Annotated in this window: 47 protein-coding genes and 1 pseudogene (3 of these 48 running past the window's edge); 24 read left to right on the top strand and 24 right to left on the bottom strand. The window is 69.4% G+C overall.

Annotated elements, in window-relative coordinates; genetic code table 11:
- On the bottom strand, nucleotides 1-39 hold the 5' portion of the coding sequence (locus L324_RS22705; protein WP_037312043.1) for an ABC transporter substrate-binding protein. Its footprint begins 1,254 nt before the window's first position; the window shows 39 of its 1,293 coding nt (coding positions 1-39); its start codon is at nucleotides 37-39; the stop codon falls past the left edge of the window.
- A gap of 133 nt (nucleotides 40-172) precedes the next feature.
- Here L324_RS22705 and L324_RS22700 point away from each other — a divergent pair, with 133 nt between their 5' ends.
- The 3 genes from L324_RS22700 to L324_RS22690 are packed head-to-tail and all read left to right on the top strand — an operon-like array spanning nucleotide 173 to nucleotide 4,739.
- Nucleotides 173-1,207, top strand: coding sequence for a LacI family DNA-binding transcriptional regulator (locus L324_RS22700; RefSeq protein ID WP_037312040.1), 1,035 nt, complete (start codon nucleotides 173-175; stop codon nucleotides 1,205-1,207).
- Entirely contained in the window at nucleotides 1,204-3,498 is a 2,295-nt protein-coding gene (locus tag L324_RS22695; protein WP_037312036.1) for a beta-xylosidase/alpha-l-arabinosidase, read from the top strand. Before L324_RS22700 ends, L324_RS22695 begins: the two co-directional genes overlap by 4 nt.
- Entirely contained in the window at nucleotides 3,495-4,739 is a 1,245-nt protein-coding gene (locus tag L324_RS22690) for an SGNH/GDSL hydrolase family protein (RefSeq protein WP_037312033.1), read from the top strand. The genes L324_RS22695 and L324_RS22690 overlap by 4 nt, the downstream gene beginning before the upstream one ends.
- On the opposite strand, the gene rraA is transcribed toward L324_RS22690, so the two are convergent.
- Complete coding sequence (rraA, locus tag L324_RS22685; protein ID WP_037312564.1) at nucleotides 4,729-5,214, bottom strand: ribonuclease E activity regulator RraA; 486 nt, start codon at nucleotides 5,212-5,214, stop codon at nucleotides 4,729-4,731. The two genes, L324_RS22690 and rraA, sit on opposite strands and share 11 nt — an antisense overlap.
- Nucleotides 5,215-5,261: 47 nt before the next feature.
- Nucleotides 5,262-5,861, bottom strand: a complete 600-nt coding sequence (locus tag L324_RS22680; RefSeq protein ID WP_037312031.1) for a TetR/AcrR family transcriptional regulator — start codon at nucleotides 5,859-5,861, stop codon at nucleotides 5,262-5,264.
- Nucleotides 5,862-5,922: 61 nt separating this feature from the next.
- Here L324_RS22680 and L324_RS22675 point away from each other — a divergent pair, with 61 nt between their 5' ends.
- Entirely contained in the window at nucleotides 5,923-6,171 is a 249-nt protein-coding gene (locus tag L324_RS22675; RefSeq protein WP_037312029.1) for a hypothetical protein, read from the top strand.
- A 1-nt stretch (nucleotide 6,172) separates the two neighbouring features.
- Here the strand turns inward: L324_RS22675 and L324_RS22670 are convergent, their stop codons facing one another.
- From L324_RS22670 to L324_RS22660, 3 genes are read right to left on the bottom strand one after another with little or no spacing between them, the layout of a single operon-like run.
- Nucleotides 6,173-6,709: a hypothetical protein gene (locus L324_RS22670; RefSeq protein WP_037312019.1), complete on the bottom strand. Its 537-nt coding sequence runs from the start codon at nucleotides 6,707-6,709 to the stop codon at nucleotides 6,173-6,175.
- 54 nt (nucleotides 6,710-6,763) lie between these two features.
- Nucleotides 6,764-7,384, bottom strand: a complete 621-nt coding sequence (locus tag L324_RS22665) for an NAD(P)-dependent oxidoreductase (protein ID WP_037312016.1) — start codon at nucleotides 7,382-7,384, stop codon at nucleotides 6,764-6,766.
- On the bottom strand, nucleotides 7,381-8,283 hold the full coding sequence (locus L324_RS22660) for an EamA family transporter (RefSeq protein ID WP_173426393.1): 903 nt from the start codon (nucleotides 8,281-8,283) through the stop codon (nucleotides 7,381-7,383). Before L324_RS22660 ends, L324_RS22665 begins: the two co-directional genes overlap by 4 nt.
- Nucleotides 8,284-8,362: 79 nt before the next feature.
- Here L324_RS22660 and L324_RS22655 point away from each other — a divergent pair, with 79 nt between their 5' ends.
- Nucleotides 8,363-9,247 (top strand): LysR family transcriptional regulator, encoded by an 885-nt coding sequence (locus L324_RS22655; RefSeq protein ID WP_037312012.1) that lies wholly within the window; start codon nucleotides 8,363-8,365, stop codon nucleotides 9,245-9,247.
- Between the two features lie 296 nt (nucleotides 9,248-9,543).
- Here L324_RS22655 and L324_RS22650 read toward each other — a convergent pair whose 3' ends face one another.
- Nucleotides 9,544-10,398 (bottom strand): NAD(P)-dependent oxidoreductase, encoded by an 855-nt coding sequence (locus tag L324_RS22650; RefSeq protein ID WP_037312008.1) that lies wholly within the window; start codon nucleotides 10,396-10,398, stop codon nucleotides 9,544-9,546.
- 10 nt (nucleotides 10,399-10,408) lie between these two features.
- The gene (locus tag L324_RS22645) at nucleotides 10,409-11,284 is read right to left on the bottom strand and encodes an NAD(P)-dependent oxidoreductase (RefSeq protein ID WP_037312005.1); all 876 of its coding nucleotides are present in this window, start codon (nucleotides 11,282-11,284) and stop codon (nucleotides 10,409-10,411) included.
- A gap of 95 nt (nucleotides 11,285-11,379) precedes the next feature.
- Between L324_RS22645 and L324_RS22640 the strand changes: the two genes are divergently transcribed.
- From L324_RS22640 to L324_RS22625, 4 genes are all read left to right on the top strand, one after another.
- Nucleotides 11,380-14,568, top strand: a complete 3,189-nt coding sequence (locus L324_RS22640; protein WP_037312556.1) for an AfsR/SARP family transcriptional regulator — start codon at nucleotides 11,380-11,382, stop codon at nucleotides 14,566-14,568.
- Nucleotides 14,569-14,714: 146 nt separating this feature from the next.
- The gene (locus L324_RS22635) at nucleotides 14,715-17,288 is read left to right on the top strand and encodes an FtsX-like permease family protein (protein ID WP_081736432.1); all 2,574 of its coding nucleotides are present in this window, start codon (nucleotides 14,715-14,717) and stop codon (nucleotides 17,286-17,288) included.
- Nucleotides 17,281-17,973, top strand: a complete 693-nt coding sequence (locus L324_RS22630) for an ABC transporter ATP-binding protein (RefSeq protein ID WP_037311995.1) — start codon at nucleotides 17,281-17,283, stop codon at nucleotides 17,971-17,973. Before L324_RS22635 ends, L324_RS22630 begins: the two co-directional genes overlap by 8 nt.
- Complete coding sequence (locus L324_RS22625; RefSeq protein WP_037311992.1) at nucleotides 17,973-18,635, top strand: ABC transporter ATP-binding protein; 663 nt, start codon at nucleotides 17,973-17,975, stop codon at nucleotides 18,633-18,635. The genes L324_RS22630 and L324_RS22625 overlap by 1 nt, the downstream gene beginning before the upstream one ends.
- A 59-nt stretch (nucleotides 18,636-18,694) precedes the next feature.
- Here L324_RS22625 and L324_RS22620 read toward each other — a convergent pair whose 3' ends face one another.
- Nucleotides 18,695-20,338 carry a tannase/feruloyl esterase family alpha/beta hydrolase gene (locus tag L324_RS22620; RefSeq protein WP_037311990.1) on the bottom strand — a complete coding sequence of 548 codons (1,644 nt, stop codon included), beginning with the start codon at nucleotides 20,336-20,338 and terminating at the stop codon, nucleotides 18,695-18,697.
- A 227-nt stretch (nucleotides 20,339-20,565) separates the two neighbouring features.
- On the opposite strand from L324_RS22620, the gene L324_RS22615 reads away from it, so the two are divergent.
- Nucleotides 20,566-24,858: a GH92 family glycosyl hydrolase gene (locus L324_RS22615; protein WP_037311986.1), complete on the top strand. Its 4,293-nt coding sequence runs from the start codon at nucleotides 20,566-20,568 to the stop codon at nucleotides 24,856-24,858.
- Nucleotides 24,859-24,959: 101 nt separating this feature from the next.
- On the opposite strand, the gene L324_RS22610 is transcribed toward L324_RS22615, so the two are convergent.
- Both L324_RS22610 and L324_RS22605 read right to left on the bottom strand, forming a co-directional pair.
- Nucleotides 24,960-26,369: an MFS transporter gene (locus L324_RS22610; RefSeq protein WP_037312552.1), complete on the bottom strand. Its 1,410-nt coding sequence runs from the start codon at nucleotides 26,367-26,369 to the stop codon at nucleotides 24,960-24,962.
- A gap of 168 nt (nucleotides 26,370-26,537) precedes the next feature.
- Nucleotides 26,538-29,339, bottom strand: a complete 2,802-nt coding sequence (locus L324_RS22605) for a M36 family metallopeptidase (protein ID WP_037311982.1) — start codon at nucleotides 29,337-29,339, stop codon at nucleotides 26,538-26,540.
- A gap of 242 nt (nucleotides 29,340-29,581) precedes the next feature.
- On the opposite strand from L324_RS22605, the pseudogene L324_RS43695 reads away from it, so the two are divergent.
- Nucleotides 29,582-29,998 (top strand): annotated as a pseudogene (locus L324_RS43695) (sigma factor); the annotation flags it as partial.
- Here L324_RS43695 and L324_RS43690 read toward each other — a convergent pair.
- Nucleotides 29,894-30,274, bottom strand: coding sequence for a hypothetical protein (locus L324_RS43690; protein ID WP_235783630.1), 381 nt, complete (start codon nucleotides 30,272-30,274; stop codon nucleotides 29,894-29,896). The pseudogene L324_RS43695 and the gene L324_RS43690 sit on opposite strands and share 105 nt — an antisense overlap.
- Nucleotides 30,275-30,287: 13 nt before the next feature.
- On the opposite strand from L324_RS43690, the gene L324_RS43685 reads away from it, so the two are divergent.
- From L324_RS43685 to L324_RS22585, 4 genes are read left to right on the top strand one after another with little or no spacing between them, the layout of a single operon-like run.
- Nucleotides 30,288-30,479, top strand: a complete 192-nt coding sequence (locus L324_RS43685) for a hypothetical protein (RefSeq protein ID WP_235783629.1) — start codon at nucleotides 30,288-30,290, stop codon at nucleotides 30,477-30,479.
- Nucleotides 30,480-30,510: 31 nt separating this feature from the next.
- Nucleotides 30,511-31,260: an SDR family oxidoreductase gene (locus tag L324_RS22595; RefSeq protein ID WP_037311977.1), complete on the top strand. Its 750-nt coding sequence runs from the start codon at nucleotides 30,511-30,513 to the stop codon at nucleotides 31,258-31,260.
- Between the two features lie 55 nt (nucleotides 31,261-31,315).
- Complete coding sequence (locus tag L324_RS22590; protein ID WP_173426392.1) at nucleotides 31,316-34,417, top strand: GH92 family glycosyl hydrolase; 3,102 nt, start codon at nucleotides 31,316-31,318, stop codon at nucleotides 34,415-34,417.
- Complete coding sequence (locus L324_RS22585; protein WP_152546964.1) at nucleotides 34,414-36,501, top strand: FUSC family protein; 2,088 nt, start codon at nucleotides 34,414-34,416, stop codon at nucleotides 36,499-36,501. The genes L324_RS22590 and L324_RS22585 overlap by 4 nt, the downstream gene beginning before the upstream one ends.
- Nucleotides 36,502-36,546: 45 nt before the next feature.
- Here the strand turns inward: L324_RS22585 and L324_RS22580 are convergent, their stop codons facing one another.
- From L324_RS22580 to L324_RS22565, 4 genes are all read right to left on the bottom strand, one after another.
- On the bottom strand, nucleotides 36,547-37,191 hold the full coding sequence (locus L324_RS22580; protein WP_037311975.1) for a DUF4360 domain-containing protein: 645 nt from the start codon (nucleotides 37,189-37,191) through the stop codon (nucleotides 36,547-36,549).
- Between the two features lie 275 nt (nucleotides 37,192-37,466).
- Nucleotides 37,467-38,108, bottom strand: coding sequence for a DUF4360 domain-containing protein (locus L324_RS22575; protein WP_037311966.1), 642 nt, complete (start codon nucleotides 38,106-38,108; stop codon nucleotides 37,467-37,469).
- Nucleotides 38,109-38,363: 255 nt separating this feature from the next.
- The gene (locus tag L324_RS22570; protein ID WP_037311963.1) at nucleotides 38,364-39,224 is read right to left on the bottom strand and encodes an LLM class F420-dependent oxidoreductase; all 861 of its coding nucleotides are present in this window, start codon (nucleotides 39,222-39,224) and stop codon (nucleotides 38,364-38,366) included.
- 11 nt (nucleotides 39,225-39,235) lie between these two features.
- Nucleotides 39,236-39,646 carry a nuclear transport factor 2 family protein gene (locus tag L324_RS22565; protein WP_037311959.1) on the bottom strand — a complete coding sequence of 137 codons (411 nt, stop codon included), beginning with the start codon at nucleotides 39,644-39,646 and terminating at the stop codon, nucleotides 39,236-39,238.
- 91 nt (nucleotides 39,647-39,737) lie between these two features.
- Here L324_RS22565 and L324_RS22560 point away from each other — a divergent pair, with 91 nt between their 5' ends.
- Nucleotides 39,738-40,226, top strand: coding sequence for a MarR family winged helix-turn-helix transcriptional regulator (locus tag L324_RS22560; protein ID WP_037312545.1), 489 nt, complete (start codon nucleotides 39,738-39,740; stop codon nucleotides 40,224-40,226).
- Between the two features lie 44 nt (nucleotides 40,227-40,270).
- The gene (locus L324_RS22555; protein ID WP_037311956.1) at nucleotides 40,271-41,260 is read left to right on the top strand and encodes a malate dehydrogenase; all 990 of its coding nucleotides are present in this window, start codon (nucleotides 40,271-40,273) and stop codon (nucleotides 41,258-41,260) included.
- Between the two features lie 60 nt (nucleotides 41,261-41,320).
- Here the strand turns inward: L324_RS22555 and L324_RS22550 are convergent, their stop codons facing one another.
- On the bottom strand, nucleotides 41,321-41,764 hold the full coding sequence (locus L324_RS22550) for a hypothetical protein (protein WP_037311953.1): 444 nt from the start codon (nucleotides 41,762-41,764) through the stop codon (nucleotides 41,321-41,323).
- 1 nt (nucleotide 41,765) lies between these two features.
- A complete protein-coding gene (locus L324_RS22545) occupies nucleotides 41,766-42,125 on the bottom strand; it encodes a MerR family transcriptional regulator (RefSeq protein WP_037311950.1) in 360 nt (119 codons plus the stop codon).
- Between the two features lie 53 nt (nucleotides 42,126-42,178).
- Between L324_RS22545 and L324_RS22540 the strand changes: the two genes are divergently transcribed.
- Both L324_RS22540 and L324_RS22535 read left to right on the top strand, forming a co-directional pair.
- Nucleotides 42,179-43,015 (top strand): NAD(P)-dependent oxidoreductase, encoded by an 837-nt coding sequence (locus L324_RS22540; protein ID WP_081736431.1) that lies wholly within the window; start codon nucleotides 42,179-42,181, stop codon nucleotides 43,013-43,015.
- A gap of 258 nt (nucleotides 43,016-43,273) precedes the next feature.
- Nucleotides 43,274-45,721 carry a DUF6493 family protein gene (locus tag L324_RS22535; protein ID WP_037311945.1) on the top strand — a complete coding sequence of 816 codons (2,448 nt, stop codon included), beginning with the start codon at nucleotides 43,274-43,276 and terminating at the stop codon, nucleotides 45,719-45,721.
- Here the strand turns inward: L324_RS22535 and L324_RS22530 are convergent.
- Nucleotides 45,704-46,837 (bottom strand): SWIM zinc finger family protein, encoded by a 1,134-nt coding sequence (locus L324_RS22530; protein ID WP_037311942.1) that lies wholly within the window; start codon nucleotides 46,835-46,837, stop codon nucleotides 45,704-45,706. The two genes, L324_RS22535 and L324_RS22530, sit on opposite strands and share 18 nt — an antisense overlap.
- A gap of 114 nt (nucleotides 46,838-46,951) precedes the next feature.
- Entirely contained in the window at nucleotides 46,952-47,821 is an 870-nt protein-coding gene (locus tag L324_RS22525) for a TetR/AcrR family transcriptional regulator (RefSeq protein WP_037311939.1), read from the bottom strand.
- A gap of 89 nt (nucleotides 47,822-47,910) precedes the next feature.
- On the opposite strand from L324_RS22525, the gene L324_RS22520 reads away from it, so the two are divergent.
- Both L324_RS22520 and L324_RS22515 read left to right on the top strand, forming a co-directional pair.
- Nucleotides 47,911-49,710, top strand: a complete 1,800-nt coding sequence (locus tag L324_RS22520) for a right-handed parallel beta-helix repeat-containing protein (RefSeq protein WP_037311936.1) — start codon at nucleotides 47,911-47,913, stop codon at nucleotides 49,708-49,710.
- A gap of 71 nt (nucleotides 49,711-49,781) precedes the next feature.
- On the top strand, nucleotides 49,782-50,411 hold the full coding sequence (locus L324_RS22515; RefSeq protein ID WP_037311933.1) for a hypothetical protein: 630 nt from the start codon (nucleotides 49,782-49,784) through the stop codon (nucleotides 50,409-50,411).
- 182 nt (nucleotides 50,412-50,593) lie between these two features.
- On the opposite strand, the gene L324_RS22510 is transcribed toward L324_RS22515, so the two are convergent.
- The 4 genes from L324_RS22510 to L324_RS22495 all read right to left on the bottom strand — a co-directional run bounded on the left by L324_RS22510 (nucleotide 50,594) and on the right by L324_RS22495 (nucleotide 55,442).
- The gene (locus L324_RS22510; RefSeq protein WP_037311930.1) at nucleotides 50,594-52,636 is read right to left on the bottom strand and encodes a M3 family metallopeptidase; all 2,043 of its coding nucleotides are present in this window, start codon (nucleotides 52,634-52,636) and stop codon (nucleotides 50,594-50,596) included.
- A 103-nt stretch (nucleotides 52,637-52,739) separates the two neighbouring features.
- Nucleotides 52,740-53,450, bottom strand: a complete 711-nt coding sequence (locus L324_RS22505; RefSeq protein WP_037312542.1) for a histidine phosphatase family protein — start codon at nucleotides 53,448-53,450, stop codon at nucleotides 52,740-52,742.
- 106 nt (nucleotides 53,451-53,556) lie between these two features.
- A complete protein-coding gene (locus L324_RS22500; protein ID WP_037311927.1) occupies nucleotides 53,557-54,396 on the bottom strand; it encodes an undecaprenyl-diphosphate phosphatase in 840 nt (279 codons plus the stop codon).
- Complete coding sequence (locus L324_RS22495; RefSeq protein ID WP_037311918.1) at nucleotides 54,396-55,442, bottom strand: LLM class F420-dependent oxidoreductase; 1,047 nt, start codon at nucleotides 55,440-55,442, stop codon at nucleotides 54,396-54,398. Before L324_RS22495 ends, L324_RS22500 begins: the two co-directional genes overlap by 1 nt.
- A gap of 137 nt (nucleotides 55,443-55,579) precedes the next feature.
- On the opposite strand from L324_RS22495, the gene L324_RS22490 reads away from it, so the two are divergent.
- Entirely contained in the window at nucleotides 55,580-56,545 is a 966-nt protein-coding gene (locus tag L324_RS22490) for an aldo/keto reductase (protein ID WP_037311917.1), read from the top strand.
- Between the two features lie 113 nt (nucleotides 56,546-56,658).
- Nucleotides 56,659-57,671 carry the 5' portion of a YncE family protein gene (locus L324_RS22485; RefSeq protein WP_037311915.1) on the top strand. The gene runs 1 nt beyond the window's last position, so only the first 1,013 of its 1,014 coding nucleotides appear in the window; its start codon is at nucleotides 56,659-56,661; only part of the stop codon is in view: it crosses the right edge, with 2 bases visible at nucleotides 57,670-57,671.
- On the top strand, nucleotides 57,669-57,671 hold the beginning of the coding sequence (locus tag L324_RS22480; RefSeq protein ID WP_037311913.1) for a DUF5703 family protein. The gene runs 219 nt beyond the window's last position; 3 of the gene's 222 nt are visible here — the first part of the coding sequence; its start codon is at nucleotides 57,669-57,671; its stop codon lies beyond the right edge, outside the window. The genes L324_RS22485 and L324_RS22480 overlap by 4 nt, the downstream gene beginning before the upstream one ends.

Raw genomic sequence — 57,671 nt, 5'->3', positions numbered from 1 at the left:
GAGCGCGGCGGCGGCGGGGATTCGGCGATTCGAAAACATGGTGAGTCCACTCCTGACGACTTCGGCCGAGTAGGACGGGGCGTGACTGCGCCCGGACTGGCGATGAGTTTGCGCGCCTGAAATTCCTATGTCAATCGTTGTCGATAACGTTTTCCATGGCTAGTCTGAGCCCATGCAGCCCAGTTCGAGGGTCACGATCCGTGACGTCGCGGCTCGTGCCGGCGTCTCCGTGGCCACGGTGTCCAAAGTGATCAACGACCGCTACGGCGTCGCCGCGGCGACCCTGGCGAAGGTCCGCGCGGTGATCGACGAACTCGGCTACGAGGCGAGCCTGGTCGCCCAGAGCCTGCGCAATCACAAGACGAACGTGATCGGGATCCTGGTCGCCGACCTCGAACCGTTCTCCACCGAATTGCTCAAGGGCGCGGCGGACGCCATCCGCGGCACCGGCTACGAACTCGTCGTGTACTCGGCGGGCGGCCGCACCGGTGAACCGTCGGGCTGGGAGAAGCGTTATCTCTCAAGGCTTTCCGGCACGCTGGTCGACGGCGCGGTGCTGGTCACCCCGGTGGCCTCCCTGGAGGCCGTCCCCGGGACCCCGGTGGTCGCCGTCGATCCGCACACCGGCCCGTCCACCGTGCCGACCATCGATTCCGACAACCTCCGGGGCGCGCAACTGGCGACCGAGCATCTACTGGAGCTGGGCCACCGCCGGATCGGTTTCCTCGCCGGACGGCCGGATCTCGAATCGGCCGAACTGCGCAAAACCGGTTATCTGCGGGCGCTCACGGCGGCCGGGGTGCCGATCGACGAGGACCTGATCCGGCTCGGCGCCTACGATCCGGAGGTCTCCGCGCGGTCCGCGCACGAACTGCTGACCAGCGAGGACCGGCCGACGGCGGTGTTCGCCGCCAACGACATCTCGGCTATCGCGACCGTCGGGGCGGCCGAGGAACTGGGGTTGTGCGTACCCGACGACCTTTCGGTGGTCGGTTTCGACAACGTGCCCGAGTCCGCGCTGTGCACCCCGCCGCTGACCACGGTGGACCAGCCCATCCGCGAGATGGGCCACCGCGCCATCACTCTCCTGATCTCCCTGATCGGCGGGGAATCCGTGCAGGAAACCCACATCACTCTTTCCACCGGTCTCGTGGTGCGCCGTTCGACGCGCGCCCTGGACACTTCGACGAAGGGCGGACGGCCTTGACCACGCAGCCCAGCGCGTCACCCCGGCCCTGGCAGGACACCACCGCGGACCCCGCTGATCGCGTCCGCGCGTTGCTGGACCGGATGACCTTACGGGAGAAGCTCGCTCAGCTCTACGGCGTCTGGGTCGGTATCGACTCCGGCGGCGAGATGGCCCCGCACCAGCACGATTTCGCCGAGGCGGCGCTGGATTGGGACGACCTGGTTCGGCACGGTATCGGCCAGCTGACCAGGGTGTACGGCACCCGGCCGGTCGATCCGGTGATCGGTGCGCGCAGCCTGGCCCGCACCCAGCGGGAGATCGTCGGGAGCGGCCGGTTCGGCATTCCGGCGCTGGTCCACGAGGAAACGCTCACCGGTCTCGCCGCCTGGCAGGCGACGGTCTACCCGTCGCCGCTGTGCTGGGGCGCGAGTTTCGATCCGGATCTCGTGCACCGGATGGGGGCGCGGATCGGTGACACGATGCGCCGTCTGGGGGTGCACCAGGCGCTCGCGCCGGTGCTCGACGTCGCGCGTGACCTGCGCTGGGGACGCGTCGAGGAGACCATCGGCGAGGATCCGCATCTGGTCGGCACGATCGGCGCCGCGTATGTGGCGGGACTCGAATCCGCCGGTGTGATCGCGACGCTGAAGCATTTCGCCGGCTACTCGGCTTCACGCGCGGGCCGCAACCTCGCGCCGGTGTCGGTCGGGCCGAGGGAACTGGCCGATGTCCTGCTGCCGCCGTTCGAAATGGCGCTGCGCGCCGGCGCCCGCTCGGTGATGAACGCCTACACCGACAACGACGGCGTCCCGGCCGCCGGGGATCACGCGTTGCTCACCGAGCTGCTGCGCGACACCTACGGTTTCGAGGGGACCGTGGTCGCGGACTACTTCTCCGTGTCGTTCCTGTACAAGCTGCACGGCGTCGCGGCCGACCGTGGTGAGGCCGCCGCGCAGGCGCTGGCCGCCGGGATCGACGTGGAACTGCCCACCGTGGACTGCTACGGCGAGCCACTGCTCGCCGCGGTGGAACAGGGCGCGGTCGACGCCGCCGTCGTCGACCGCGCCCTCGAACGGGTGCTGCGGCAGAAATGCGAACTCGGCCTGCTGGACGAGGACTGGGCGCCGGAGGTACCGGAGGAGATCGACCTCGACGACGCGGAATCCCGTTCACTGGCGAGGGAAATCGCCGAACGCTCGATCGTGCTGCTGCGCAACGACGGCGTTCTGCCGCTGTCCCCCGGCAAGCGGATCGCCGTGGTCGGGCCGCGGGCGCACGAGCCCGGTGCGATGCTCGGCTGCTACTCGTTCCCGATGCATGTCGGCGTGCACCATCCGGAGGTGCCGTTCGGGGTGTCGGTGCCGACCGTGCTCGAAGCCCTCAGCGAGGACCACGAAGCCACCTACGCTCTCGGCTGCCCGGTGGTCGGCGGCGAGGACACCGAGATCGCCGCCGCCGTCTCCGCGGCGAAGGACGCGGAAGTCTGTGTCGCGGTGCTCGGTGATCGCGCCGGCCTGTTCGGCAACGGCACTTCGGGCGAGGGCTGCGACGTCTCGGATCTCAAGCTTCCGGGGCGGCAGGAAGAACTTCTCGAAGCCTTGCTCTCGACCGGGACGCCGGTGGTCTTGGTCCTCCTTTGTGGACGACCGTACGAGCTGTCACGCCAAGCCGACCGGCTCGCCGCGATCGTCTGCGGTTTCTATCCCGGCGAAGAGGGCGCCGTCGCGCTCGCGGATGTCCTCAGTGGACGGATCAACCCGTCCGGCAGGCTCCCGGTCGGGTTTCCCGGTGAGAAGGCCGCCCAGCCGTCGACGTACCTCACGGCGCCGCTCGGGCTGCGCAGCGAGGTCAGCACGGTCGATCCGACGCCGCTGTTCCCGTTCGGGCACGGGCTTTCCTACGCCGACGTCCGCTGGGACGAGGTCACGGTCTCGGATCCGTCGTGGCCGACGGACGGCCGCTGCCGGGTCCGGGTGACGCTCGGCAACGATTCCGACCGGGCCACGACCGAAGTCGTCCAGATCTACCTGCACGATCCGGTGGCCGAGGTGGCCCGTCCGGTCCAGCAGCTGATCGCGGCGAAACGGGTCGACCTGGCGCCCGGTGCGACCGAGGTCGTCGAGATCGGGCTGCATGCCGACCTCACGTCCTACACCGGACGCGCGGGCAAGCGGATCGTCGAACCCGGCGACGTCGAACTCCGGGTCGGGACGTCGAGCGCGCGGATCGTCACGGCCCTCCCCTGCACGCTGACCGGTCCGCGCCGCGAGGTCGGCTTCGACCGGGTACTCACCCCGGATTTCGCATGAGACGCAACTGGCTCGTCAGCCTGCTCGCGGTACTGGCCGTGGTGACCGCCAGTGCCCCCGCGTCCGGCCGGCAGACCCAGGAGATCGGCCGGCATTGGGTGCACACCTGGACCGCGATGCCGCAGCTCACCGAACCCGGCAACATGCCGCCCGCGGAGTTCATCCGGAACGGTGTCGTACTGCCGGACACGACCCTTCGGCAGACCGTGCGCTTCTCGGTGGGCGGTGACCGGATCCGGTTGCGCTTCTCCAACGCGTTCGGGGGCGCGCCGTTGCCGATCACGTCGGTGTCGGTCGCGGTTCCGCTCGGTGGGAAGGCGGGTGTCGCCGGGATCGAGCCGGGCAGCGCGCGGCCGGTGACCTTCCGGGGCAAGCCCGGCGCCGTCGTCCCGTCCGGTGCTTTGGTCGTCTCCGATCCGCTGGACTTCTCCGTCCGCGCTCAGGAGAACGTGACGGTGACGGCCTACTTCGCCACCGGGCAGGCGTCGACCGCGATCACGTCGCACCCGGGTTCCCGCACGACTTCGCACCTGGTCGTGGGTGACCACGTCTCGGACGCGACGCTCACCGGCTCGACACCGGTCGACCATTGGTACTTCCTCAGCGGCGCCGAGGTGTTCGGTCCGAAGAGGACGGAGGCCGCGGCCATCGTCGGCGACTCGCTGACCGACGGCAGGGGTTCGACCACCAACGGGAACGACCGCTGGCCGGACCGGCTGGGGCTGCCCGGCGTCGCGGTGCTGAACCAGGCCGCCGGTGGCAACCGCGTGCTCGCGGACGGCCTCGGCCCGAATCTGCTGTCGCGATTGGACCGGGATGTCCTGGCACAGAGCGGGGTTTCGTGGCTGGTGGTGTTCGAGGGTGTCAACGACATCGGCACCGCGGCCGCGACGCCCGAGGCGCAACGGCGGGTCGCCGCCGACCTGATCGACGCCTACGACCAGATCGTGGTCCGGGCGCAGGCGCACGGGATCCGCGTCTACGGCGCCACTTTGACGCCGTTCGGCGGCAACACGGGCTATGACACCCCGGATCGCGAAGCCACGCGGCAGACGGTCAACACCTGGATCCGGACGAGCGGCCGGTTCGACGCCGTACTGGACTTCGACCGGGTCGCCCGTGATCCCCAGGTCCCGTCCCGGCTGCTGCCCGCCTACGACGTCGGCGACCACCTGCACCTGAGCCCGGCCGGATACCGCGCGCTGGCCGACAGTGTCCCGGCGAACCTCTTCAGGCGGTGACCGCGGGGAGGACCACGACGCCGTCGTCGTCGGAGTAGAGCGTGTCGCCGGGCGTGAAGGTCACTCCCCCGAAGCCGACCGGCACGTCGACAGCGCCGGCGCCCGCCTTGGAGCTCTTGCGCGGGTTGGTGCCGAGGGCCTTCACGCCGAGCGGGAGCCGGGCCAGTTCGGCGCTGTCGCGGACGGCGCCGTTGACGACCACGCCCGCCCAGCCGTTGTCGACGGCGGATTTCGCGATCATGTCGCCGGTGAGCGCGCTGTGCAGGGAGCCGCCGCCGTCGACGACCAGGACGCAGCCCTCGCCGGGGGTGGCCAGCAGCTTCTTGACCAGGCCGTTGTCCTCGTGGCAGGAGACGGTCCGGATCGGGCCGGAGAACGTCCGGTGCCCGCCGAACTGGCGGAACTGGGTGTCGCAGACGCGCAGCCGGTCGCCATGTTCGTCGACGAGGTCGGCGGTGGTGAAGGAATCGATCACGGCGACCGAGTGTAGGTGCATCGGGCCGTCCGGTGCCGTGTGCGCGGTCACGTGGCCGTCGGCGGGAACACCGTGTTCAGCACGTGGGTGAGGATTGCGGCGGGGTCTGCCGCCGGGGCGACGGTCTGGCGCAGGGCGAGACCGATGCCCAGGGCGCCCAGCATGACGACCGCCTGGTGCAGCGGCATCGCGGGTTCGAGGCCCAGGCGCTTCGAATGCTCCTCGATCAGGGCGACGACCTCGTCGTCGTGACGCCGCTGGATGGCGGCGATCAGGGCGGCGTTCTCGGGTTGCTGCGCCGTCGCGGCGAGCACTTCCGCCGCGGCCGCGCTCCATTTGGCCGCGTCCTTGTCCGCCACGTCGACCGGCGCCAGTGCTGCGATCACGTCGTCGCGGGTGGCGGCCTGGGCGAGGGCTTCCCGCAGTCCTTGGAGATGGGTTTCGGCGTTGGCTTCGATGATCGCCAGCCACAGCCCTTCCTTGCCGCCGAAGTGTTTGTAGACGGCGCCGCGGGTGTAACCGGCGTCGGCGGCGATCTCTTCGACCGTCGCGGCCAGGAATCCGCGCCGGAGGAACACCTGCCGTCCGGCGTCGAGCAGGTGCTCGTGGGTGCGTCGCTGCTGCTCGGCCCGGGTCAGCCTGGTCATCGTCCGCCAATTCAGTAACAGTACGTTTCTGGAAACACGATGTTACTGTATCGTCGGCCGCATGGACCTCCTGGCCCCCTTGGCCGCGTTTCTCAGCCTGCCGCTCTTCCTGGCCGGATTCGCGTGGTACGCCGCACGTGCGCGCCGGGCAGGGGTCAGCCAGTCCTTGCTGGCGCCGCTCGAGGAGATCTGGGACCCGATCGCGCACAAGACCAACATCGAGATCCAGATCGAGGCCGAGCGGAGTCCCGAGACGCCTTCCCCCGGCGACCCGCCCGAACCGCGGTGGCGAGACGGTCGCGGCGCCTGAGTCACACGGCGATCAGCTGTGCGCGTGCGTTGACGATCAGATCGGCGACTCGCTGGGCGTCGGCGACCTGGTACATCTCCAGTGCCGGCGGCGCCCACGCGCCACGGAGTTCGTTCTCATGAGCTCGCGCCCGGCTCCAGCGGCTTCCGAACACGATCGTGCCGACGCCCGTCTCGTCGGCACGCACTTGAGGTTCCGACGGGAGCCGGTTGAGCCAGACCCACCGGTACTCCGAGCCGTTCAGCCAGTTCGCGGCGAAGACGATCCGCTGATTCGTGACCAGGTACGTCATGACCCCTGCCCGGGAACGCCGGTCGAGCAGTCGCTGGTACAGCACGAAGAAGAAGGCGAGCAGCAGCCCGACGGACATCAGCGCCGACGTGCCGATGTCGAGGAAGATCACCTCCAGGGCGACGACCGCGGGGAAAACCAGGAACGACAACACCATCCCCGTGTGCTCCGGAAACCACTTCTGCCGCTGCTGGGGCGAACCGCTCCACAGCAGGACTTCGCCTTCGTTCAATGGATACTTCTGCATCGAATCTCCCCAAGTCGTCATGGAGAGCACGCGCGGTCCCGCGATCAGGTTGCCTCAGTAGCCGACAGTAAAATGCTTTTCGCGCCGCGGCTGCTCCAGCTCGTCCACGACGGCGATCGCGAGGTCTTCGGCGGAGATCCGGGACGAGCCGTCTGCCGCGGTCAGGATCGTGGTCGTCCCACGGCGATAGGAACCTGTCCGGGGGCCGGGTTCGAGTATCGCGGGCGGGCTCAGGTACACCCAGTCGCCAGGGTGCGCCTCGCATGCCCGCAGCTGCGCAGTGCTGGCCGAGGCGATGGTCCGCCATTCCGGCGGCACGAAGGCCGGGTCGTCGATGACGAGTCCGCCGGAGGGCGAGCGCAGTGGTCCGGCACCACCGATGACCAGGACGCGGGTGCCGCCCGCGGCGTCGAGCAGGGCCGAGATGGTGGCCGCCACGGTGTCTTCCGCGCCGGGAGCGGGTCTCGTGGCGCTGACGATGGCGTCGGTACCGGCGAAGACGCCTTTCATGTGGTCGATGTCGGTGGCGTCGCCGCGCACGACTTCGACGTCCGGATGCGGTGCTTCGGGCGGATCACCGCGGAACACGGCGGTGACGTGGTGGCCTCGGGCGAGGGCCTCGGTGACGACGCGGGAGCCGGCCATGCCCGACGCTCCGACAACGGTGATCTTCATCGGGCGACGGCTTCCTGCTTGGTCTTCGGGGTGACCTGACCCGCCACGATCGAGGCCAGTGCGAGGGCGAAGCCGACGAGCTGGACCGCACCGAGCGACTGGCCCAGCAGTGCGGCACCGAGCAGCGCGGCGACCATCGGCGAGAGCAGGCCGAGGACGGCGACCGAGGTGACCGGCAGCGAGGTGATGCCCCGGAACCACAGGACGTAGGCGAGCAGGCCGCCGATCAGGCCGAGCCAGAGGTACCCGAGTGCCGCGTTCAGGTCGATGGCGGGCGGTGCGCCTTCGAACAGGAAGGTCACCGGCACCAGGAACAGTCCGCCCGCGGTGAGCTGCCAGGAAGCGAACGCCGTCGGGCCGACGTCCGCCGGGCGGCCCCATCGTTTGGTGAGGGTGACACCGAGCGCCATGGTCGCGGCGCCCCCGAGTCCGGCGAGGACGCCGACGACGTCGAAGCCCGCGGCGGGGCCGATCACCACCAGTCCGACGCCCACGATCCCGACGATTCCCCAGGCGAACCGCCACGCGGACGGGCTCTGCCTCAGGACGGCCACCGCGAGGGCCGCGACGAGGAGCGGCTGGGCCGCGCCGAGGGTGGCCGCGACCCCGCCGGGCAGCCGTTCGGCGGCGACGAACAGCAGGGGGAAGAACATCCCGATGTTGAGGACGCCGAGTGCCGCGGCCTTCAGCCACCAGCTGCCGTGCGGGAGGGTTCGGGTGAGGGCCAGCGCGATCAGCCCGGCCGGCAGGGCGCGCATGAGACCGGCGAACAGCGGGTGACCCGGCGGGAGGAGTTCGGTGGTGACCACATAGGTCGTTCCCCAGACCATGGGCGCGAAGGCGGTCATCGCGGTGCCGGTGAGCCCGGCGGCGAGCGGGGAGGTCGTCAGCGTTTTCACGCTTCCCAGCTTCGACCTCGACGATCAATGAGTCCAACACATGTTTGTCACTTGATCCATCGTGATTCAAGATGGGTCCATGGAACTCCAGCAGATGCGGTACGTCGTGGCGGTGGCGGAGACGAACAGTTTCACGCGCGCCGCGGAACGCTGCCTCGTCGTGCAGTCGGCGCTGAGCCATCAGATCGCGCGGCTGGAGCGGGAACTCGGCGCGCGCCTGTTCGAGCGCACGAGCCGTCGGGTGCGGCTCACCGCCGCGGGCGAGGCGTTCCTGCCCGCGGCCCGGCAATGTCTCGACGCCGCCGAGCGGGCGGGCGCGGAGGTCGCCGCGGCCGTCGGTGAGGTCCGGGGTCGGCTCACCGTCGGCATCATCCCGACCGTCGCGGCGGTCGACGTCCCGGCCGCGCTGAAGACGTTCCACCGGCGGTATCCGCACGTGAGGATCGGGCTGCGGGTCGGCGCGAGCGGGGAACTGGTGGAGCAGGTCAAGGACAGCGCGATCGAGGTCGCCTTCCTCGGCCTCCCGCTGTCGGACCGGCCGGACGGCGTCGCCACCTGCGAACTCGGCCGGGACGACCTGGTCGCCGTGGTGGCGCCAGGGCATCCACTCGCCGTCGAGTCCGAAGTGGACTTGAACCGGCTTTCGTCGGAGGTGTTCGTGGACTTCCCGACGAGGTCGGCGGGGCGGGCCCAGACCGATCAGGCCTTCGCCGCCGCGGGACTGACCCGGGAGGTGGCCTTCGAGGTGACGGCCGCCGATTTCATGGCGCGGCTCATCCGTCAGGAACTCGGTGTGGCGATGCTGCCGTCGAAGTATGTGCCGAATCTGACCGGGGTGGTCACCGTGCCGGTGAAGGACGGGCCCGCGCGGATCGAGCACCTCGTCTGGAACCGCTTCACGGTCACCCCCGCGGCGAAAGCCTTCCTGGAGGTGCTGGGTGTCGTGAGTGGTAATGACGGTTAGAACCAACCGTGTCTTAGGTACCTACGTGGGCGCCTGCGGGGCTCGAGTGTGGAGGATTTGGGACGTTGAACGTCCCAAATCCTCCACACTCAGGGATGTACCGAGCTCCGGGACAGGTCCTTGCCCTCTGTTGATCAAGCTACGCGACCGGCGCACCCCGCGCCGATGAAGGAATTGGGACACTCAACGTCCCAATTCCTTCACACCTTGCCCAAGACACCGGCTTCGAGCCGGTCAAGCCTCGTGAGTGGTAATGACGGTTAGAACCGTCATTACCACTCACGAGACCGGAAGCCTCAGTCCTTCTTGATGATCTCGTAGAGGCTCGTCCACGAGCTGCGCCCGTGTCCGGCGGCGATCGCCCGGTCGTAGTGCGACTTGATCGCCTCCGGCAGGACGAGGTCGATCCCCGCGTCCCGGCTCGCCTGCACGATGTGGTCGGCGGTCGCGCCCATCATCGTCACGTTGGCCTCGTCGCCGGGGTGCTCGCCCGCCTCGACCTGCTTGGCGGCGTCCTCCAGGTAGTAGGCCATCATCGCGAAGTTGTCCTTGGCGTACGGGACGAACTTCGCGACCGGCTCCCCCACCGAGCGGACGAGAGCACTCGCGTGCAGGAATACCGAGAGCGACGTCAGGAAGATGTCCAGCTGCGCCTGGTAGAACAGCTGTGCCAGCCGGACGTCCTCGCCGAGGAAGTCCGGCCGCCCGATCAGCGCCAGGGTTTCGCGGTGCTTGTCGAACACCTCCTGCGGGCCGCTGTAGAAGACGTACGCCTCCTCCTTGCCGACCAGCGGCGCGGGCACCATCACGCCACCCGCGATGAACCGCCCGCCACGGGCCTTGACCCAGTCGGCGGCTTCGCGGGTCTTCTCCGGGGTGTCCGAGCTGAGGTTGACGATCACCTTGCCGGCCAACGCGTCCTCGGCCTTGCCCAGGATGTCGTACATCGCCGCGTAGTCGGTGAGGCTGAGCAGTACCAGTTCCGACGCCGACACCGCGTCGGCGGGCGTTTCGGCCCGCACGGCACCGGCCGCGACGACGTCGTCCGCGCGGGCGGCGGTGCGGTTCCAGACGGTCACTCCGTGGCCGTTCTCCAGGAGAACCCGGACCATGGCCTGTCCCATCGGGCCGAGCCCGATCAGTGTGATCATTGTGCTTTCCTTACTTCTTCAGGAGTTCGATGACGCCGATCAGGTCCTCGGCGCCGTGTCCGGCCGCGACCCGCTTGTCCATCAGCGGCTGGAGCGGGGTGAGCAGTTCGGCGCTGATGCCCTGTTCTTCGGCGGCTTTCAGCAGGTTCGGATAGGCCCCGGCCTGCATCGCGATGTTCGAGACGACGCCTGTCACGTAGTCGCCGTCGTCGATCTGCTCGGCCGCGCGGTCCAGGAATCCGCCCATCGCCGCGAGCCAGTCACGAAGGAGCGGAGCGAACTCCCTCGCCTTGACCCCGGCGGAGCCGACGAGGGCGAAGGCCTGGATGACGCCCATGAAGTTGCCGTACATCCCGCTGAGCAGCGCGATGTCGTGCAGGGGCGCCAGGCCGGGGTCGACGCCGAGATACTTGACGCCGCCGAAGGTGTCGAGCGCGCTGCGTGCGTGCCCGAGGACGCTGCCCGAGCCGCTGTAGAAGATGAACGCCGCGGGTGTGCCGATCATCGGCGGGACGGCCATTATCCCGCCGTCCAGGTACTCCGCGCCCAGTTGTCCGGCCCACGCGCTCATCTCGCGCGCCTGGCCCGGGGTGCCGTTGGTCAGGTTGATCAGCTGCCGTCCTTCGAGCCCGGCCGCGACCGGGTCGAGGACCTCGTGCACCGAGTCGTAGTCGAGCAGGCAGGCGATCACGATCTTGTTCGCCGCGAGAGCCTCGGACACGGTCGAAACGACCGAAGCTCCCTTCGCGGCCACGCCCTCGGCACGGCCGGGGGTCCGGTTCCACGCGGTGACCGGATGTCCCGCGGCCAGAAGTGCCTCTACGAGGGCGGTTCCCATCGCGCCCAGCCCCAGTACGGTCACCGGGGTCCTTCCGTGTTCGGTCATGGGTCCACCGTGACGCGGCCCGCGCACGGATCGCTGCGGGTCCGCGCACGGCCGCGCGCACGGACTTGTCGGTGGTCCGCGCTAACGTCGGTTCCGTGCGTTTCGGAGTGCTGGGACCCCTCGCCGTGTGGACGACCGCGGGCGAGCCCGTCGTCGTGCCCGAGGCCAAGGTCCGGCTGCTGCTCGCCTCGCTGCTGAGCAGGGAGGGCCGCGCCGCCTCGGTGTCGTCGCTGGCCGACGACCTGTGGGGCGAGCATCCGCCGGGAAACCCCGGCAACACGTTGCAGACCAAGGTGTCCCAGCTGCGCCGCACCCTGGAACGAGCCGAGCCGGGCGCGCGGGAACTCGTCACCCATCAACCCGCCGGATACGTCCTGGCCGTCGGCGACGGTGAACTGGACGTCCACCGCTTCCGTGCCCTCACCGCCCGCGCCCGCGACGCCGTCGATCCGCGCGCTCGTGCGGCGCTGCTGGCGGACGCGCTGGCCTTGTGGCGAGGTCCCGCGTACGCCGGTTTCGAAAACGAGCCCTTCGCGGTGGCCGCGGCACGACGGCTGGAGGAAGAACGGCTGCTCGCCGAAGAGGAACGCGCCGAAGCCCGGCTGGCGCTCGGCGAACACGACGTTCTCACCGGGGAACTGGCCGCCCTCGTCGCACGGCATCCGCTCCGTGAGCGGCTCCGCGGCCTGCTGATGCGCGCGTTGTACGCCGCCGGGCGGCACACCGAGGCGCTCGAGACCTACACCGCGTTGCGGACCCGTCTGCGGGACGAGTCCGGCCTCGAACCAGGACCGGACCTCGCGGCCCTGCACCAGGCGATCCTCACCAGGAGTCCCGGACTCGAACCCGTCCGTGCCGCCGAGAGGGTGCGCGGGAACCTGCCGGAGTCGCTGACCGAACTGGTCGGCCGGACGACGGCGGTCAAGGAGGTCGGCGCGCTGGTCACCGACACGCGGCTGGTCACCCTCACCGGGCCGGGCGGTGTCGGGAAGACTCGGCTCGCCATCGAGGCCGCGTCGAGGCTCGCGATGGCCGACGGCGTCTGGCTGGTCGAGCTGGCCGGTCTGGACAACGTCGAGTGCCCGACCTGCCCACCGGAGGACCTCGTCGCCGTCGTGCTCACGGCGGCGCTGGAACTGCACGAGGAGGCCACCTCGGGGAAGACACTCTCGCGGTCGCTGGCCGATGCCTTGCGCGACAAGGAGATCCTGCTCGTCCTGGACAACTGCGAGCAGGTCGTCGAGCCCGTCGCTGCGCTGGTGGAGCAGCTGCTGGCGGCGGCGCCCCGCCTGCGAATACTCGCCACCAGCCAGGAACCGCTCGCGCTGCCCGGGGAGACGGTGTGGGCGGTCCCGCCCCTCGATCTGCCCGAGCAGGCCGATTTCGCCGCCGTGCGGGAATCGAGTGCCGTCCGGCTGTTCGTAGCCCGCGCCGGGGCGGCGGCCCCGGGGTTCGCGCTCGACGCGGAGAACGCCGCCGTCGTCGCCCGGATCTGCCGCACGCTCGACGGGATCCCGCTAGCGCTCGAACTCGCCGCGACCCGGGTCCGGACCCTCGGCGTGCACGAACTCCTCGCCCGCCTCGACGACCGGTTCGGCCTGCTGTCCTCGGGCAGGCGAGGCGGGCCGCGCCGTCAGCAGACTCTCCGCGCGATGATCGACTGGAGCTGGAGCCTGCTGAGCGAGCCGGAGCGGATCGTGCTGCGCCGGCTCGCCGTCCACGCCGAAGGCTGCGGTCTCGACGCCGCCGAGACGGTCTGTGCCGGTGGTGAAATAGCCCCCAGTGACGTCCTCGACCTGCTGTCCCGGCTCGTCGACCGGTCGCTGGTGGTCAGCAGGCCGGGCAGGAACGGCGAACCGCGGTTCCGGCTGCTGGAGTCGATCTCGGCGTACGCCTGGGAACACGCCGAGCAGGCGGGCGAACCCGACGAGCTGGCCCTGCGGCACGCCCGTTTCCACGTCGAGCTGGCCGAACGCGGCGACGCGGGGCTGCGCGGCAAGGAGCAGCGGCGCTGGCTCGACAGGTTCGACGCAGAGGGCGCCAACACCCGGCGCGCGCTGGAAACCCTGCTGCGGCAAGGCGAACACCGGCTCGCACTGCGGCTGGTGAACGCGACGACCTGGTTCTGGTACCTCCGAGGGCGGCTCACGGAGGCGCGGCGATCCTTGAACCTGGTACTCGACACGGGCGTCGAGACCGGTGACGAACGCGCGCAGGCACTGAGCTGGTGCGCCGGGATCGCGATTCTCGACGGCACCTGCACCGAGGACGCGGCGGAGGAAGCCGTGTGGGGCATCGCCGATCCCGTCGCGCGGGCCCGGACGCTGTGGTTCCTCGGCTACGCCTGGTCCACCGTCGGCGATCTGTGCCGGGCGGAGAAACTCACGCTCGGCGCGCTGGAGACGGCCCGAGAGGTCGGCGACGACTGGAGCGCGGCGGCCGCGCTGAGCGACAGGGCGAGCCATCTGATCGCGGGAGGCGACCTCACCGGCGGAGGCCGGATCGCCGCGCAGAGCGCCGGGATCTTCGACGATCTGGGTGAACGCTGGGGCTGGCTGCAGGCGTCGTTCGTCATCGGCATGCTCGCCGCGATCGCCGGGGACTACGACCACGCCGCGCGTGTCCACCGGGAAAGCCTTCGCCGCGCGCAGGAACTGGAGTTGTGGCCGGAGGTCGCCTACAAGCTGTCCTGGCTCGGCCGGACGGCGCTGCTCACCGGCGACTTCGAGGGTGCGAAGGAGTTCCACCAGCGAGCCAAGGACTTGGCCGTCGAGCACAGCTTCAAACCCGGCGAGGTCTACGCCGAAACCGGGCTCGCGCTCGGCGCCAGACGTCAGGGACTGTTCGACGAGGCCGAGCAGCGGCTGTTGTCCATTCTGGACTGGCATCGCCGGGTGGACTCCGAAGCGGGCAGCACCCTGGTGCTGGCCGAACTCGGTTTCATCGCCGAGCAGCGCGGCGACGCGGCGCGCGCGAAACGGCTCCAGCTGGACGGTCTCGCGATCGCCCGCCACAGTGAGGATCCCCGCGCGATCGCGCTCGGTCTGGAAGGCCTGGCCGGGGCGGAGGCGGCCGCGGGCGAGTACCGGCTGGCCGCGAGACTCCTGGGCGCCGCCTCGGCTGCCCGGGAATCCGTGGGCGCTCCCCTGGCGAAAGGCGAACGGGGCGACGTCGACCGGATCTCCGATGTCGTCAGCGCGGCCCTCGGAGAAAACGCATTCTCGGAGGAGAGAGCGAAGGGAGCAACAGCGACAGTCGACGAATTGGTGACTGACAGTCAGTAAGCGGGCACTGAGTCACCACAATGGACCAAGCCTTACTTCACGTCGGCAACAAACGGTGATTTCTTTCTGTCGCCGAACCGCCCTGACCGGTAGCGTGCGTATCCATGCGGGTGAGGTGGGGGGCTCCCGGCGGGCCCAGGGTGACAATGCCATGGCGAGCGGCTCCGCGGGCGGCGTTGACCAGCCCGCTGACTTTGATCATCGCCGCGGTGACCGCGTTACTGGCTTGTTTCCTGGGCACCGCGGCCGTGCTGCAGGCCTCCGCGGCGGGTGGCGCGGCCGTCACATACCAGTCCGGGATCGCCTGCCCGGACAGCTACGGCCCGGTCTTCAGCAAGGGGAACGTTCCCGTCGGTGCCGCTCCCGAAGTGATCGCCGCCGTCCAGCGGCATGCCCCGGCACACGGTTTCGGCGCTCCGGTCACTTCGCGCTATACGCATCTGATCCGCGGCACCGAATTCAACGGTGACCCGAATTACAAGGTCACCCTGGGTTATCGGGACCGGGCCGGATTGGACCACCTGGATCTGGCGGGCGGATCGCGTGACCCGGGGCTGTGGCTCGGCACCGTCGTCGCCGGCGCGCAGGGGATCGGCGTCGGCACCACGCCGAAGTTCCAGGGCACCGCGCTTCCCCCGGTGACCGGGCTGTACCGCGACCTGCCCGATCCGGCGCCGCGCTGGTGGTGCTCACAACAGCGGAACGCCGTGGTCGACCGCCTCGCCAACGACCCCGTCGACTCGGTCATGTTCGCCACCGACGCCAAGACCTTCGACGACGCCGTCCGCACCGTGGGCCTGCCCGTGATCAAGACGCTGTACCTGTCGTTCTACGAGACGCCGCCGAAGACACTCAGCGAAGCCGAAGACCTGCTCGAACGGTCCAAGGCGCTGATCGCCGACGTGCAGGCGGATCTCGGTGCCCGCGGTCTGGGCGACGCGATCGTCGGCTCGCTGCCATTCGAGCGGTCCGTGGTGATCAGCAATCAGGCCGAGTCGAACGTCCTCGTCTCGATCCTGCCGCTCGCGGCGATCAGCGTCCTGGTCGGCTGCGCCGGGATCGGCACGGTCGCACTGCAATGGCATCAGCGTCGTCACGCGCAGCTCAGGCTTCTCTCGGCCCGGGGCAGCGGACCGGTGGCGCTGGGCCTGCTCGCGGTCGCCGAACTCGGGCTGCCGATCGTCGCCGGCGGGGTGGCAGGGGCGGTGCTCGCGTGGCTGCTCCTCGGCGTTTACGGGCCACCGGGCGAACCGGACGGTGGCGCGCAGCTGGTGGGCTCGCTCGTCGCGACGGTGATCCTGCTCGCCTCGCTCGCGCTGCTGGCCGGGGTGATCGCCGTCCGCACACACCGGGAGTTCGAACTGGGCCGGGTCCGGTCCGGGCGCCGCAAGGGAGTCAGGCTCCTGGCGATCTTCCCGTGGGAACTGCTCACCGCCGGGATGGCGTTGCTCGGCTGGGACCGGCTCGTCGACTACGGCAACGGGTCCCGGATCGGCAATCCGCTCCCCCAGGTCGATCCGCTCGCCCTCACCTACCCGGTGTTCGTCGTGCTCACCGTCGGCCTCCTGGCCGCCAGGCTGGCGTGGCTCGCGCTGCACGCCTCGCATCGCGCGCGGCTGTGGTCGCGGCCGGCGTTGCAACTGGCGATCCGGCGGCTCGCCAGCGCCCGTGCGCCGGTCACCGGCGTGCTCGTGATCGGGACGCTGGCCATCGGCACGCTGGCGACCGGGATCGGTATCGCCCGCGGGCAGGAGGAGGCGCTGCACACCAAGTCGGCGATCTTCGTCGGCGCGGAAACCCGGGTGGACACCGAAAGTGTCATCGGCACCGGCAAGACACCGCTGCCGCCGGAGATCAGCGGCACCAGCACGGTGGTCGGCGAACTGACCGGCACGGGCAGTGTCGTGCTGGTCGTGGATCCGCGGACCTTCCGGCAGGGTGCGGCGCTCGGTCCGCTCTCCGGTGACGAGGTCGACAGGCTCCTTGGCCTGCTGTCGGCTCCGGGCACCGGGGTCGCGGCGATCCGGATCGGCGAAGGCGCCGCCCGGAATGCGGCGCTCCCGGCCGGGCTCGGCGACGCCAGGACGGTCGGCGAGCTGCCGATGTTCCCGATCATCGGCACCAAGGCCGGGTACGTGATCTCGCGGGAGTCGCTCAGCGCGGCGCAGTTGAGCGCGGTGCCGAAGTGGAGCCTGCTGTCCGGTTCGCCGGTGGCGCGTTTGACCGAGGCGCTGACCGCCGCCGGGATCACGCAGCCCAACCGCATCACGCGCGAGTCCGCCCTCGACGCCCTCCCGTTCTACGTCGTCTCGTGGACGTTCTCGTTCATGGCCTTGCTCGGCGCCGTACTCGGGGTGGTGGCGGTCCTGTCGTTGCTGGTCGCGGTCGAAGTCCGCCGACGCCAGAACGCCCTCGCCGGGGCGCTGGTGCTGCGGATGGGGATGCGGCCGCGTGCCCTGCTGGCGAGTCATCTGATGGAACTGGGCGCGCTCAGCGGGCTAGCCGTCGTCATCGGCGTGGCGTGCGGTGTCTCGGTCGCGGGTCTTTCGGTGCCGCGTTTCGATCCCGCGACGTTCCTCGCGCCGCGGTCGGCGCTGCCCAATCCGACCCCGTTCGCCCTGACCGTGCTGGCCGTCGGTGTGCTCGTGGTGGCGCTGGCCGGCTGGATCGCGATGCGCTCGGTGCGCACCGCCCGGACCGCGGAGCTGATCCGTGCCTGAGAAACCGATCTTCCGGCTGAGCGGGATCGGCGTCGACTACCAGACGCCGGCGGGCACCGTCACCGGTGTCGACGACGTGACCATCGACATCCCCGCGCGCGGCATCACCGTGCTGGCGGGGCCGTCCGGCTCGGGGAAGTCCACGCTGCTGCGCACCCTCGGCCTGTTCGAGCAGCCCGCGCGGGGCACGATCTCCTTCCAGGGAACCGAAACCGGCAAGCTGCGCCACCGCGACCGGCGGGTGCTGCGGCGGGATCACCTCGGCCTGGTGTTCCAGAACCCGACCGACAACCTGCTCGCGTATCTGAGCGTCGCCGACAATCTCCGCGCGGCCGCGGAATCGGCAGGGACGGAATGCCTGCCGGACGACATCCTCGATCAGCTGGGACTGGGCGGGACGGGCGGCTGGCGGATCTCGGCGCTGTCGGGCGGCCAGCAGCAGCGGCTCGCGTTCGGCTGCACGCTGGCCAGGCGGTCGACCGTCGTCCTCGCCGACGAGCCGACGTCCCAGCTGGACGAGGGGTCGGCGGATCTGGTGCTCGACACGCTGAAATACCTGGCGGATCAGGATTTCGCCGTCATCGTCGCCTCGCACGACGACCGGCTCATCGAACTCGGCAGCCGGGTCGCACGAATGCACAAGGGCAATCTGGTGGACGTCGAAGAACGGGAGGTAGTGCCGTGATGGCGGAACCCGCCCTCGAGGCCGTCGGGTTGCGGCGCCGGTTCCCGCATCCCAGCGGGGACGTCGAAGTCCTGCGCGGACTCGAACTGAGCGTGGCCCCTGGCGAGCTGATCACCGTCTCGGGCCGGTCCGGATCCGGCAAGAGCGCGCTGCTGGCCCTGCTGTGCGGCTTCGACTCGCCCGATTCCGGCAGTGTCCTGCTGGACGGCGTCCCGATAGCGGGCGCGCCGCCATGGCACACCTGCGCCGTACTGCCCCAGGCACTCGGGCTCGCCAACGAACTGACCATCGCGGAGAACGTCGCGCTGCCGCTGCGGCTCCGGTCCGATATCCCCAAGCCCAGTGCGAAGGCGATCCACACGAGGGTTTCGGAGCTGCTGGAGGAACTCGGGATCGGTGATCTCGGCGACCGCTATCCGCTCGAAGTCTCGTTCGGGCAGCAGCAGCGGGTCGCGCTCGCCAGGGCGGTGAGCGGGCGGCCGCGGGTGTTGCTGACCGACGAGCCGACGGCGCACCTGGACGCGGGGAGCACCCCGCGGGTGCTCCGGCTGCTGCGGCGCTGCGCCGAGGAGGGCGCGGCGGTCATCGTGGCGACGCACGACGACGACGTGCACGCCATCGCGGACCGGCGGGTGCGCCTGCTGGACGGTGTCCTCTCGTAACGTCTCGTGAGTGGTAATGACGGTTCTAACCGTCATTACCACTCACGAGACCGAGCACCTCAGGGAGCGACCGGCCCCACCTTGCCGTAGAGATCGTTCCCCGCCCAGTTCACGATGTCGTGCGAAGGCCGCGACGGCGGGACAGGCACGAAGTTCGCCGCGTCGTCGACGCTTCCGGTGCCGTCGTACTTGGCCTGCAGCGGGTACGGGAACACCGGCCGGGTGCGGAAGACCTTGCCGTCGGCGTCGCGGCCGGTGGCGATCGTCCGGTCCGGCGCCACGCCGCGCTCGACCCAGGAGACCAGTTCCTTCAGCGGGTCGTACTCGGTCAGCTTGTCGCCGGTCGCGCAGTGGTAGAGGCCGGGCACCATGAACAGCCGCGCCCAATTACTCGTCGCGGCGAGACCGCCGTTGGCACGCGCGAGACGCTGGTAGTAGTCGACGCTTCCGGCCGCCGGGATCGCCTGATCCGCCCAGCCGTGCCAGATCACGAGTTTCCCGCCGGAACGCCGGAATTCGCCGAGGTCCGGCGACATCGCGTTGGAGCGAACGCCTTCCGGGGTCAGCCGGTCGAATTCGCGGGCGGTGAAGGCGAACTTCTCGACCGACGAATGCGGCGTCCCGATCGGGTAGGCCATGTACTTCAGGTAGTTGTCGGCGAGTGCCTGCGCGACGGGGACGCCGCCGAACTCCGGTGCGGGGATGATCCAGCCGTACCAGGAGAGTTCGGAGCCGACCGTCTGGCCGCCGGGGTACAGCTTGCGGCCGTGTTCGTCGGCCGGCGGCGCGTAGATCTTCTTCGTCGCCTCGACCTGGGCCGGGGTGAGGCAGCCCGCGTTGTCGGTGCCCGGCGGGCAGGCGATCGTGGCCGGGTCGAAGCGGCAGGTCCGCGGGTCGTCGATGGCGCCGTCGGTGAGTCCGTCGGACCTGTCGCAAGAGGACAGTGCGGCGGTGTGCAGCGCCGGGAGCTTGTCGGCGGTCAGGATCGGCTTGCCGTCGGCGCCGGTGTTCACCCTGGCCAGCCAGGTCTGGTAGACGCCGAGCAGCGGGCCCCAGTATCCGGCGGGTGCGCCGGCGACGATGCCGTCGAAGTCGTGCGGGTAGCGCTGCGCCAGCAGCAGTGCTTCGCGGCCGCCGTCGGAGCAGCCGCTGAAGTAGGACTTCTTCGGCGGGGCGCCGTAGAACGCCGCGATCACGCGTTTGGACGCCTTCGAGACCACGTGCGGCGCGCGGAACGCGAAGTCGTCGCGGGCGGCCTGGTCGTTCTCGGCCCACTTGCCATCGTCGAACACCGACGGGGTCTTGCCGACGTGGCCGTCGTCGGTGGCCGCGACCGCGACGTCGCCACCGTGCGGGAGGCCGCAGTCGGCGAACGGCGGGGTGTTGACCATGCCGCAGAAGCCGCCGCAGCCGAACTGCAGATAGCGGCCGGCGTAGGTCTTGGTCGGTAGCCGCAGCTGGAACCGCACCGCCGGTTCGACATGGCCGCGGACGTCGCAGTTCTCCGGTTCGGTCGCCGTCGCCGGTACCACGGTCGCGGTCTCGACGTGCGTGACCGCGCCGGGAAGATCGTAGGTCCGCACCAGGTCGGCGCAGGTGCGCACCGGGCGGAACGTCGTTTCGCCGGCGGTGGCCGCCGGAGCCGTGAGTATCGAGCCTGCCGTGATGAGCGCTGCCACGCCGAGCATGGACAACCGCCGCATTTCCCCACCCCAGTTTCCCGGATCGGCTTCAGTTGCCCATTCACCCTGGCCCGGCCCCGGCGGGTTGTCCACCAGGTTTCGCCGACCTCGGAGGTTGTCCAGTTCGGGTCAGGTTTGTCCGGGTGTCTTGACATCGATGTCACACCCGAGTTTTTCTCTCTGGGCGCCACCGGTCCCCCACCTGTGCGGCGCCCCGCATGCCCCCGCGAGAAAGCATTGGTGCAACGATGCCCCGAAGCGTCAGACCTTGGGTCTGCAGCCTTCTGAGTGCCACGGTCGTGGCGTCCGGGCTGGTCGCCCTCCCCGTGACCGCCGCGGCCGAGGAGATCCCACCGGACTTCTACTCCTCCTTCGAACCGGGTGAACCGCAGCCGACGTGGAGCGACACCGTCGACGTCGATCCATCGGGCAAGCCGAAGGCGTTCGGCGTCGACGGCGCGAACGCCACCACCATCCCCGGTGACATCCGCGGCAAGGTGACCGAGACGTCGGCCAACAGCGAGAACACCCCGAACGAAGGCGTGTCGAACCTGGTGGACGGTTCGACCGACACCAAATGGCTGGCCTGGACCCCGACCGGCTGGGCGCAGATCGCGCTGTCGGAGCCGACGTCGATCACGCGGTACGCGTTGTCGTCGGCGAACGACTTCGACAACCGCAACCCGCAGGACTGGACGCTGAAGGGTTCCGCCGACGGCCAGACCTGGACGGATCTGGACAAGCAGACGGGGCAGAAGTTCAGCGAGCCGTTCCAGACGAAGGAGTACCGCCTCGCGGCCGCGAGTGCCGCGTACAAGTACTTCCGGCTCGACGTCACCAAGAACAACGGCGGCCCGATCATGCAGCTTTCGGAGCTGCTGCTGGCGAACGACGACCCGGCACCGCCGGCGCTGCCGAACATGCGCAGCTTCGCCGACAGCGGTCCGGGCAGCGGGTACACCAGCAAGAACCGGGTCGGGTTCACCGGTCTGCGCGCGTTCCGTTACTCCGGCAGCCACAAGGCGCAGGGGCACGGCTGGTCGTACAACAAGATCTTCGACGTCGACATCCCGGTGGCCGCGACCTCGGAGCTGTCGTACAAGGTGCAGCCGGAGTTCATCCGCGGTGACCTGAAGTACCCGAGCACGAACGTCGCGGTGGACCTGGCGTTCACCGACGGCACGTACCTGAGCCAGCTCGGCGCTGTCGACCAGTACGGCTTCGGGCTTTCGCCGCAGGGTCAGGGCGCGAGCAAGGTGCTCTACACCAACCAGTGGAACCTGGTGCGCTCGCAGATCGGCGTGGTCGCGAAGGGCAAGACGATCGACCGGATCCTCGTCGGCTACGACAACGCGGACGGCCCGGGTTCGTTGCAGGGCTGGCTGGACGACATCAAGGTCTCGGCGACACCGACACCGCCGGCGAGCCTGCGCCCGTCCGACAACGTGCTGACCACGCGCGGTTCGCTGTCGAACGGCTCGTTCTCGCGGGGTAACAACATGCCCGCGACCGCGGTGCCGCACGGGTTCAACTTCTGGATCCCCACGACCGACGCGGGCACGTTGAGCTGGATGTACTCCTACCACTCGCGCAACAACGAGCAGAACCTCCCGGCGCTGCAGGCGTTCTCCGCGAGCCACGCGCCGAGCCCGTGGATGGCCGACCGGCAGACCTTCCAGTTCCTGCCCTCGACCGCGGCGGGTGTGCCGAATCCCGACCGTGAAGCACGGAAACTGCCGTTCAAGCACTCGAACGAGACGGCGCGGGCGCACTACTACGGTGTCGACTTCGAGAACGGGATCAAGACGGAGGTCGCGCCGACCGATCACGCGGCGCTGTACCGGTTCAAGTTCCCCGGAGCGGACTCGAACCTGATCTTCGACAACGTCAACAACAACGGCGGGCTCACCCTCGACCCCGCTGGCCGGTCCATCACCGGCTACAGCGACGTCAAGAGCGGGCTGTCGGCCGGTGCGACCCGGATGTTCGTCTACGCCACGTTCGACAAGCCGGTGACCGCCGGTTCGAAGCTGTCGACCGGTTCCGGTGACCAGAAGCGGGACAACGTCCTCGGCTACCTGAAGTTCGACGCGGGTACCGACAAGACGGTGAACATGCGGATCGCGACCTCGCTGATCAGCGTCGATCAGGCGAAGAAGAACATGGAGCAGGAGCTCGCCCCGAACGCGACGCTCGAATCGGTCGCCGACACCGCGCAGAAGGCGTGGGACGAGAAGCTCAAGGTCATCGAGGTCGAAGGCGCGTCGAAGGACCAGCTGATCACGCTGTACTCCAACCTGTACCGGCTCTTCCTGTACCCGAACTCGGGTTTCGAGAACGTCGGGACGGTCGAAAAGCCGGTGAAGAAGTACGCGAGCCCGGTGTCGCCGAAGACCGGCCAGGACACCCCGACCCAGACCGGCGCGAAACTGGTCGACGGCGAGTTCTTCGTCAACAACGGGTTCTGGGACACCTATCGCACGGTGTGGTCGGCGTACTCGCTGCTCAGCCCGGACACCACCGGAAAGCTGGTCGACGGTTTCGTGCAGCAGTACCGTGACGGCGGCTGGATCTCGCGCTGGTCCTCCCCCGGTTACGCGGATCTGATGACCGGAACCAGTTCGGACGCCGCGTTCGCCGACGCCTATCTCAAGGGGGTCAAGGGATTCGACGTCCAGTCGGCCTACGACTCGGCGATCAAGAACGCCACGGTGACCCCGCCCAACGGCGCTGTCGGCCGGAAGGGCATCGACGAGGGCACCTTCCTCGGGTACGCGCCGAACACCGCGGATCACGGGTTCTCGTGGGCGATCGAGGGCTACGTCAACGACAACGCCATCGCGAACATGTCGAAGAAGCTCTACGACGAGGCTCCGGCGAACGATCCGCGCAAGCAGGAGTACCTGGACAACTACGGGTACTTCACCGAGCGGGCGACGCAGTACGTGAACGTGTTCGACCCGAGTGTCGGCTTCTTCCAGGGTAGGGACGCGGCGGGCAAGTTCACCCGGAGCAAGGAGCAGTTCGACCCGGAGGTCTGGGGTATCGACTACACCGAGACCAACGCGTGGGGCATGCGGTTCTCCGTCCCACAGGACGGTCAGGGCCTGGCGAACCTCTTTGGTGGCAAGGCGGGGCTGGCGTCCAAATTGGACGAATTCTTCGCGACGCCTGAGACAGGGCTGAAGTTCGGCAGCTACGGCGGGATCATCCACGAGATGACCGAGGCGCGGGACGTGCGGATGGGCATGTACGCGCACTCGAACCAGGCCGCACACCACACGCTCTACATGTACGACTACGCGGGTCAGCCGTCGAAGACGCAGGCGAAGGTCCGTGAGGCGCTGTCCCGGCTGTACGTCGGCAGTGAGCTGGGCCAGGGCTACGGCGGTGACGAGGACAACGGCGAGCAGTCGGCGTGGTGGCTGTTCGGCATGCTGGGCTTCTACCCGCTGCAGGTCGGCAGCTCGGACTACGCGATCGGCTCGCCGCTGTTCACCAAGGCGACCGTGAATCTGCCCGGCGGCAAGAAGATCGTGGTCAACGCGCCGAAGAACAGCGCGAAGAACGTCTACGTGCAGGGCCTGAAGGTGAACGGCAAGGCGCAGACCTCGACGTCGCTGGCGCATGCGGCGATCGCCAATGGCGGAACGCTCGACTTCGACATGGGTCCGAACCCGTCGTCGTGGGGTACCGGTCCGGACGACGCGCCGAAGTCGATCACCAAGGGCGACGCGGTGCCGACGCCGGTGCACGATCTGACCAAGCCGGTCTCCGGTGCGGACGCGGCGTTCTTCGACAACACGTCGCGGACCGAGGCGAAGGTCACGGCGCCGATCCAGTACCAGGTGCCTTCGGCGAAGGAGGCGGGTTCCTACTACACGCTGACTTCCGGGAAGGGCGCGGGCGACGCGAAGAGCTGGGTGCTGAAGGGTTCCTACGACGGGAAGACGTGGGCGGTCGCGGATCAGCGGACCGATCAGAAGTTCGCGTGGCGGCAGCAGACGAGGGCGTTCAAGATCGCGAATCCGGCGCATTTCGCCTACTACCGGCTCGAGGTCACCGCGACCACGGGCGGGGAGGCGTCACTGGCGGAGTTCGAGGTGCTGGGCAAGCCCGACGCGGCGTGCACGCAGACCGTCACCGGCGAGCGCAAGGGCCCGCTGACCGTACAGAGCGGGGTGACCTGTGTGGACGGTGCGACGGTGTCGGGTCCGGTGTCGGTGGCGCCGGGCGCGAGCCTGATCGTGCGCGGCGGGTCGATCTCCGGGCCGCTGACCGCGAACGGTGCGGCGCAGGTCGTGCTGGACCGGACGAAGGTGGGCGGCCCGGTGGCGATCACCGGCGCGACCGGGCCGGTGTCGATCGAGCTGACCGAGATCGGCGGGCCGGTGGCGTTGACGGGCAACAAGGGGCCGGTGCTGACCTCCAGCACGATCGGCGGACCTCTGGCGTGCGCGGCCAACTCCCCCGCCCCGACGGATTACGACCTGCTGAACACCGTCCGCGGCCCGGCCGCCGGGCAGTGTGCGAGCCTGTAGTCCTCCGGTAGGGGCTGAAGGGCCCTTTCCCCGCATCGCATGCGAGGAAAGGGCCTTTCACCGCATGTGATGCGGGGAAAGCGTCCTTCAGCCCCCGCCCGCTATTCGGGACGGCGGCCGCGAAGGATGCCGACTCCGACCAGCGTGGCGGACAGCAGGGTGAGGGCGAGACCGGCGTAGGTGATCGCCTCCTGGAAGTCGGCCGATTCCCGCGCGCCCGTCAGCGCGCCGGGGAACACCAGCGCCAGGATCGTGCCGCTCAGCGCGAGGCCGATCCCGGTGGCGACTTCGCCGGCGGTGTCGGCGAGCGCGGCCCCGATGGTGGTCCGGTTCGAGGGCAGTCCCCGCATGACATTGGTGCCCGCGACGACGCCGACCACGCGCATCCCCGCCGCGACGAGGGCGAGCGCGACGGCGATCCAGACGTAGCCGAGCCTGCCGAACGCGGTGTAGACGGCGAGTCCGCACACGACCGCTACAGCGCCGAGCCAGGCGGCCTTGGTGAGCCCGGCGCGGGTGATCAGCGGGGTGATGAGGGCGCCACCGGCGATGAGGACGACGACCTGGGGCAGCATCCCGAGCGCCGCTCGCGCGGGCGCCCAGCCGAGGCCGAACTGCAGGTGCAGCGTCACGAGGTAGCTCAGCCCGGCGGTCGCCGATCCGGCGGCGGCCTTCAGCGCCAGCCCGCTGGACACGAGCGGTTCGGCGATGAGTTTCAGGTCGATCAGGGGGTTCCGCGCGGTCTTTTCGCGGAGGACGAAGCAGGTTCCGGCGAGGAGCGCGGCCGCGGTGGTGCCCCAGGGCAGTGCCGACGCGATGCCCGCTTCGACGAACTGCGTGGGGGCGAGCAGCGTCAGGACGATCGTCGCGGTTCCCAGGAGTGCGCCCGCGACGTCGATCGGGTCGCGGTGCAGGTCGGCGGGGTGGTCGTCGGTGGGAATGCCCGCTCGGATGCCGAGGAACGCCAACGCCGCGACCGGCACGTTGATCAGCAGCAGCGCTTGCCACGGCGCGAAGCCGAGCACGAGTCCGCCGGTGGTGGGGCCGACGGCGAGACCGACCAGGCCCACGGTCGAGATCAGTGTGGTCGCGCGTACGCGGAGGCCGTCCTCGTCGAACAGCCGGAACGCGAGCGCGAGCGACCCGGGTGTCGTCATCGCGGCCGCGACCCCCATGAGGGCCCGGACGGCGATGAGCTGCCATGCGGCGGTGACGGCCATCGTGGCGAGGCTCGCGACGCCGAGCAGCACGAGTCCGGTGAGCATGACCTTGCGCCTGCCCAGCCTGTCGGCCACCGCTCCGGCGGCGGGCATCAATCCGCCGAACACGACGGAATACGCCCCGGTCACCCATTGCAGGGTGGTCGTCGAGGCGGAGAGCTCGCGGCCGATGGTCGGCAACGCGACGGTGAGGATCGAGTTGTCGAGCATCTCGAACAGGAACACGGCCGAGAGCCCGGTCAGGGCGGGCCACGCCTCGGTCAGGGATCGGGGATGAACACGGGTACGCAACGGCACAACTCCTTCGCGAAGAAGGAGTGACGGTTCAGGCGAGACCGTGTGTACGCGTGCTGTCCGGAGAGCACGTTTCTACCCCGATACCCGAGATCTTAGCCCACTCGTGAGTGGTAATGACGGTTAGAACCGTCATTACCACTCACGAGGGCCACCTGCATCACGTCACGCGGGTGCTCCCCGCACCGCGAGGTTCCGGACGTCCAGGTACAGGCACCCGGCCGTCGTGGGCTGCGGCGAGCAGGCCTTGTCCGGGTAGAACGCCAGCTGGTTGGACGCAACGGTCAGCCGCACGAACAGCACACCGGTCGCGCTGCCCGGGGCGAGCTGGAGCGCGGTGAGCTTGTTCAGGTCGGCGGGCTTGAAGTCGCCGCTGCCCGCCTTGACCCAGTTCGTGCCGTCCACCGAGGTTTCGACGGTGACGTCCTTGGCCGCGGCGGGCGGGTCGTCGCCGCAGGTGTTGGACGGGTCGATCTCGATGGCGCTGACGTTGACCGCCTTGCCGAGCTTGATCGTGACGAACCGCGTCTCGATCGTGCCGTCGGGCCGGACGGTCTTGTCGGTCGACCAGCCGCCACCGCCGAGGACGGACGACTTCGTCAGGTCGCCGGGTCCGCAGCCGTATTGGCTGAAGTCCTCGCCGTTGAACGCGGTCACGCCGGCACCGGCGCCGCTGGAGGCCCAGTTGAGCCGCAGCGCCCAGTCGACTTTGGTGGTACCGGAGCGCACCGAGACCGCGCGGATCTCGGGGTCCGCGGCGCCGCCGGAGGCGTAGACCTTCGGATACGTGCCGGGGAGCACCGACGGGATGGTGTAGGTGCCGGTGGCGTCGGTGACCGCGGACAGCGAGCCGCCGAAACCGGAGTCGTGGCCGCCGAACCGGACGGCGACACCGGCGATCGGGGCGCCGTCGTCGCGGTTGGTGACCTTGCCGGTCACGGTGCCGGTCGGGGTTCCCGCGGGCGGCGGCGTGGAGAAGTCCTCCGCCGGCGCGGTGTCGGCACCGGTGATCGACGCGGCGAAGTAGCCCATGCCGCGGGCGGCGAAGGCCTTCCACAGCTTGGCGTGCGCGCGGCCGCCGTTGATCACCGTGTCGGCCTGCAGGATCGCGTTCCGCATGTCCAGGAAGGACGGCGACGCGGGGGAAAGCTCCATCGCGCGGGTGACCAGCGCCCGCGTCAGCTGCACGCCGAGTGCCGAGCGGACGTCCCAGAGGGTGCTCGCCCAGATCTCGCCGTCGGCGTGGACCTCCGGGGCCCCGATGATCCGGCCGAGGTCGCCGTAGGTGTAGCCGCCGGGACCCGCGCCGGGGGTGCCGGGGCATTGCGGCGCGCCCGCGCCGACCGGGCAGTCCAGTGGCTGGGTGCGGGCGAGGGGTTTGCCGTTGCTGACGTAGTCGCCGCCGAGGAGTTCACCGGGTGCCGGGGTGTCCTTGACCGCGTTCCGGCCGGCGAGGTAGTCGAAGGCGTACCAGTCGCTCCACGCCTCGCCCATCGCGCCGGACTGCAAGGTGTTCAGGGTGGAGTTTCCCTGCGCGTCGACGACGAGCCGGTTGGACAGGCCGTGGGTGTACTCGTGGTGGATGATCGTGGCGTCGTCGGCGGAGTTCGCCGCGAGGAACGGGTCGCCGGGGTCACTGGGGTCGTGGAACAGGAACATCCCCATGGTCGGGGCCTGCCCGTCGGGCGGGGTGCCCATGAACGCGTTGTCGTAGTAGCCCGGTTCCTGCGCGCCGAGCAGGGTGTGGACCTGAACGGCGTCGCCGTCGACCTTCTCGAAGTTGCCGGCCGCGCGGGTGAACCCGATGGGGAACGAGGCCAGGTGGTCGTGGAAGCTGCCGACGTAGGCCAGTGCCTGGACGGCGTTCTGTTCGCGGTTCTTCGCCCACGATCCGGGGGTCTTCGGGTCCCAGGAACACGGCCTGCTCACCGAGCACGGCGGGCCGACGACGGCGTTGAAGTCGGTGAACCGGTAGCGGAAGGTGCCGTCGGTGTTGGGCCCGACCTCTTCCTGCGGCTGGAACTGCAGGTCGCCGTTGACGTCGGCGGCGACGTGCGCGACGTTGCCGTCCAGGGTCTTGGCGTCGGCGGGCAGCCAGCCCCGCTGGGTCAGGTTCACCTGCTTCTGCGGGCCGGGGCTCGCCTCCCAGGCGAGGCCCTTGGCGCCGTCGGCGTCGTTGGCGTGGCTCACCAGGTTCTTGCGGTACAGCAGCGCGCCGGTTGCGGCGTCGGTCACCTCCTGGAACATCTTGTCGACGGAGGGTTTGGCCAGCTTGTACCAGGCGGGCCGGATCCCGTCCGCGGTGAGGAAGCCGACCTGCTCGGCGTCCGGGCCGGGTGCCGCCAGGGTGGCCGCGCCCAGTGAGGCGGGGAGGCCGCGCACGGGCGAGCCGTCCAGCTGGATCAGCCTGCCGTCCTTGGTGACGTGTGCCTTGAGTCCGTTGCCGAACACCGGGATCCCGCCGACGTTCTGGGTGAAGGACAGATGGTGCGTGCCTTCGACGTCGACGTAGTCCTTGCGGAGGTTCAGTTTCGCGGTGTCGTCCGCGCTGAGACCGACGAGTCCTTCCCTCTCGCGCAGGTAGTCCAGCACGATGTCGCGGGGCGGCTTCCCGCTCGGTCCGGTGAGGAACCCGTCGGTGCGGGCGAGGACGCGGGGGGTGCCGGTCAGCTCGTCGAAGTCGAGCAGGGCCTGGTGCCCCAGTTCCGCACGGGCCTTCGCGACCGAGTTCGCCCGTGACGCCGCGAGCCGGGATTGGGCGCCGAGGACGCGCGGGCTGGTTCTCGCCGTGTCACGGACATCGACGTCCTTTCCGGACCTGTCCGGTGTGGTCGGTGTGGACGATGGGGACTGGGCGGCGCCCGGTGCCGGTGCCGCACCGGCTTCGGGCGCCGTGATCAGCGCTAACAGGGTGATGGCGGTCGCGGCGCACAACGAGGCACGCGAACGCGACGAACGTGACGTCACTCCAGACCCCTCTCTTGGTGGTGACGCGGACGTTCCCTTCGTACCGATACGATCATGGTGGGCGTCAGCGCCGATCAGGTACGGACCATCCCGGTGAGCGGTACCCGGACGCGGCGGCGTCCACAGTGGACTCGGCTGGATTCGTAGGGTGTTCGCGGGCCTGAGGGGAATCGGGGTGGAAGCGGCTTGAAGATCGACGGTTTCGTCATCGGCGAGGCTTCCGCGGGCCCTCGGGAGCGTTGATGGACCAGGTCACGGAATTCGAGCGGCTGCGGCCGGTGATGTTCGGGCTCGCGTACCGGCTGCTCGGTTCCGCGGCGGAGGCGGAGGACGCCGTCCAGGACGCCTACCTGCGGTGGGCGGGCGCCGAACACGAGTCGATCGCGTCGCCGCGGGCGTGGCTGGCGAAGGTGGTCACCAACCTCTGCCTGAACCGGCTGACCTCGGCGAGGGCTCAGCGCGAGCGGTATGTCGGGCCCTGGCTGCCCGAACCCGTGCTGACCTCGGACGACGTGCTCGGTCCACTGGAGACCGCGGAGCAGCGCGATTCCGTGTCACTGGCGATGCTGGTGCTGCTGGAGCAGCTCAGCCCGGTCGAGCGGGCCGTGTTCGTGCTGAAGGAGGCCTTCGCCTACAGCCATCGCGAGATCGCCGCGATCCTCGACATCTCCGAGGTCAACTCGCGTCAGCTGCACAGCCGGGCCCGGCGGGATCTCGCCCGGCCGCACGAGCGGCGGGCACCGGACCCCGCACGAGGTCGAGAAGCTCGTCGAAAGCTTCCTGTCCGCGGCCGGGGACGGCGACCTGACCGGACTGGAGCGGCTGCTCACCGCCGAGGTCACGGCGTGGTCGGACGGCGGCGGCAAGATCACCGCGGCCCGGCGTCCGGTGCACGGCGCGGCGAAGGTCGCGCGCCTGTTCGCCGGGATGTTCACCCGGGCAGCCGGTGTGTCGATCGAGATCGGCGAGGTCAACGGCGGTCCCGCGGTGATCGGGACGGCGGGCGGCGCCGTGTACGGCGTCCTCGGGTTCGAGGTGGTGGGCGGCCGGATCGCCGGGCTCCGCACGGTCGTGAATCCGGACAAACTCGCGTTCCTCTCCCGGCAGCTGTCACATTCCGGGTGGCCCGCCGGTTCTTGAGAGCGGAAGCTTTCGAGAACGGAGGACCAAGGTGGCGAAACCGATTCTGGTGACCGGCGGGACCGGCGATCTGGGCCGCGAGGTGGTGCGGCGACTGCTGGACGACGGCGTGGCGGTCCGGGTCATGAGCCGTCGGCCGCGTCCCCCCGAGGTGTCCCATGACTGGGCGCGGTGTGATCTGCGGACCGGTGAAGGCCTCGCCGAGGCCGTCGACGGGGTGTCGGTGATCATTCATTGCGCGTCGACGCTGGGCCGCGGGGACGAACAGGTCACGCGGAACCTGGTGGAGGCGGCACGGCGGGCCGGGAGCCCGCATCTGGTGTACATCTCGATCGTCGGCATCGACGTGATCCGGTTCTTCTACTACGACGAGAAGCTGGCCTCGGAGAAGGTGATCGAGGAGTCCGGTCTGCCGTGGACGGTGCTGCGCGCGACGCAGTTCCACGATCTCGTCGCGCGGGCGTCGGCGGCGCAGCGGTGGCTGCCGGTGACGTTCATGCCGTCCGGGTTCCGGTTCCAGCCGGTCAGCACCGGCGACGTCGCGGCGAGGCTGGTCGCGCTGGCGTGCGGTGAGCCGTCGGGGCGGGTGCCGGATCTGGGCGGCCCGGAGGTGCGGACCGCCCGCGACCTGGCCCGGGCCTACCAGCGTTCGGTGGGACGGCGGAAGCCGATCGTGCCGCTGTGGCTGCCGGGCAAGGCGTTCCGGGCGGGCGGCAACCTGACACCGGGGAACGCGACCGGCGTGGGCACGTTCGAGGAGTTCCTGGACTCCCGCGTTTAGTCCTCTGGATGCGGCACGCCGAGCCGTGCGCACGGGTGCGAGTTACGGTGGCCGGGTGATGATCACCGGGTTCTTCTCCTCCTTCGAAGCGGGTGATCCGCAGCCGGTGGATCCGGCTCTGCGTGTCGGCACCGGACCGCGGTCGTCACCGACGGCGAAACCGGGTGTCGGGTTCACCGGCGCGCGGGCCCTCCGCTTCGAGGGCACCGTCCGGGCGACGTTGTTCGAGGTGGACGTCGAGGTCGCCGCCGACACCGAACTGTCCTATGTGGTCTTCCCCGAGGCCGAGACCGACGCCGTCCCCAGCTACCGCAGCACGTTCGTGACACTGGACGTCGAGTTCGCCGACGGGACGGCCGCGGGTTTCAGCGCCACCGCGCAGGGCCTGGACAAGACGCTGTACGTCGATCAGTGGAACCTGGTGCGCCGCCGTCTCGGGGGCTTCGCCGGGCGGCGGATCACCCGGATCGTCCTGATCAGCGAACCCCCGGACGGCGGTGGAAGCGCGGGCTGGCTGGACGACGTCCGGATCGCCGAGCGCGCGGTCGCGATCCGTGAACCGGTCGAGCACGTCCGCACCACCCGCGGCACGCATTCCAGCGACAAGTTCTCGCGGGGCAACAACTTCCCCGCCACGGCCGTCCCGCACGGCTTCAACTTCTGGACTCCGGTGACCGACGCGGGCGTCACCAACTGGCTCTACAGCTACCACCGGCACAACGACGCCGCGAACCGCCCGGCCCTGCAGGCGTTCGCGTTGTCGCATCAGCCGAGCCCGTGGATGGGCGACCGGCACACCTTCCAGGTGATGCCGGGGATCGGCGCGGTCGAACCGGACCGGGCCCGGCGCGCGCTGGCGTTCTCCCATGACGACGAGATCGACCGGCCGCATCACTACGGTGTGCGGTTCGCCAACGGCGTCACCGCCGACCTCGCGCCGTCGGATCACGCGGCGATCCTGCGGTTCACCTTCCCCGGCGAGCGCGGCTGGCTGCTGTTCGACAACGCCCGCAACCGGGGCGGGCTGTCACTCGAAACGCAGGGGCTCGACGCGGCGAACGGCGTGATGACGGGCCACACGTGGGTCCGCAGCAGGCTGTCGGCCGGTGCGCGGCGGATGTTCGTGTACGCCGAGTTCGACGTCCCGGCCGAGCGCGGCGGGAAGATCCGCCGCCCGCCGTGGCGGACGGTGACCGGGTTCCTGGAGTTCGCGGCGGGTGAGGTGACGATGCGGATCGCGACGTCGCTGATCAGCCTCGCGCAGGCGAAGCGGAACCTCGACTTGGAGATCCCCGGGGGAACGACCTTCGAGCAGGTCCGGGAGCTGGCCCGCGCGCGGTGGGCCGAGGTACTGGGCCGCGTCGAGATCGAGGGCGCGAGCGAGGATCAGCGGAACACGTTCTACTCCAACCTCTACCGGCTCTTCCTCTATCCGAACTCCGCGCACGAGGACACGCCGAAGGGCGTTCGCCACGCGAGCCCGGTCATCCGCCGGTTCCGGCCGAGCACCCGCACCAGGACCGGCGCGAAGATCGTCGACGGCGAGATGTACGTCAACAACGGCTTCTGGGACACCTACCGCACCACGTGGCCGGCGTACGCCCTGCTCACGCCCGGCCGGTGCGGGCGGATGATCGACGGTTTCGTCCAGCAGTACCGCGAGGGCGGCTGGATCTCGCGGTGGTCCTCCCCCGGTTACGCCGACCTCATGACCGGCACCAGTTCCGACGTCGCGTTCGCCGACGCGTATCTCAAGGGAGTGCGGGGATTCGACGTCGAGGCCGCCTACGAGGCGGCGCTGAAGAACGCGACGGTGACCCCGCGCGGGCGGAGCGTCGGCCGGAAGGGCCTGCACGAGTCGATCTTCCTCGGGTTCACGCCGACGTCGGTCCATGAGGGCCTGTCCTGGACGCTGGAGGGCTGCGTCAACGACTTCGGCCTGGCCAATCTCGCCGAAGCACTCGGCCGCCCCGACGACGCCGCGTACTTCCGGCAGCGCTCACAGCAGTACGCCAACCACTTCGATCACCTGATCGGCTTCTTCCAGGGCCGCAACCGCGACGGCAGCCGTCACTTCGCCGCCGAAGGGTACGACCCGGAGGCGTGGGGCGGCGACTTCACCGAGACGAACTCGTGGAACACCGCCTTCTCCGTCCCCCACGACGGCGCCGGGCTCGCCGCGCTGCACGGCGGCACCGAAGCGCTCGAGTCCAAACTGGACACCTTCTTCGCGACACCGGAGACCGGCCGCAAACCGGGTTCCTACGGTGGGCTGATCCACGAGATGACCGAGGCCCGCGACGTCCGGATGGGACAGTACGGGCATTCCAACCAGCCCTCGCACCACATTCCCTGGATCTACAACCACGCCGGCGCGCCGTCGAAGACCCAGCGGATCGTGCGCGAGGTCCTGCGGCGGCTCTACGTCGGCGGCGACCTCGGCCAGGGCTATCCGGGTGACGAGGACAACGGCGAGATGTCCGCCTGGTACGTCTTCGCTGCGCTCGGCTTCTACCCGCTGGCCATGGGCAGCCCCGAGTACACGATCGGCTCGCCACTGTTCACGAAGGCGACCGTCCATCTGGAGAACGGGAAGGACCTGGTCGTCAAGGCGCCCGGCAACACCGAGGACACCGTGTACGTGCAGGGGCTGACGATCGACGGACGCCCGCACGAGAGCACCACCCTTCCGCACGCGCTGCTGGCCGGGGGCGCGGTGCTGGAGTTCACGATGGGTGAGCGGCCGTCGGGGTGGGGCCGGTCCCCCGCCGTTCCGGCCGATCCGCGCCCGCTCACCGACATCACCGCGGGGGCCGGCGCCCTGTTCGACGACACCACCAAGACCGAGGTCACCTTCCCGGCGCGCGGGCTCGTCATCGACTTCCCGGTCGAGGACGGTGCTCGTGAGGTGGTGATGTACACGCTGACCTCGGGAAGCCGCCGGGGTGATCCGCGTTCGTGGGTGCTGGAAGGGTCCGACGACGGCGAGCACTGGGTACTGCTGGACCAGCGTGAGGGTGAGACGTTCCGCTGGCGCCGTCAGACGCGGCCGTTCGCCCTCGCCGAGCCCGCGAGGCACGCCCGTTACCGTCTTCGTGTCACCTCGTCCACCGCCCGGCGGGTCACCCTCGCCCAAGGAGAGCTGCTCGCCCGATGATCTCCCGCATCACCCAGGCCACGACCGACCGTCTGGTCGCCTCCGATCCCGGCCTGGTCCGGCTCCGGCTCGGTTTCTCGGCCGTGCTCAGCATCGTCGTCGCCGTACTGGCCATCCTGCCGTTCCACCAGCCGCTCACGGTCACCCTCGTCGCCGCGATCGCCGCGATGACGTCCGCCTTCACCGTCAACGACGCCACCCCGGGACAGCAGGCGGTGACCTTGGTGCTGGGGTTGCTGCTCGGCGCCGCGTCGCTCACCGCGGCGAGTGTGGGTTCGGCGCTGCCGCCGCTGGACAGTGTCGTGTTCGTGCTGCTGATCTTCGTCGCGGTCTACGCGCAGCGGTTCGGCTCGCGCGGGATCGCGCTGGGATCGCTGTCGTTCTTCCTGTTCTTCTTCGCGATGTTCCTGCAGACGCATCTGAGGCAGGTCCCGGCGCTGCTGCTGGCGCTGACGATCGGGATCGCGGCCAACGCGGTGGTCCGGTTCGTCCTGCTGCGCAGGCGTACCGACGCGGAGTTCCTGCGGATCCGGCGGGCGTTCCGGGCGCGGCTCGCGGCAGTGGTGCGGGCGGCCGAGGACTATCTCGCGGTCGGCGGCAGCGAGCGCACCCGCAAACGGCTCCGCACCGCCAACTCCCGGCTGCACGAATCGGTTCTGCTCATCGAGGACACCGCACCCGAGGTCGCGGGGGCGGACTCGGCGAACCGGCTCCGCCGCCGCGCGATCGAGGTCGAGCTGGCGGTGCAGTGGCTGACGATCACCGTGCAGCGCACCTGCGCGGAGGAACTCGGCGAGGACGTCCGGGACGACCTGATCGCGCGGCTGCGGCGGTTCCGCTCGCTGATCGAACGCGACCCGCGGGAGCTGCCGCTGATCAGCGAGACCGAAGAGTTCAGCAGGATGCTGGTGGAAGGCAGCCGGATCGACGAGCACGCCGCACCGGGTGACGGGGTCCGCCGGGCCATCGCCGAACTCGCGCTGGCCGACGTACGGGCGCAGCGGGTCGCCGAACACGACGTGTCCGACACCGCCGACGATCCGGAGGATCCCGACGAGGGGAAGTCGGCGGCGTTCGCCTACGACAACCAGACCCGCAGCGCCATCCAGGCCGTGGTGGGCGGCGGGCTCGCCGTCCTCGGCGGCGAGCTGGTGTCGAGCCAGCGGTGGTACTGGGCTGTCCTGACGGTGTTCGTGGTGTTCATCGGCTCGTCGACGGCGGGTGCGACGTTCGTGAAGGGCGTCCGGCGGCTCGGCGGCACGCTGATCGGCATCGTCGGCGGGCTCGTGCTGACGCTGCTGGTGTCGGGCAGTGTGCCGGCGACGCTGGCGCTGATCCTGGTGTGCGTGTTCGGCATGGTCTACATGGCGCGGGTGTCGCAGGTGATCATGGCGTTCTTCATCACCAGCATGCTGGGGCTGCTCTACAGCCTGCTGGGGACGTTCAGCCTGGAGGTGCTGTGGATCCGGGTCGCCGAGACCGCGGTGGGCGCGGCGGCCGGGGTTCTGGCGGCGGTGGTGATCGTGCCGGTGCGCACCCGTGCGGTGATGCTGGACGACGTCTCGTCGTTGCTGGACGAACTGGACGAGTTCGTGGCGAAGACCGCTGGGCTGTTGTCCGGTGCGGAGAACGTGAGTGTCATCGAGAAGTCGCGTGACCTGGACAGGGCGGTGGACAAAGTGCGCACGACGATCGAGCCGCTCACCCATCCGGTGAATCTCAGCAGCCGCCGCGACTACGGCTGGCATGTGCTGACGACGGTGGAGACGATCGCCTTCCGCGCCCGGCATGTCGCGGCGCGGTCGCAGGCGGGGCTGTTGGTGAACGAGGCGGATCGGCTGTTGCTGTTCACCGGGCGGATCCGGGAGAACATCGCCGTGCTGGGGAAGGCGATCGGCGCTCCCGGCGGATCCGGGCACGGGACGCTGGTCCGGGACGACGGCACGCCGGTGGCGGACCGGATCGACGATCCGCAGGCGCGGTCGGTGCTCACCAGTCTCGGGCATCTCGACGAGACGGTGATCGCGCTGGGCCGCGCGTTCGGGGTGGAGGCCACCGATCCGGCGCCGTCGGGGAAAGGCTGACGGCCTTCTTCGCCGGGGTTCGAAGAAGGCCGCCGCCGCACCGGATCAGTTCTTCGGTTTGGGACAGGGTTTCCAGGAGAAGTGGTAGGTGGTCTTGATGGCGCCGTCGGTGGAGTCCATGGTGACGAAACTGGTGGTCTTCTTCGGATCGGAGGTGCCGACCGCGGCCCGCAATTCCGTGTTGATGTTGAAGTTCCGGTCCTCACCGCAGGGCTTGTAGACGATGGCCCCGACTTCGATTTCGTCGGTGAACTGCCAGTTGTCCTCGATCGGGCCCTTCAGGTTGTGGTTGACATAGGATGTCGGCGAATTACCCTGGAAGTAATAGTTCGCCCGTTCCAGTCCGGTGGCACCCGCGGCCAAGGAGGCGAAACCGCGATAATCGGCGCTCGCGATACCGTAGGTGAATCCCTGCGGCACGTGGACATAGAGGTTCAGCTGACAGTTCTTGCGCAGATCGGTCGGTTTCGCGCCGACACCGACCTGGGCGGTGTATTCGCTGTAGGTGACCGTGAACGCGGTGTTGTCCGGTGACACGGAAACAGCCGCGGTACCCGGTCTGCAACCGGTCCCGTTGACGGTCACGACATCGATGATTATCTTGTCGGCCGGAGCGGGCGGTGGCACCCAGCCATTCGGTGTGACAACCGAGGAAAAAAGCGTTACGGCAGCAACCAGCGCATTGAGCATGGGATCCTTCCCAAAACTTCCACACGGCGGGGAACCGGGCGAATTCAAGAGTAGCTTTACGAGCTTTTCCCGACCGCCCGCCGATCGGACGAAAACGGTTTCGGCCACCGGAAAGCGCGGCGACCGGCGAAAAAGGGGTCGCCGAGAAGACTCGTCGCCGCCGGGCGGGCGGCGACGAGCGGCGACGACCTCGTCCAGCACGGCCAAGGCCCTGGACCGGACACGGGTGGGACGGCCTTCTTCCAGGCGGGAAGCAGGCCGTCACCCTGGCGATGTCAGGAGGTCGGGCAGGTCTTCCATGAGAAGTGGTAGGTGGTCTTGACCGCTCCGTCGGTCGAATCCATCGTGATGAAACTGGTGGTCTTCTTCGGGTCCGAGCTGCCCGCGGCGACCCGCAGTTCCGTGTTCACGTTGAGGTTCCGGTCCTCACCGCATGGCTTGTAGACGATGACGCCGCCTTCGGCCTCGTCACGGAATTGCCAGTTGTCCGACAAGGGGCCGTTGAGCGGGTGACTCACATGCGCTGTCGGCGAATTGCCCTGGAAGTAGTAATTCGCCCGCTGCAGCCCCTTGGCGCCGGCTTCGAGCGAGGCGAAACCGCGATAATCGGCGCTCGCGATACCGTAGGTGAATCCCTGCGGCACGTGGATGTTGAGATTCAGCTGGCAGTTCTTCCGGATGTCGGTGGGCTTCGCGCCGACACCGACCTGGGCGGTGTATTCGCTGTAGGTCACGGTGAAGGAACTGTTGTCCCTGGCGACGGCGATGGCCGACGAACCCGGCGGACAGCCGGAGCCATTGACGGTGACCACGTCGATGACGACGCGGTCCGGCGGCGGTCCCGGCGGCGGCGACCAGCTGTTCGGTGTTATTATCGACGAGAAAAGTGACACGGCGGCCACTACTGCATTGAGCATGGGGTCCTTCCCAAAACTTCCACACGGGGGGCGGGGAACTGGGCGGACTCATGTTAGCGAAACGATCTTCACGGCGCCGCCCGCCGATCGGACGAAGCAGTCCCGGCAATCGGTTCATGAAATTTTTTTATGGCCTGTAACCGTTTTCCGGGGCGACCGGAAACACCGGCCGCCCCGGAAAACACCATTCGGTTCGCACGATATGAAAAGGTATCCGCCGACCGGGCGTTGACGATTCCGCGAAGACAACCGCGATCAGGCGGCGAGGCTCGCGGCTTCGGCGAGCACTGCCACCGCGTCCGGCCGCCACGGGCCCGAGGTGATCACCACCGCGTGGTCGATCCCCCAGGACGCGAACTCCTCGCACCGTCGGGCGAAGTCCACTGAGGACTCCCCCGGCGCCAGACGGGTCGCGATGGTCTTCTCGATCTCCCCGATGGGCCGTCCGAGGTCCGCGCAGTGCCGGGCGAGAACGTCCAGATGCCCGCGTACGGTCGCGCCGCCATCAGGGACGTCGAAGAGATTGCACGCGTCGGCGTACCGGGCGACGAGCCGCAGGGTCCGTTTCGGCCCGGTTCCGCCGATGAGCACCTTCGGCCGCCGCACCGGCGGGGGGTTGCCGACGGGGCGCTCCAGCCGGTAGTGGCGTCCGGTGAACGCCGAGGTGTCGCCGTCCCACAGGCGGCAGGCGATCTGAAGGGTCTCCTCCAGGCGTTCGAACCGTTCGGCGACCGGTGGCAGCGACAGGCCCATCGCGCGGGCCTCGTCCTCCTGATAACCCGCGCCGATCCCCAGCCAGGCGCGGCCCCGTGAGAGGACGTCCAGGGTGGTGACCACCTTCACCAGCAGGGCCGGGGCGCGGAAGGTGGCGGCGCTGACCATCGTGCCGAGCTTGATCCGCGAGGTCGCCGCGGCGAGATAGCCCAAGGTGGTGTACGCCTCCAGCATCTCCGAGTCCGGAGCGCTGCCAGGCGCCGTCTGCAGCAGATGGTCCGCCACCCACAGGGTGTCCAGGACGCTCTCGTCGGCGGCCGCGGCGACCGCGATGAGCCCGTCGACCAGCCCGGCCTGCCCGCCGGGCCAGGAGAAGTCGGTGATGCTGACGCTGACGCGCATGGCGTTCCCTCTCATCTTCCCGGGGCTTCGGGACGCGCGAAGGGCGGTGGGCCGCCGATCGGGCTCAGGTGGATGCCGGCGATGAGCCAGCGGTCGTCGTCGTGCACGAACACATGCGTGACGCGGAACCGGCCGTCGACGCGGTGCCCCTGATGCGTGCCCTCCTGGGCGTGCACTCCGACGGACACGGCGGCGGCGCCGTAGTCGCGGACCTCCACCTCGGACCAGTCGAGTTTCTCGGTGACCAGATCGCCGTCGCGATAACGCTCCAGCCACCGCGGTTTGCCGAGCACGAAGCCCAGCGGCCCGACCAGGGTGAAGTCGGGCGTGGTCATCGCGTCGAGTGTTTCGATGTCGCCGCGAACCTCGGCGTCGGCCCAGCGGGCCCCGAGGTCGCGGATCTCCTTCTCCGTACCGCGCATGGGATTTCCTCCGTCTCGTTCGATGTCGCCAACGTTAGATATCGAACGATTCGATGTCAAACCCTTAGATTCATGGGCTATGCTGCGTGACGTGCAGAAACCGACCGCGGCACCCATCGGCGTCGTCCTCGCCAAAACCGCCAAGACCGTCGGGCGCGCCTTCGACCAGGCCCTGGCCACCGAAGGCGGCTCCCAGCCCGTCTGGCAGATCCTCATCACGCTCAAAACCCGGCGCGTCGCCAACCAGCGGGAACTCGCGGCCGCGGTCGGCATTCAGGGCGCCACCCTCACCCACCACCTCAACGCGATGGAGAGCACAGGACTGATCACCCGGCGACGTGATCCGGACAATCGGCGGATCCATGTCGTCGAACTCACCGACGAGGGTGAAATCGTCTTCCACCGCCTGGCCAAAGCCGCGATCGCCCACGACAAACGGCTCCGCGCCGGATTCAGCGCCGAAGAGATCACCACACTGGCCGGGCTGCTGTCGCGACTCGCCGCGAACGTGACCGGTGGCGGCATCGATCAAGAAAACAGTGACTGGACGCACCCGAACGGCGACACGGGACAGGACTAGCATCGCGGTACAAAGTCGATGTCGCCTCAAGCTGGAGAACCGCAATGACCCAAGCCCCTGTCAACGTCACCGTCACCGGTGCGGCCGGCCAGATCGGCTACGCGCTGCTCTTCCGCATCGCGTCCGGTCAGCTGCTCGGCCAAGACACCCCGGTGAAACTGCGGCTCCTGGAGATCCCGCAGGCGGTCAAGGCGGCTGAGGGCACCGCGATGGAACTCGAAGACGGCGCGTTCCCGCTGCTCGCGGGCATCGACATCTTCGACGACGCGAAGCAGGCCTTCTCCGGCGCGAACGTCGCCCTCCTCGTCGGCGCCCGCCCCCGTGCCAAGGGCATGGAGCGCGGCGACCTGCTCGAGGCCAACGGTGGCATCTTCAAGCCGCAGGGCGAGGCCATCAACGCCGGCGCGGCCGACGACATCAAGGTCCTCGTGGTCGGCAACCCCGCCAACACCAACGCCCTCATCGCACAGGCGCACGCGCCCGACGTCCCGGCCGAGCGCTTCACCGCGATGACCCGCCTCGACCACAACCGCGCCCTCGCGCAGCTGTCCAAGAAGCTGGGCGTACCGGTGACCGAGCTGAAGAAGGTCGCGATCTGGGGTAACCACTCCGCGACCCAGTACCCGTCGATCGCGCACGCCGAGGTGTCCGGCAAGCCCGCGACCGAGGTGCTCACCGACCAGCAGTGGCTGGCCGACGACTTCATCCCCACCGTCGCCAAGCGCGGCGCGGCGATCATCGAAGCCCGCGGCCTGTCCTCCGCCGCGTCGGCCGCCTCCGCGGCGATCGACCACGTCCACACCTGGGTCAACGGCACCCCCGAGGGTGACTGGACCTCGGCGGCGGTCGTGTCCGACGGCTCCTACGGCGTCCCGGAAGGCCTGATCTCCTCGTTCCCGGTCACCGCCGCGAACGGCGAGTACAAGATCGTCCAGGGCCTGGAGATCGACGACTTCTCCCGCGCCCGCATCGACGCCTCGGTCAACGAACTGGCCGAAGAGCGCGACGCGGTCAAGAAGCTCGGCCTCATCTGAGCCTGAACCACCGACGAAAAGGCGGCCGCGTCCCCCGGGACACGGCCGCCTTTTCCGTTGTCAGGCGAAGAAGTCCCGCGCCGGACGGGGCACCCACAGCAACGGGACCAGCACGACCTGGGCGAGACCGACCACCAGGATCACCGCGTGGAACATCGGCGAAGACGTCCACGAGAACACGCTGAACACCAGCGACAACAGCTGGGTGGCCGTGGTCAACCGCCGCGTCCACCGCCGTCCCGTCGCGAGCTTCCACGCCGGAACCACGCACAACACCAGCAGGATCCCGTGGAACACCGCCCCCGACTCGATCGCGACCGCGGCGGACCGCTCGACCTCGGCCTGCCCGAACCCCGGATACCGGGCCGCGATCTGCGCACGCAACGCGTTCTCGTTGGCCCACAACACCAGCGGCACCACCAGATGACTCACCGCCACCGCGATCAGCAACGCCCGCGACAGCCGGATCGCACCCGGAACCGGCGTACCGGTGATCGTCGGCATGTCAGCCCACCCGCCGTTCCGCGCCGATGATCGTGTCGAGGTTCGCGCGCGTGGACTCCAGCTCACCGATCGCCTCGTCGATCCGCGCACGCTGCTGCCGCAACGCCTCGGTCAGCTCCGGGCAGTCCGGCGTCAGCCGGCCGTCCTCGTCGACGATGCACGGCAGGATCTCGAGGATCTGCGCGGTGTTCAGCCCCGCCCCGAGCAGGATCCTGATCCGCCGCACCGCCGCCACATCCGCGTCGCCGTACACGCGATACCCGCTCGGCCGCCGCAGCGGCGTCAGCAACCCCTGCTCCTCGTAGTACCGCAACGCACGCTCGCTGACCCCCGTCCGCCGCGCGAGCTCCCCGATCCTCATCCCCACCCCGAGACTTGACTCTGACGTCAATGTCAAGGTTTAGCTTAGCCGCCATGACCACCGTGACCGTCCTCGGACTCGGCCCCATGGGACACGCCCTCGCCGCCGCGTTCGCCGCCGCCGACCACCCCACCACCGTGTGGAACCGCACTCCTGGCAAGGAAAACGGCCTCGCCGCCACCACCGCCCCGACCGCCGCCGAAGCCATCGCGGCCAGCCCGCTCGTCGTCGTCTGCGTCCGCGACTACACCGCCGCCCGCTCGGTCCTCGACACCGACGCGCTCACCGGACACACCCTGGTGAACCTCACCGGCGGATCACCACGACAAGCCCGCACCATGGCGGACTGGGCGGCCGGACACGGCATCGACTACCTCGACGGCGTGATCATGGCGACCACCGACGCGATCGGCGGCCCGGACGCGGCCTTCTTCTACAGCGGCCCAGCCGACGTCTACCGGAAACACCGGGACACCCTCGCCGCCCTCGGCGAGACCGCGCAGCACGTCGGCGACGATCCCGGCCGGGCCGCCGCGTTCGACGCGTCCCTGCAGGACATGCTCTGGACCTCCATGAGCGGCGTGATGCACATGCTCGCCCTCGCCAAAGCGGAGAACATCGACGCCACCGACATCGCCACACACGCCAAAGCACTCCTCGGCTTCTTCCCGGACATGATCGACCTCCTCGCCGACCAGGTCTCCACCGACCGCTACCCCGGCGACTACGGCACACTCACCTCCACCGCGGCGACAATGGACCACATCCTCGACACCGTCCGGACCAACGACCTCGACAACGGCGTCCTCACCGCCGCCCGCGCCCACGTACAGCGAGCGATCGACGCCGGCCACGGCTCCGACGGCTTCGGCAGACTCGCCACCCTCTGACCCCCACCCCTCGTGAGTGGTAATGGTGGTTAGAACCGTCATTACCACTCACGAGGGGGCCAGCCCACCGGGTCACTCGCGGCTGTGTCCTGAAGGCTCCCTTTGCGACGTTCAACGTCGCAAAGGGACCCTTCGAGACACCGGACCCAGACCACCTGGACGACTCGGGATCCCCGAGCCACGTCCCGACCGTGGGGCAGCCTCGTGAGTGGTAATGGTGGTTCTAACCCTCATTACCACTCACGACACAATGGGGCCGTGCACCTGAACGCGCTCCTCACCGGCCAGCCGTCGGAAGTCCTCACCCGGGCCCTCGCGCTCCCCCGCGCCGAGCGGAAAGCCCTGATCCCCGAACTCCTGGCCGCGTTCAAGGACAGCAGCGAGTTCACCGAGATCGAACCCGACACCTACGGCGCCCGAAACCCGCTCAAAGGCCAGCAAGCCGCGACCGCGCTCTGGGCCACCCTCCCCGCCTCCGACCCCCTCCTCGGCAAACTCTGGATCGCCTCACCCACGATCCTCGAACGCGTCCTGCAGGACCGGCCCCTCGCCGAACGCAAGACGATGGCCCTCCGCCTGATCCGGCACCAAACCGCCTGGGAAGCCATCCGCCGCATGATCCGCGACGGCGACCTCGAACCCCTCCGGACACCCGACTACTACGCGGGCTGGTTCCGCTGGGCCGGCCGCTTCCGCGGCGAACCCCTCGCCGAACGCCTCCGAACCGAACCCGAAGCCCTCACCGAACTCTGGGAACTGCTCACGGTCGAAGGCACGGGTGACACCAGCTTCGCGGCCTTCGACAAGTACGTCCGCGACGAGGACAAATGGTCCACCGCGCTGCTCGAACTGACCAAGACCGGCGAACTCGACCGCACCAGGCTCCTCGACCTCACCCTCGACGTCCTCGCCCGCGACTTCGCCGCCTTCCGCGCCCAGTGGTACGCCGCACTCCACGAAGCCCTCACCCCCACACCGGACGAGCGCACAGCGGCCCAAACCCGCTACGCCCGGCTCTGCGGAAGCAGCCTGCCCCGCACCGTCTCCTTCGCCGTCAAAGCACTGTCCCTAGTGGACAAACAAGGCACACTCGACGACGAAGTCGCACTCCAGCACCTCCCCGCGGCCGCGGCCGGACGCGGCGCCGCCACCGCCAAACTCGCCCTCAAACTCGCCGGCCGCATCGCCGACCGGCGACCCGAACTGACCGACCTCGCCAACGAAGTCTTCGAAGCCGCACTCACCCACGAAGCGTCCGACGTCCGCACCCTCGCCACCACCCGGCTCGGCGTCACCTCGGACACGACACCCACCGTCGAGCCCGCCGAATACCCCGAACCCGTACGCCCGCCATGGCACCAGCGCCGGATGCTGACCATCCCCCTCGACATCCCCGACACCCCGGCCGCGGTCGCGGAAGCCCTCTCCTCCCTCCTCGCCGACCCCGACCAGGCCGACCTCCTCCTCGCCGCCCTCGACGGCGCCCACCGGGTCGCCGGCGAACTCCAGCACGCCCTCAAACCCCTGGTGAAACGCGCCACCAAGATCACGGGCGAGAAATACGGCCCGGCCGTACCGAAACTGATCGCCACCCTCGTCCTCGGCCTCGCGGGCCGCGACGTCACCCGCCCGCCCCAGGTCGACGGCTGGCGCCGCCCACTCCACCACCGGGTCACCGCGCTGCTCGACGGCACCGCCGTACCCGTCTCCGCCGCCACCCACCAGGGCGGCTGGCTCGACCCCGTCGTCTTCGTATCCCGCATGCTCGAACACCCCGACGCGGCCGAGGACGACGTCGTCGACGCCCTGCTCAGACTCGCCCCCGACACTCGGGACGAAGCCCTCGCACTCGCCTCGGCACTCACCGGACCACACGCCGACACCATCCGGTACGCCCTCGGCGGACCGGCCATCGCGGACACCGGCTGGACCGCCCTCGCCGCCGCCCGCGCCCGGCACCCCGAATCCGCCGACCCCGCCGCGGCACTGCGCGGCGAACCCGGACCGCCGATCACCTGGACGGCCAAAGTCGACCGCGGCGAATACAGCGTCGACTTACTGGAGGTCGAACGAAACCCGCAACCAGTCGCACCGAAGACTCCCTGGCTGGGCATGCTCTTCGACGGCCCGCCCCCCGAATGGCTCGGCTTCACCGATTGCCACGAAGCGGTCTTCTCGCCCTACGACCGTGACCACCTGGAAGCCGCCGTCGCCGGGGACCTGTTCTTCAACGACTTCGAAGTCGGCTACCCCGTGGAGAAAGCCGCGCTGCCCCCGTTCCTCGACAGCCCCTCGGCCCCGGGTTTCCCCGGCACGATGCTGATCGCCACCTCCCTCGCGCTGAAACGCCCCGCCGCCGTCCAGCTGGGCACGGACGCCGCACTGACCCTCTTCGACCGGCGCCTGCTCGGCCCCCGCGCACTCGGTGCTGCGCTGGGCGTACTCGGCCCTCATCTCGTCCCGACGAGACTGGCTCCCCGGCTTGCGATCATCGCGAACGACCATCCCAGCGCGATCCTGTCCACACTGGACACACTGCTGCCGAAGCTGGAATCCACCCACCGCGGCATCTTCGCGCTGCTGGAACTCGCCGCGGACCTCGTGGACCGCGGCGCGGGCACGATCAGCGCCGAAACGAAGGACTGGCTGGCGGGATTCAAAGGCAGTTCGAAAGCCGCGAAGGCCGCCTCACGCCTCAGCCGCTGAAATCCGGGCCGCCAACACATGCGAACACGGTCCACGAGTCTCCTGATGCTTGGCCCACCACGCACACGTGCACCCGGCGGGCATCAGCCGGACGCGCTGCACCGAGCCGCCGCGCGTGATCTCGTAGCCACCGTCGGGCAGCATCCGGACGGCTTCGGCGGCGACGAGTTCACGTGCTTTCGCCAGCCGCCCGTTCGCCGGAGCGTTCCCGCTCGGAAGTTCACGCGGGAACCACGTGCCGTCGACGACGTCGTGGCCGGCGCGACCCGCCACCAGCTCCGGCGCTTCCAGTCCTCCGGCCAGCGCGTTCAGCCAGCCGCCCTCGCCCGAGAAGCCACGGGACGGTTCCGGCGACAGCGTCACGGCGAGTCGCGCTCGTTCCAGCTGGAGCACCCAGGTCGCGACCTCACTGTCCGGTCGCGTGTGGACGGTCAAACCCTTGGCGAACCGGATGAGCGGCTCGACCACCCGCAGCCGATGGAGCCCGCCAGCCGGGATCGAGTCCCCGCCCGACCGTGACGTCAACCGAAGCCCTCGGCCGGACGCGACCGCCCACGACCTGCCGACGGCGACCGGAAGCCGCCGCAGGAAGTTCCGTGCCTCCAGCTTGTCCAGCTCCGCCTTCTTCACCGCGCCCGCCGTGACGGCGGCGACCTCGGCGAAGCCCGCCACCCAACGCTCCGGCAGCGGTACCACGGATTCGTCGTTCTGCCCGTCCAGCGTGCGGAGCCGGATCCCCTCTCCGCGAACGGTCAGGTGCAACGGATCCTGCGCCACGACCCCGGCCAGGACGGTCCGCGTCGCCTCGGACAGGTCGACGTTGGTACAGCCCTCGCCGAGATCGCCCACCTCCGGCAGATCGAGTCTGGCGTACACCCCGCAGCACGGCGAAAAGGCTTCCGCGCGCAGCGTTGTCCGGTCCGCGGTGAAGACCGGATCGGATTCGGCGATGAGCCGGTTCACCATGGACGGCGGCATCCAGAACCGCGTGCGGGCGACCTTCCCCAGCACCAGAAGCGCCTGAGCCGCCTGCGCTCCCGGTTCGAGGAAACCCTCGAAGAGCACCGGCGTCCGAACGCTCTCGTCGACCTGCTCCAGCAAGACCTCGGTGATCACCGGGCAACCCTAGCCAGGACCTCTGACAGTCTTTGCGGGTTTTTCTCAGTGCCCCAAGTTGATCTTGTACATCGCCGAGCTGAATAGGTCGTTATACACCTAATAGGACCGACGTCAGTCGGCGTGAGCTTGACGCCGGCGGTAGGCGCGTTGCTGACAGGCCCTCGAGCAGTAGGCCCGGGGTCTGCCCCGCCCTCCCCCGTCGAGCAGCTTGCCGCAAGCGGCGCACTCCCCTCCCCCATTTTCGTCACGGATAACCTCACTCCCCTGGCTGTCGATAAGCGCCTGGACGCCGTCAAGGGTGCGCTGCAGCCCGAATTCGAAGGGATCGAGCGGGGTGTCCATCCCACCCTCCTTCCACAACCTCTCCAGGGCCGGATAGGCGTCCAGCCGCTCGAAGAGGGACTCGCGTTCACTCCACCAGCGCTCGTGGGACACGCCTGTGCGCCGCTGAAGTTCCGCGGTCTCCCCCGCCTGCCGCGCGACGGACTCGACGAACCCGCCCACCAGGTTCACCACCGCGATCACCTGCGCCGGCGCGAGACCGCTCCGCGCGGCCACGTCCAGGGCGTGGTCGTACCCGGTCATGATGTTCGGGCCCGGCAGACGGCGGGTTCCGGCGCTGTGGACCAGCCATGGGTGACGGCGGTACCTCTCCCATGCCAACCGGGCCCATCGTTCGAGACCCTCCCGCCAGCCGAGTCCGTCCGCGGGCTGTACCGGGAACTCGCCGTACACGGCGTCACGCATGAGTTCCACCAGTTCCGCCTTGCCGGGAACGTACCGGTACAGCGACATGGTGGTGGTGCCGAACCGTTCCGCGACCTTGCGCATCGACAGCGCCGCGAGTCCTTCGGCGTCCGCGACTTCGACGGCCGCCGTGACGATCCGGCCGAGGCTCAACCCGGGCCGCTCCGGCTCAGGCGCACCCCAGAGCAACTCGATCGCGCGCTCGGGATCGGGCTGCACGTCCTCTTCTGTCACCGGCCACTCCCTTGACGCTGGTCACTCGTCCGTGTTTAGGTAATAAACTCAAGTATATCCCATAAACCTCCTGGCAGGAGCGCTTCAGCATGCCTGAAATCAGGTTCTTCGTCTCCCCTGACGGCAAGGACGACTGGCCCGGCACCGCCGACCAGCCCTTCGCCACCCCGAACGCGGCACGCGAAGCCGTCCGCGCCGCCACCGCCGGAATGACCGGCGACATCATCGTCACCTTCACGGCAGGCGTCCATCACCTCGAAGAACCCCTTGTTTTCGAGGACCAGGCGGGCGATTCCGGTATGCACGGCTTCCGCGTGATCTACCAGGCGCAAGGCTACGGAACACCGGAGCAGGCGAAGGTCGAACTGAGCGGCGGCCGCGAGATCACCGGCTGGACGGAGGGCGACGACGGCATCTGGACGGCGCCGATCGGCGCCCTGGCACCTCGACGACTCACGGTCGACGGCCATCCCGCGGCGCGGGCGGCTCGGACGAGAGGCCTACCGGGAAGCGTGACGAAAATAGCCACCGGTTACGTCACGGACAGCATGGAACCCCAGTCGTGGCCGGACCCGTCCGGACTGGAGTTCGTCTACCCCGGCGTCTACCCGTGGTCCGAAGCCCGGCTCGCGGTCGCGTCGATCTCCGGCGACGAATCCTCGACCACCATCACCATGGCTCAGCCCGCCTTCGACAACGCCAAGTCCCTCTACGACGCCCAATGGCACGGCGCAGGCGGAGACGGCACCTGGGACGGTCTCGCCGCCCCTTCCGTACTCGAGAACAACGTGGCCTTCCTGACCGAACCGGGCACCTTCGCCGTCAGCCGCACCGATTCCGACGGCCACATCCTGCACTACCGCCCGCGCCCCGGCGAGAAGATCGGCGAGACCAGCGTCGTCGCCCCGGTACTCGAAACACTCATCAGCGGACGAGGCGTGCACGACCTCGTGGTGCGCGGCTTCACCCTCACCGACGCGGCCTGGTCGGGGCCCACCCGCACCGGCGGCTACCTCCACTATCACGGCAACGCCCGCCACGAGCGGGGCGGCTTCCAGAAGATCGACCTCGGCGCGGACGTGGGCTACGTCCATGTGCCGTCGGAGCCGGTCCAGCTGCCCGCCAACGTCAGCCTCACCTCGGTCAGCCGGATCACCATGGAGGGCAACCATTTCACCAGACTCGGCGCGGGAGCGATCCTGATCGAGGACGGCACCGACGTCGCGATCCGGGCGAACACCTTCGACGAGGTCTCCGGCAGCGGGATCGCCGTCCACACGAGTACCCGGGTCTCCGTCGAGGACAACCTCGTCCACCACATCGGCACCGAGTACCGCGGCTCGCCCGCCCTCCTCGTCGTCGAGTCCGCGGAGACGACCGTGGCGCACAACGAGATCCACGACGTCCCGCACAACGGCATCGTGATCACCGGCGGCGAGCGGGCGAGGGGCACCCAGGTGATCTCGAACCTCGTCGAACGCAGCATGGGGAAGCTGATGGACGGCGGCGGGATCTACCTCTCGGCACCACAGGGCTCGTCGTTCGCCGGCGGGGCGATGGTCCGCGGCAACGTGATCCGCGACGTCCTCACCTCGTACAACTTCGGCCTCTACACCGACTACGGCGCGGCGTGGATCACCGTTCTCGGCAACATCGTCCACCGGGCCGACACCCCGATCGTGCTCCAGGTGGGCCCGCCGATGGAGAACGTCGTCTTCGCGGGCAACTTCTGGGATCTCCGGCCCGACGGTCACGACACCCCGCCCGAGACGGTCGTCGTGGCCGGGAACACCGTGCTGCCCAAGGAGAACTTCGACGACACCGCCCAGGCCGATCCGGCGGCCGCCGACATCCTCGCGAGGGCGGGACGCCGGGGTCTGGAACGATGATCACCGCTCCTGCCGGGCGCGAGTCCGGCAGGAGCCACCACGGCCAAGAATTCCCGAGGAGACCGCACGCCATGCCGACCCAGTCCATGGAAGCCCCCGGGACCCGCCGCCGCCTCGCGCGGATCGCGACCGAGGTGCTCGCCCCCTGGGTCTGGGTGCTCGGCCTGCCCCTGATCGTCGCGTGGCAGGTCACCGGTCACCACGTCGGCGAGACGGTGCTCTGGGGGCTGATCGTCGGCGTCACCGGCTCCCTCATCCCGATGGCCGTGATCGTGCGCGGCGCCCGGAAGGGCAAATGGGACAGCCACCACGTCACCGATCGGGCCGGGCGGCTCGTCCCGTTCGCGGTCTGCATCGGTTCGCTGGCCGCCGGGTTCGCCATCCTGATCGCCGGTGGCGCCCCGCACGAGATGATCGCGCTCGCGGCCGCCGAACTCGTCTGCCTGGTCGCCGCGCTCGCGATCACCTTCGGGCTCGAGTTCAAGATCTCGATGCACGCGATGGTGGCGGCGGGCGCGGCCGTGATGCTGATCCGCGTCTACGGCCCGTGGTTCGCGCTGCTCTTCCTCGGCGTCGCTTGGGTCTGCTGGTCCCGCGTCGAACTCGGCGATCACACCAAGGCCGAGGTCACCGCCGGGTTTGGCGGCGGTGTCGTCCTCGGCGGTGGTGTTTATCTTCTTTTGGACGCGATTTTGGCGTGAGCCACGCCGTATATGTCGTTATACACTTTGATTGAGTCGCCGGATGCCCTCGCTGAGTTCGGTGATGTCGGCGGCACTGGGGTGTCCGGGCAGGGATGGCACGTCTTGCCCAGGTGGGCGCGCCTCGTGAGTGGTAATGACGGTTAGAACCGTCATTACCACTCACGAGGCCACGACCGGTGTCAGGCCCCGGCGAGACCGCGGCGCTTGAGCAGCGGCTCGATCTCCGGGTCGCGCCCGCGGAACGCGCGGAACGCGGCCATCGGGTCGACGCTGCCGCCCCGCCCGAGGAGTTCGCGGCGGAAGTGATCGCCGTTCTCCCTGGTGAGCCCGCCGTTCTCGCGGAACCACTGGACGGTGTCGGCGTCGAGGACCTCGCTCCAGATGTAGGAGTAGTACCCGGCGCTGTAGCCGCCGCTGAAGATATGCGCGAAGTAGGTCGTGCGGTACCGCGGCGGCACGGCTTCGAGCGCGACTCCGGCCTTCGTCAGCGCTTCCGCCTCGAACCGCTGGACGTCGTCGATGGTGTCCTCGGTGCCGAGCGCGTGCCACGCCTGGTCGAGGAGGGACGCCGCGAGGTACTCGGTCGTGGAGAACCCCTCGCCGTACTGCTGGGACGCCAGGAGCTTGTCGACCTGCTCCTGCGGCAGCGGCTCGCCGGTGACGTGGTGCTTGGCGTAGTTGGCCAGCACCTCGGGCCACAGCATCCACATCTCGTTGACCTGCGACGGGTACTCGACGAAGTCGCGCGGGACGTTGGTGCCGGAGAACATCGGGTACTCGACGTCCGAAAGCAGCGAGTGCAGGGCGTGCCCGAACTCGTGGAAGGCGGTGACGACCTCGTCGAAGGTCAGCAGCGTCGGCTCCCCCGCCGGCGGCTTGGCCACGTTGAGGACGTTGACCACGACCGTCTTCGTGCCCAGGAGTTTCGTCTGGTCGACGAAGTTGTTCATCCAGGCACCGCCGCGCTTCGAGTCGCGGGCGTAGTAGTCGAGCAGGAACAGGCCGAGTTCGGCGCCGTCGGCGTCGAAGACCTCGAAGATCCGGACCTCGGGGTGGTACTTCGGCAGGTCTTCCCGCTCGGTGAAGCTCAGGCCGTACAGCTTGGACGCGGCGAAGAAGACGCCGTCGGTCAGGACCCGGTTCAGCTCGAAGTACGGGCGCAGCGCGGCGGTGTCGACCTCGAACCGGTCCTTGCGGACGCGTTCGGCGTAGAAGGCCCAGTCCCACGGCCGCAGGATCGCGCCGGGGATGTCGGCTTCGAGGTAGCGCTGGAGTTCTTCGGCCTCCGCCTTGGCGTTGGCGACCGCGACCGGCGCGAGACGTTCCAGCAGGCCGACGGCGGCCTCCGCGGTCTTCGCCGTCTCGTCCTCGATGACGTACGAGGCGTGGTCGGGGAAGCCGAGTACGGCGGCCCGCTCGGCGCGCAGCCGGACCAGTTCTGCCACGATCCGGTTGTTGTCGAACTCGTTGCCCCGGTTGCCGCGCGACACCGAGGCGGTGAAGATCCGCTCGCGCAGCGCGCGGTCCTCCAACGAGGCCAGCGCCGCCTGCGCCGTCGGCAGGGTCAGCTTGAGGACGTACTTGCCCTCCTCACCGGCGGTCTCGGCGGCGGTGGCGATGGCGTCCTCGGTGAGCCCGGCGAGTTCCTTGACGTCGTCGACGACCACCGCGAGTTCGTTGGTGTCCTTGAGCAGGTTCTGCTGGAACCGGGTCGACAGCGTCGAGATCTGCTCGTTCAGCTCGCGCAGCCGCTTCTGGTCCGCCTCGGGAAGCCCGGCACCGGCCCGGCGGACGTCGGTGTGGCGCCGCTCCAGCAGCCGCAGCGACTCGGGGTCGAGGCCGAGTTCGTCCTTGCGCTCGAACAGCGTGTTGATCCGGGCGAACAACGCCGGGTTGAGGTTGATGGCGTCGGCGTGCGCGGCCAGCCGCGGTGCCATCTCGGCCTGCACGCGCTGGATCTCGTCGTTCGCGTTCGATCCGGCGAGGTTGAAGAACACGCTGGAGACGCGGGACAGCAACCTGCCGGACTTCTCGAGCGCGACAATGGTGTTCTCGAAGGTCGGCGGTTCGGCGGAACCGGCGATCTCGTCGATCTCCGCGGCGTGCTCGGCCAGGCCTGCCTCGAAGGCGGGAAGGAAATGCTCGTCGGCGATCCGGTCGAACGGCGGAAGTGCGTAGGGCAGCTCACTCGGCGCGGCGAACGGGTTGTCCTGCGAAATCATCGGTGTTGCTCCCGGGTCGTCGAATCTGCTGGTCTGGCCACCTTACGGGCAGCGAGGGGCCGGTGGATGCCGTCCGTGGCGGTGACGCCACCGTCGGCGATGGTCACGCTCCGGTGGTACCGCCCACCACCGCGTCCGAACTCTGCTTTCCCTTGCCGCGCTTGGCTTTGGCTTTGGGCGCCGGTGGGGCGATCCCGGCCAGGTCACCGCCGTTGTCGTTGACGCGCAACACGAACGGACGAGTCTCGGTGTACCGGACGACCGAAACCGAGGCCGGGTCGACGACGATCCGCTGGAACGAATCGAGATGCTGGCCGAGCGCGTCGGCGAGGATCGCCTTGATCACATCGCCATGGCTGCATAAGAGCCACACCGCGTTCTCGCCGTGCTTCGCGGTGATCCGGGCGTCGTGGGCGCGGACGGCCGCGACCGAACGGGCCTGCATCTCGGCCAGTCCTTCGCCGCCGGGGAAGACCGCGGCCGAAGGATGTGCCTGCACGACCCGCCAGAGGGGTTCCTTGAACAGATCCTTGAGCGCGCGACCGGTCCACTCGCCGTAGTCCACTTCGGACAAACCGGGCTCTTTGATCTTGTCCAGACCGCGGGCTTCGGCCAGCTTCGCGACCGTCTGGCGGCAGCGGAGCATCGGCGAGACCACCAGCTCGGCGAGCGGGACCGGAGCCAGGCGCTCGACCAGCGCGGCCGCCTGCGCCCGGCCGGTGTCGTCCAGGCCGACCTTGGGCGTGCGCCCGGCGAGGACGCCCGAGCCGTTCGCCGTGGACTTGCCGTGGCGCAGAAGGATCACAGTACTCACGTGGCCCACCCTACGTGTCGTGCTTTGCCGGACTCCCGCGTTTCGTCCTCTGGATGCGGTAGTTGCGCGCGCAAGGAACGCGTCCAGAGGACGAAACGCGAGGGAGCTACAGGTGCGGGCCCTCCTGCGGGTCCAGGACACCGGTGAAGATCAGCACGAACAGCAGGGCACCGAGCACGAGCCGGTAGATCACGAACGGCACGAAGCTCTTCGTCTTGATGTAGGACATCAGCCAGGCGATGACGGCGTAGCCGACGCCGAACGCGACCAGCGTCGCCAGGATCGTCGGGCCCCACTGCGCCGGGGCGCCGTCCTTGCCGATGTCGGTCAGCTTGTACAACCCCGAGCCGAACACCGCAGGCAGCGCCAGCAGGAACGAGTACTCCGCCGCCTCCGCCCGGGTGTAGCCGAGCAGCAGCCCGGCGCTGGTGGTGCCACCGGAGCGCGAGACACCCGGGATCAGCGCCAGCGCCTGCGCGAAACCGAAGCCGAGACCGTGCGGCACGGTCAGGTGGTCGAGCGTCCGCTCCTGCTTCCCGATGCGGTCGGCCACCAGGAGGATCAGGCCGAACACGATCAGCGTGGTCGCGGTGATCCGCAGGTCACGGAAGGTCTCGTCGATCGCGTCCTGCAGCAGCAGGCCCAGTACGACGATCGGCAGCGAGCCGACGATGATCAGCCAGCCCAGCCTGGCGTCGGGGTCCTGCCGCCAGTCCTTCTTGTAGATCGAGAAGAACCAGGCGCGGAGGATCTTCCCGATCTTGCTCGAGAAGTACAGGATGACCGCGAGTTCGGTGCCGATCTGGGTCACCGCGGTGAACGCGGCGCCCGGGTCGTCCCAGCCCGCGAGCGCGGCGGTGATCCGCAGGTGCGCGCTGGAGGAGATCGGCAGGAACTCCGTCAGGCCCTGGACGAGGCCGAGGACCAGTGCTTCGAACCAGCCCATCAGGCGACACCGGCCAGGTCGATGGCCTCGGCCGCGATCTCGAGCGCGCGTGCGGAGCTCTCGGGGTCCGGCATGGAGGGCGCGACGGTCAGTGTCGTGGCGCCCGCCTCGGCGAAGGCCCGCATCCGTTCGGCGATGCGCTCCTTCGGTCCCAGCAGTGACGTCGCGTCGATGAACTCCAGCGGGACGGCGGCCATGGCGCCCGCGTAGTCCCTGCCGAGGTACTTCTGCTGGACGTCCGCCGCTTCGCGCTCGAAGCCCATCCGGCAGGCGAGCTGGTTGTAGAAGTTCTTCTCCCGGCTGCCCATCCCGCCGATGTAGAGCGCCGCGTACCCGCGGACGGCGTCTGCGCAGGCCTTCCAGTCGTCGCCGACCACGAGGGGCACGGTGGGGACGACGTCGAAGCCGTCGAGGGACCGTTCGGCCTTCTCCGCGCCCGCCCTGATCTGCTTGAGCTGCTCACCGGCGTGTTCGGGCGAGAAGAACACCGGCAGCCAGCCGTTCGCGATCTCGCCGGTCAGTTCGAGGTTCTTCGGGCCGATGGCGGCCAGGTACACCGGGATCTCTTCGCGCACCGGGTGCACGGTCAGCGTCAGCGCCTTGCCGGGTCCGCCGGGCAGCGGCAGCTGGAAGTGGTCGCCGTCGTACTTGACCCGCTGGCGGCCCAGCGCCTTGCGGACGATCTCGACGTACTCGCGCGTGCGGCCGAGCGGCGACGCGAACTTCACGCCGTGCCAGCCTTCGGAGACCTGCGGGCCCGAGACGCCAAGGCCGAGGCGGAAGCGCCCGCCCGACAAGGTGTCGAGGGTCGCGGCGGTCATCGCGGTCATCGCCGGGGTCCGCGCCGGGATCTGCAGCACCGCGCTGCCCACGTCGATCCGCGAGGTCTGCGCCGCCACCCAGGCCAGCACCGTCGGCGCGTCCGAGCCGTACGCCTCCGCGGCCCAGACGACCGCGTAGTCCAGTTCGTCCGCCTTCTTCGCCAATGCCAGGTTGGCCGCGTCGTTCCCCGCGCCCCAATAGCCCAAATTCAGTCCGAGTCGCACGGCGTGAATGTATCCAGCGCAACGTCACTCCTCCGTTCAGGGTGTTGACACCCCGGTGACCCGGCCGGTGGTACTCGATCACGACACGCTCACCTGCTCCGTGTCCCGCACTTGCCTTCCGGCTAGGCTCGCCCGTCGTGGAAAAGCGACAGCTCGGCCGGTCGGGACTGCGGGTCTCGCGGATGGCCCTCGGGACCATGACGTGGGGTGGCGACACCGACTCGGAGGAGGCGGCCAGCCAGCTGGTCGCGTTCGTCGACGCCGGGGGCACCCTGGTCGACACCGCCGACATCTACAGCGAAGGCGAGAGCGAACGCGTCCTCGGCGCGCTGCTCGGCGACCTCGTCCCGCGTGACGACATCGTGCTCGCGACGAAGGCCGTGGCCCGCCGCACCGACGGCCCGTTCGGCGGCGGCGCTTCCCGCGGGGCCCTGCTGAGCGCGCTCGAAGGCTCGCTGCGCCGCCTCGGCACCGACCACATCGACCTCTGGCAGCTGCACGCCTGGGACACCACCGTGCCGGTCGACGAGACCCTCGCCGCCCTCGACTACGCCGTTACCAGCGGCAAGGCCCGCTACGTCGGCGTCTCCAACTACTCCGGCTGGCAGCTGGCGACGGCCGCGAGCCGCAGTTCCGCCGTCGCCCCGCTGGTCTCGACGCAGGTCGAGTACTCGCTGCTGGAGCGCGGGATCGACCGCGAAGTCGTCCCGGCGGCCGAGCACCACGGCATCGGGATCCTGCCCTGGGCGCCGCTCGGCCGGGGCGTGCTCACCGGCAAGTACCGCACCGGGACGCCCGCCGATTCGCGCGGCGCTTCGAGTGTTTTCGCGGGCTATGTCGAACATCACCGGACCGACCGCGCGGCCAGGATCGTGCAGGCGGTCGCGACCGCCGCCGACGGCCTCGGCACCTCTCCGCTGGCCGTCGCGCTGGCCTGGGTCCGCGACCGGCCCGGAGTGGTCGCGCCCGTGGTCGGAGCCCGTGACACCGGGCAGCTGACCGGGTCGCTCACGGCCGAGGAGATCACGCTCCCGCCCGCCATCCGGTCCGCGCTCGACGACGTCAGCGCGATCGAGGTCGGATACCCGGAACGCGGCCTGTGAGCCGTCTCAGTGAGTGGTTTAGGTGACTGTTGAGTGACGCAGACGTGACGCGGTGGGGTTCCTGGGGGATGCTGGACAAGTCCGTTCGACGATTAGCAGGTGGAGGCACCAAGGTGGGTCGGCTGTCCGCCGTTTCCCGGATCGCGATCCCGCTCGCCGGTGTCCTGGTGCTCTCGTCCTGCGGTACGGACGACACGCCGAACGACACCCTGCAGATCGTGCAGAACCCCGTTGCGGCCACCGCGGCGGTCTCCCCCGCAGTGGCGGCCAAGCCCGCCGGCTCGGTGTTCGCCGGGCCCAAGGTGAAGGCGCTGGCCACGGACGCGGCGAGCAAGACGCTGGTCGTCGCCGTCTCGGAGCCGCCATCGCTGCGCATCTACGACCTGGCCACCCTCGACGCCCCGAAGACGACGGTGCCCCTTCCCGGCCCGGCGGAGCGGCTCACGGTCTCGAACTCGCAGGTGATCGCCAGCGTCCCGGACAAGGGTGTGCTGGCGAAGGTGTCCCTTCCCGGCGGCGCGCTCGAGACGGTCCCCGTCACGGGGCAGCCGTCGGCCGGTCTCGCCGACGGCGACGCGACGCTGGTCTCGGTCCGGGATCGCAAGGCCGTCGAGGTGCTGAGCAAGACCGCCGGTCCGAAGACCATCACCGGCCAGATCTACAGCGCCGACGACGTGCTGAACACCGGTGACGGCGTCGTCGTCCTGGACAGGCTGCGTACCGCGCTGTTCTCGGTGAACCTCGCCGAGGGCAAGATCGGCGAGGGCCTGCGGGCGGGCGACGGCGCCGCCAACGCGGTCACCGACGACTTCGGCCGGGTCTTCGTCACCGACGCGCGTGCGGGCGCACTGCTGGCGTTCTCCACGACGCCGTTGCTGCTGCGCCAGCGCTACCCGGTCCCCGGCGGGGCGTACGGCCTCGCCTACGACCGCACCCGCGGCCTCGTCTGGGTCACCCTCACCGAACGCAACGAGGTCGTCGGCTTCGACGTCCGCGGCGGCGAGCCGATCGAGAAGCACCGGTTCCCGACCGTGCGGCAGCCAGATTCGGTCACCGTCGACGAGCAGGGCGGCCGCGTGGTCGTCGGCTCGGCCATCGGAGAAGGGATCCAGGTGATCACGCCATG

The organism is Amycolatopsis orientalis DSM 40040 = KCTC 9412 (genome assembly GCF_000478275.1).
Lineage (GTDB): Bacteria > Actinomycetota > Actinomycetes > Mycobacteriales > Pseudonocardiaceae > Amycolatopsis > Amycolatopsis orientalis.
Note: the sequence above shows the minus strand (reverse complement) of the source record. Positions and strands in the feature narration are given on the sequence as shown.

Coding starts and splice junctions, on each gene's coding strand:
- L324_RS22540 (WP_081736431.1), top strand. CDS start 42,179: ATGACCACCGTGACCGTCCTCGGACTCGGCCCCATGGGACACGCCCTC.
- L324_RS22555 (WP_037311956.1), top strand. CDS start 40,271: ATGACCCAAGCCCCTGTCAACGTCACCGTCACCGGTGCGGCCGGCCAG.
- L324_RS22625 (WP_037311992.1), top strand. CDS start 17,973: ATGGCGGAACCCGCCCTCGAGGCCGTCGGGTTGCGGCGCCGGTTCCCG.
- L324_RS22500 (WP_037311927.1), bottom strand. CDS start 54,396: ATGGGCTGGTTCGAAGCACTGGTCCTCGGCCTCGTCCAGGGCCTGACG.
- L324_RS22585 (WP_152546964.1), top strand. CDS start 34,414: ATGATCTCCCGCATCACCCAGGCCACGACCGACCGTCTGGTCGCCTCC.
- L324_RS22520 (WP_037311936.1), top strand. CDS start 47,911: ATGCCTGAAATCAGGTTCTTCGTCTCCCCTGACGGCAAGGACGACTGG.
- L324_RS22635 (WP_081736432.1), top strand. CDS start 14,715: ATGCCATGGCGAGCGGCTCCGCGGGCGGCGTTGACCAGCCCGCTGACT.
- L324_RS22545 (WP_037311950.1), bottom strand. CDS start 42,125: ATGAGGATCGGGGAGCTCGCGCGGCGGACGGGGGTCAGCGAGCGTGCG.
- L324_RS22620 (WP_037311990.1), bottom strand. CDS start 20,338: ATGCGGCGGTTGTCCATGCTCGGCGTGGCAGCGCTCATCACGGCAGGC.
- L324_RS22665 (WP_037312016.1), bottom strand. CDS start 7,384: ATGAAGATCACCGTTGTCGGAGCGTCGGGCATGGCCGGCTCCCGCGTC.
- L324_RS22670 (WP_037312019.1), bottom strand. CDS start 6,709: ATGCAGAAGTATCCATTGAACGAAGGCGAAGTCCTGCTGTGGAGCGGT.
- L324_RS22580 (WP_037311975.1), bottom strand. CDS start 37,191: ATGCTCAATGCGCTGGTTGCTGCCGTAACGCTTTTTTCCTCGGTTGTC.
- L324_RS22680 (WP_037312031.1), bottom strand. CDS start 5,861: ATGACCAGGCTGACCCGGGCCGAGCAGCAGCGACGCACCCACGAGCAC.
- L324_RS22515 (WP_037311933.1), top strand. CDS start 49,782: ATGCCGACCCAGTCCATGGAAGCCCCCGGGACCCGCCGCCGCCTCGCG.
- L324_RS22690 (WP_037312033.1), top strand. CDS start 3,495: ATGAGACGCAACTGGCTCGTCAGCCTGCTCGCGGTACTGGCCGTGGTG.
- L324_RS22565 (WP_037311959.1), bottom strand. CDS start 39,646: ATGCGCGGTACGGAGAAGGAGATCCGCGACCTCGGGGCCCGCTGGGCC.
- L324_RS22650 (WP_037312008.1), bottom strand. CDS start 10,398: ATGATCACACTGATCGGGCTCGGCCCGATGGGACAGGCCATGGTCCGG.
- L324_RS22645 (WP_037312005.1), bottom strand. CDS start 11,284: ATGACCGAACACGGAAGGACCCCGGTGACCGTACTGGGGCTGGGCGCG.
- L324_RS22655 (WP_037312012.1), top strand. CDS start 8,363: ATGGAACTCCAGCAGATGCGGTACGTCGTGGCGGTGGCGGAGACGAAC.
- L324_RS22550 (WP_037311953.1), bottom strand. CDS start 41,764: ATGCCGACGATCACCGGTACGCCGGTTCCGGGTGCGATCCGGCTGTCG.
- L324_RS22615 (WP_037311986.1), top strand. CDS start 20,566: ATGCCCCGAAGCGTCAGACCTTGGGTCTGCAGCCTTCTGAGTGCCACG.
- L324_RS22675 (WP_037312029.1), top strand. CDS start 5,923: ATGGACCTCCTGGCCCCCTTGGCCGCGTTTCTCAGCCTGCCGCTCTTC.
- L324_RS22700 (WP_037312040.1), top strand. CDS start 173: ATGCAGCCCAGTTCGAGGGTCACGATCCGTGACGTCGCGGCTCGTGCC.
- L324_RS22570 (WP_037311963.1), bottom strand. CDS start 39,224: ATGCGCGTCAGCGTCAGCATCACCGACTTCTCCTGGCCCGGCGGGCAG.
- L324_RS22510 (WP_037311930.1), bottom strand. CDS start 52,636: ATGATTTCGCAGGACAACCCGTTCGCCGCGCCGAGTGAGCTGCCCTAC.
- L324_RS22575 (WP_037311966.1), bottom strand. CDS start 38,108: ATGCTCAATGCAGTAGTGGCCGCCGTGTCACTTTTCTCGTCGATAATA.